This window comes from Pseudarthrobacter sp. NCCP-2145, from assembly GCF_023708005.1.
GTDB classification, from domain to species: Bacteria; Actinomycetota; Actinomycetes; order Actinomycetales; family Micrococcaceae; genus Arthrobacter; species Arthrobacter oxydans.
The window spans coordinates 113,517-161,478 of sequence record NZ_BRCG01000010.1 but is presented as its reverse complement, the minus strand read 5'-3'; the positions used below and the strand labels follow the sequence as shown (position 1 = coordinate 161,478).

39 protein-coding genes and 1 pseudogene (1 of these 40 running past the window's edge) are annotated in these 47,962 nt (G+C 66.2%); 16 read left to right on the top strand and 24 right to left on the bottom strand.

What is annotated here, in order from left to right:
• Together NFU08_RS10965 and NFU08_RS10960 are read left to right on the top strand one after the other, a co-directional pair.
• Nucleotides 1-875 (top strand): annotated as a pseudogene (locus NFU08_RS10965) (glycoside hydrolase family 26 protein); the annotation flags it as partial.
• Nucleotides 876-1,039: 164 nt separating this feature from the next.
• Nucleotides 1,040-1,759 (top strand): ANTAR domain-containing protein, encoded by a 720-nt coding sequence (locus NFU08_RS10960; RefSeq protein WP_251423154.1) that lies wholly within the window; start codon nt 1,040-1,042, stop codon nt 1,757-1,759.
• A gap of 1 nt (nt 1,760) precedes the next feature.
• Here the strand turns inward: NFU08_RS10960 and NFU08_RS10955 are convergent, their stop codons facing one another.
• Complete coding sequence (locus NFU08_RS10955) at nt 1,761-3,455, bottom strand: S8 family peptidase (protein WP_251423152.1); 1,695 nt, start codon at nt 3,453-3,455, stop codon at nt 1,761-1,763.
• A gap of 321 nt (nt 3,456-3,776) precedes the next feature.
• Here NFU08_RS10955 and NFU08_RS10950 point away from each other — a divergent pair, with 321 nt between their 5' ends.
• From NFU08_RS10950 to NFU08_RS10935, 4 genes are all read left to right on the top strand, one after another.
• Complete coding sequence (locus NFU08_RS10950) at nt 3,777-3,953, top strand: hypothetical protein (protein WP_174180624.1); 177 nt, start codon at nt 3,777-3,779, stop codon at nt 3,951-3,953.
• Entirely contained in the window at nt 3,953-4,849 is an 897-nt protein-coding gene (locus tag NFU08_RS10945; protein WP_251423148.1) for a F510_1955 family glycosylhydrolase, read from the top strand. Before NFU08_RS10950 ends, NFU08_RS10945 begins: the two co-directional genes overlap by 1 nt.
• Before the next feature lie 382 nt (nt 4,850-5,231).
• Nucleotides 5,232-7,007, top strand: a complete 1,776-nt coding sequence (locus tag NFU08_RS10940; protein WP_251423145.1) for a bifunctional diguanylate cyclase/phosphodiesterase — start codon at nt 5,232-5,234, stop codon at nt 7,005-7,007.
• A 598-nt stretch (nt 7,008-7,605) separates the two neighbouring features.
• A complete protein-coding gene (locus NFU08_RS10935; protein ID WP_251423142.1) occupies nt 7,606-8,310 on the top strand; it encodes a TetR/AcrR family transcriptional regulator C-terminal domain-containing protein in 705 nt (234 codons plus the stop codon).
• Between the two features lie 181 nt (nt 8,311-8,491).
• On the opposite strand, the gene NFU08_RS10930 is transcribed toward NFU08_RS10935, so the two are convergent.
• The 3 genes from NFU08_RS10930 to NFU08_RS20855 all read right to left on the bottom strand — a co-directional run bounded on the left by NFU08_RS10930 (nt 8,492) and on the right by NFU08_RS20855 (nt 11,027).
• On the bottom strand, nt 8,492-9,724 hold the full coding sequence (locus tag NFU08_RS10930) for an acyltransferase (protein WP_251423139.1): 1,233 nt from the start codon (nt 9,722-9,724) through the stop codon (nt 8,492-8,494).
• 428 nt (nt 9,725-10,152) lie between these two features.
• Complete coding sequence (locus NFU08_RS10925; protein ID WP_397425647.1) at nt 10,153-10,647, bottom strand: ANTAR domain-containing protein; 495 nt, start codon at nt 10,645-10,647, stop codon at nt 10,153-10,155.
• Between the two features lie 245 nt (nt 10,648-10,892).
• The gene (locus tag NFU08_RS20855; RefSeq protein WP_285835590.1) at nt 10,893-11,027 is read right to left on the bottom strand and encodes a hypothetical protein; all 135 of its coding nucleotides are present in this window, start codon (nt 11,025-11,027) and stop codon (nt 10,893-10,895) included.
• 227 nt (nt 11,028-11,254) lie between these two features.
• Here NFU08_RS20855 and NFU08_RS10920 point away from each other — a divergent pair, with 227 nt between their 5' ends.
• The gene (locus tag NFU08_RS10920) at nt 11,255-11,494 is read left to right on the top strand and encodes a three-helix bundle dimerization domain-containing protein (RefSeq protein ID WP_251423136.1); all 240 of its coding nucleotides are present in this window, start codon (nt 11,255-11,257) and stop codon (nt 11,492-11,494) included.
• A 58-nt stretch (nt 11,495-11,552) separates the two neighbouring features.
• A complete protein-coding gene (locus tag NFU08_RS10915; protein ID WP_251423133.1) occupies nt 11,553-13,541 on the top strand; it encodes a hypothetical protein in 1,989 nt (662 codons plus the stop codon).
• A gap of 84 nt (nt 13,542-13,625) precedes the next feature.
• On the opposite strand, the gene NFU08_RS10910 is transcribed toward NFU08_RS10915, so the two are convergent.
• A complete protein-coding gene (locus tag NFU08_RS10910) occupies nt 13,626-14,108 on the bottom strand; it encodes a hypothetical protein (RefSeq protein WP_251423130.1) in 483 nt (160 codons plus the stop codon).
• A gap of 401 nt (nt 14,109-14,509) precedes the next feature.
• On the opposite strand from NFU08_RS10910, the gene NFU08_RS10905 reads away from it, so the two are divergent.
• Together NFU08_RS10905 and NFU08_RS10900 are read left to right on the top strand one after the other, a co-directional pair.
• Complete coding sequence (locus NFU08_RS10905; RefSeq protein ID WP_251423127.1) at nt 14,510-14,893, top strand: hypothetical protein; 384 nt, start codon at nt 14,510-14,512, stop codon at nt 14,891-14,893.
• Nucleotides 14,886-16,934 carry a matrixin family metalloprotease gene (locus NFU08_RS10900; protein WP_251423124.1) on the top strand — a complete coding sequence of 683 codons (2,049 nt, stop codon included), beginning with the start codon at nt 14,886-14,888 and terminating at the stop codon, nt 16,932-16,934. Before NFU08_RS10905 ends, NFU08_RS10900 begins: the two co-directional genes overlap by 8 nt.
• Before the next feature lie 62 nt (nt 16,935-16,996).
• On the opposite strand, the gene NFU08_RS10895 is transcribed toward NFU08_RS10900, so the two are convergent.
• The 3 genes from NFU08_RS10895 to NFU08_RS10885 all read right to left on the bottom strand — a co-directional run bounded on the left by NFU08_RS10895 (nt 16,997) and on the right by NFU08_RS10885 (nt 19,450).
• Nucleotides 16,997-17,938 carry a lipid kinase gene (locus NFU08_RS10895; RefSeq protein WP_397425645.1) on the bottom strand — a complete coding sequence of 314 codons (942 nt, stop codon included), beginning with the start codon at nt 17,936-17,938 and terminating at the stop codon, nt 16,997-16,999.
• 170 nt (nt 17,939-18,108) lie between these two features.
• Nucleotides 18,109-19,053 carry an alkaline phosphatase family protein gene (locus NFU08_RS10890; protein WP_251423118.1) on the bottom strand — a complete coding sequence of 315 codons (945 nt, stop codon included), beginning with the start codon at nt 19,051-19,053 and terminating at the stop codon, nt 18,109-18,111.
• Between the two features lie 259 nt (nt 19,054-19,312).
• Nucleotides 19,313-19,450: a hypothetical protein gene (locus tag NFU08_RS10885; protein ID WP_251423115.1), complete on the bottom strand. Its 138-nt coding sequence runs from the start codon at nt 19,448-19,450 to the stop codon at nt 19,313-19,315.
• Nucleotides 19,451-19,598: 148 nt separating this feature from the next.
• Between NFU08_RS10885 and NFU08_RS10880 the strand changes: the two genes are divergently transcribed.
• A complete protein-coding gene (locus NFU08_RS10880; RefSeq protein ID WP_251423112.1) occupies nt 19,599-20,336 on the top strand; it encodes a GAF and ANTAR domain-containing protein in 738 nt (245 codons plus the stop codon).
• 14 nt (nt 20,337-20,350) lie between these two features.
• Here the strand turns inward: NFU08_RS10880 and NFU08_RS10875 are convergent, their stop codons facing one another.
• From NFU08_RS10875 to NFU08_RS10835, 9 genes are all read right to left on the bottom strand, one after another.
• Nucleotides 20,351-21,166, bottom strand: coding sequence for an MBL fold metallo-hydrolase (locus NFU08_RS10875; RefSeq protein WP_174180655.1), 816 nt, complete (start codon nt 21,164-21,166; stop codon nt 20,351-20,353).
• Nucleotides 21,167-21,316: 150 nt separating this feature from the next.
• Nucleotides 21,317-22,360 carry a LacI family DNA-binding transcriptional regulator gene (locus tag NFU08_RS10870; protein ID WP_251423109.1) on the bottom strand — a complete coding sequence of 348 codons (1,044 nt, stop codon included), beginning with the start codon at nt 22,358-22,360 and terminating at the stop codon, nt 21,317-21,319.
• Between the two features lie 66 nt (nt 22,361-22,426).
• Nucleotides 22,427-23,767: a NosD domain-containing protein gene (locus tag NFU08_RS10865; protein ID WP_251423106.1), complete on the bottom strand. Its 1,341-nt coding sequence runs from the start codon at nt 23,765-23,767 to the stop codon at nt 22,427-22,429.
• A gap of 45 nt (nt 23,768-23,812) precedes the next feature.
• On the bottom strand, nt 23,813-24,763 hold the full coding sequence (locus tag NFU08_RS10860) for a carbohydrate kinase (RefSeq protein WP_174180661.1): 951 nt from the start codon (nt 24,761-24,763) through the stop codon (nt 23,813-23,815).
• Between the two features lie 27 nt (nt 24,764-24,790).
• Nucleotides 24,791-26,374: a glycoside hydrolase family 32 protein gene (locus NFU08_RS10855; RefSeq protein ID WP_251423103.1), complete on the bottom strand. Its 1,584-nt coding sequence runs from the start codon at nt 26,372-26,374 to the stop codon at nt 24,791-24,793.
• 38 nt (nt 26,375-26,412) lie between these two features.
• Nucleotides 26,413-27,465 (bottom strand): LacI family DNA-binding transcriptional regulator, encoded by a 1,053-nt coding sequence (locus NFU08_RS10850; protein ID WP_251423100.1) that lies wholly within the window; start codon nt 27,463-27,465, stop codon nt 26,413-26,415.
• A 24-nt stretch (nt 27,466-27,489) separates the two neighbouring features.
• A complete protein-coding gene (locus NFU08_RS10845; protein ID WP_251423097.1) occupies nt 27,490-28,440 on the bottom strand; it encodes a carbohydrate ABC transporter permease in 951 nt (316 codons plus the stop codon).
• On the bottom strand, nt 28,440-29,327 hold the full coding sequence (locus NFU08_RS10840; RefSeq protein ID WP_251423094.1) for a carbohydrate ABC transporter permease: 888 nt from the start codon (nt 29,325-29,327) through the stop codon (nt 28,440-28,442). Before NFU08_RS10840 ends, NFU08_RS10845 begins: the two co-directional genes overlap by 1 nt.
• Nucleotides 29,328-29,393: 66 nt before the next feature.
• The gene (locus tag NFU08_RS10835; RefSeq protein WP_174180671.1) at nt 29,394-30,677 is read right to left on the bottom strand and encodes an ABC transporter substrate-binding protein; all 1,284 of its coding nucleotides are present in this window, start codon (nt 30,675-30,677) and stop codon (nt 29,394-29,396) included.
• Nucleotides 30,678-31,133: 456 nt separating this feature from the next.
• On the opposite strand from NFU08_RS10835, the gene NFU08_RS10830 reads away from it, so the two are divergent.
• The gene (locus tag NFU08_RS10830) at nt 31,134-33,911 is read left to right on the top strand and encodes a phytase (protein WP_251423091.1); all 2,778 of its coding nucleotides are present in this window, start codon (nt 31,134-31,136) and stop codon (nt 33,909-33,911) included.
• Between the two features lie 117 nt (nt 33,912-34,028).
• Here the strand turns inward: NFU08_RS10830 and NFU08_RS10825 are convergent, their stop codons facing one another.
• Nucleotides 34,029-36,992, bottom strand: a complete 2,964-nt coding sequence (locus tag NFU08_RS10825; protein ID WP_251423088.1) for a BTAD domain-containing putative transcriptional regulator — start codon at nt 36,990-36,992, stop codon at nt 34,029-34,031.
• 262 nt (nt 36,993-37,254) lie between these two features.
• Between NFU08_RS10825 and NFU08_RS10820 the strand changes: the two genes are divergently transcribed.
• A complete protein-coding gene (locus tag NFU08_RS10820; protein ID WP_251423084.1) occupies nt 37,255-37,581 on the top strand; it encodes a hypothetical protein in 327 nt (108 codons plus the stop codon).
• 96 nt (nt 37,582-37,677) lie between these two features.
• Here the strand turns inward: NFU08_RS10820 and NFU08_RS10815 are convergent, their stop codons facing one another.
• The 6 genes from NFU08_RS10815 to NFU08_RS10790 all read right to left on the bottom strand — a co-directional run bounded on the left by NFU08_RS10815 (nt 37,678) and on the right by NFU08_RS10790 (nt 43,953).
• Nucleotides 37,678-39,216 carry a dihydrolipoamide acetyltransferase family protein gene (locus NFU08_RS10815; protein WP_251423081.1) on the bottom strand — a complete coding sequence of 513 codons (1,539 nt, stop codon included), beginning with the start codon at nt 39,214-39,216 and terminating at the stop codon, nt 37,678-37,680.
• A 2-nt stretch (nt 39,217-39,218) separates the two neighbouring features.
• Nucleotides 39,219-40,331 carry an alpha-ketoacid dehydrogenase subunit beta gene (locus NFU08_RS10810; RefSeq protein WP_251423077.1) on the bottom strand — a complete coding sequence of 371 codons (1,113 nt, stop codon included), beginning with the start codon at nt 40,329-40,331 and terminating at the stop codon, nt 39,219-39,221.
• Entirely contained in the window at nt 40,328-41,566 is a 1,239-nt protein-coding gene (locus NFU08_RS10805; protein ID WP_251423075.1) for a thiamine pyrophosphate-dependent dehydrogenase E1 component subunit alpha, read from the bottom strand. The genes NFU08_RS10810 and NFU08_RS10805 overlap by 4 nt, the downstream gene beginning before the upstream one ends.
• A gap of 204 nt (nt 41,567-41,770) precedes the next feature.
• Complete coding sequence (locus tag NFU08_RS10800) at nt 41,771-42,544, bottom strand: response regulator transcription factor (protein ID WP_251423072.1); 774 nt, start codon at nt 42,542-42,544, stop codon at nt 41,771-41,773.
• 169 nt (nt 42,545-42,713) lie between these two features.
• Complete coding sequence (gene galU, locus NFU08_RS10795; protein ID WP_251423069.1) at nt 42,714-43,607, bottom strand: UTP--glucose-1-phosphate uridylyltransferase GalU; 894 nt, start codon at nt 43,605-43,607, stop codon at nt 42,714-42,716.
• A gap of 139 nt (nt 43,608-43,746) precedes the next feature.
• Nucleotides 43,747-43,953, bottom strand: a complete 207-nt coding sequence (locus tag NFU08_RS10790; RefSeq protein WP_251423067.1) for a hypothetical protein — start codon at nt 43,951-43,953, stop codon at nt 43,747-43,749.
• 435 nt (nt 43,954-44,388) lie between these two features.
• Here NFU08_RS10790 and NFU08_RS10785 point away from each other — a divergent pair, with 435 nt between their 5' ends.
• From NFU08_RS10785 to NFU08_RS10775, 3 genes are all read left to right on the top strand, one after another.
• Nucleotides 44,389-45,804, top strand: a complete 1,416-nt coding sequence (locus tag NFU08_RS10785) for a hypothetical protein (protein ID WP_251423064.1) — start codon at nt 44,389-44,391, stop codon at nt 45,802-45,804.
• A gap of 84 nt (nt 45,805-45,888) precedes the next feature.
• On the top strand, nt 45,889-47,580 hold the full coding sequence (pelF, locus tag NFU08_RS10780) for a GT4 family glycosyltransferase PelF (protein WP_285835589.1): 1,692 nt from the start codon (nt 45,889-45,891) through the stop codon (nt 47,578-47,580).
• A protein-coding gene (locus NFU08_RS10775) for a putative glycoside hydrolase (RefSeq protein ID WP_251423061.1) crosses the window boundary here: on the top strand, nt 47,577-47,962 show its 5' end (the start). It continues 697 nt past the right edge of the window; only the first 386 of its 1,083 coding nucleotides appear in the window; its start codon is at nt 47,577-47,579; its stop codon lies beyond the right edge, outside the window. The genes pelF and NFU08_RS10775 overlap by 4 nt, the downstream gene beginning before the upstream one ends.

Below are 47,962 nucleotides of genomic sequence, written 5' to 3'. Positions count from 1 at the left end.
CACCAGCCCGGCGGCACCCGCCCCCGCAACCCTGCGCTTCGGCGTCGGGACTCCCGGCGGCCCGCTCGCAGCGGCCGAACTGAACGAGGTCACCGCCCTGGCAGGCGAGGCGCCGTCCATCATCCTGTCCTACAAGGACTTCAACCAGGCTCCCCCCATCACCGAACTGGAGGCGGTCCGTACCCGCGGCGCCCTCACCCTGCTGACCTGGGAGCCCTGGGCGTGGGGCGGCGGAACAGCGCAGCCTGCGTACGCCCTGGACCGGATCACCGCCGGGGACTTCGATCCCTACCTGCGCCAGTGGGGCCAGGCGCTGGCCGGCTGGGGCCACCCGGTGATGCTGCGGTTCGGGCACGAAATGAACGGCAACTGGTACCCGTGGTCGGAGCAGGTCAACGGCAACGGTTCCGGGGACTACGTGGCGGCGTGGCAGCACGTGCACGGCGTGGTGACGGCGGGGGGCCACCAATATCACCTGGGTGTGGAACCCCAACGTGCCGTACTGGGGGTCGGTGCCACTGGCCGGCCTGTACCCCGGCGCAGGGTACGTGGACGCGGTGGCGCTGGACGGCTACAACTGGGGTACCTCCGCCTCATGGAGCTCGTGGGTGTCCCCGTCCCAGCTCTTCGGCGACGGCCTCTCCCAGCTCCGTGCCCTGGCCCCCGGCAAGCAGATCCTGATCGCCGAAACATCCTCGGCGGAGCAGGGCGGCTCCAAAGCAGACTGGATCACCGCCCTGGTCAGCTACCTTTCCGCCCAGCCGGACATCACCGCCCTGACCTGGTTCCATTACAACAAGGAGACCGACTGGCGGATCAACAGCAGCACGCCGTCCGCCGACGCCTTCAAACAGGCACTGGCTGCCCGCCGGTAAGGCAAAAGCAAGTGGTCCCCCCGCCGTGCCGGAAAAGTAGAGTACCGGCTACTCGTGCCCTCCGCGGGCTGTACTCGTAGATTCGGGTAAAGCCCGCGCGGGTGCGGGACGGGACCGATGCTTACGGGGGACGAAGCGTGGCAGTACAACCGGCGGACAGAACCATGCGGACAGAACGCCCGGGGTTCCTGCTGGACCTCATCACGGGTGCGGACACTGACCTGGGTTCGGTGCAGCGGCTGGCGGAGGCCGGCGCGCTGGCCCTCGCAGGGTCCGCGGACTGCGCTGCCCTGCTGATCCGGCCCGGCGGCCCGCCCGTCATTGCCGGCAACAGCATTGCCGCCGAGGCCCTGGCCACCTCTGAGGACCGGAACGGCGACGGGCCCCTGACCCACGCCGTCAGCACATCCGAGCTGGTGAAGGTGGACCGCACCACCTCAACCAGGTGGCAGGCATACCGACGGCGGCTCTCGGCTTCCGGATTCGGCGCGGCGCTGGCTCTTCCGCTGGACCTGGAGGACCGCACGTCCTGCGCGCTGCTGTTCCTTGTCCGCGGCACCACCGGGCTGACACCGGACCTGGTGGCCGAGGCCCGGTGGTTCGCGGAAGTGGCGGCCCAGAGCATGAAGCTGGCGCTCGAGGTGCGCAGCGTCCGGTCCGCCGGGGACAACCTGAAGACCGTCCTGGAGAGCCGCACCTCCATCGATGTGGCGTGCGGCGTGATCATGGCCCAGAACAGCTGCACGTATGCCGAGGCGTTCAGCAGGCTGGCGGGCGCCTCACGCCAGCGGAACCTGAAAGTACGCAGCGTTGCCGAGAATGTGGTGAAGTCACTGGCCGCCGGGTCACCGGCAGCCCGGCCCGATCCGCCGGCTCCGGCGTAGCCTACCCCGCAGGCGCGCTGTCCGGTGAGAACGTGTGGGCCCACTGGGTGGTGGCCCCGGCCGCCAGCGAGTACTTGGGCAGGGCACGCGCGGAAACAGTGACGGTGCCGGAGCCCGGATACTCGCCGGCTTTCACCACTGCCCCGTCCCGCACGTATTCCACGCCCTTGGAGGCCGGAACGGTGAAGGTGTCCTTCCTGGTGCCGTCCTTGTCCGTGAACGTCACCGCTTTGGGCAGCACAACGCCGGCCGGCAAATCTTCAGTGGAGAGGTCCAGGGCCTCGGCGGCGTCCACCAGTCCATGGCCGCAGCCTTCGGGGCAGCCACCGGCCAGGGGCCGGGCCGTGGCTTCGAGCCGCTTTTCCACCATCTCGGGCGTGTAGCTGCTGCCCACCTCGGACATCAGCAGGGCGGCGATCCCGGAAACGTGGGGGGCGGCCATGGACGTGCCCTGCATAAAGGCGTAGGCCTCGGGCCCGGGAGTCGTGGCGCCAAAGTTGGAGGTGGAGAGGATGCCTTCAGTGAACTGGCTGGTGATGTCACCGCCCGGAGCCGTCACGTCGACGTCGTCCCCGTAGTTGGAGTAGGAGGCACGGGCGCCGGTGCGTCCGGAGGCAGCCACTGTAATGACCTTCTTGCAGTTCGCCGGACTCATGCCGGAAGCCGGGCGGTTCGAGTTACCGGCGGCCACCACCACGGCTGCGCCAGCCTCATGGGCGAGGTTGATGGCGTTCTGCAGCATGGGTGAGCAGGGGCCGTCGCCGCCCACGCTGAGGTTGATCACGCGGGCGGGGTTGGGGTTGACCGGCAGGCCGGGCACCTGGCCGCCGGCGGCCCAGATGATGGAATCGGCCACGTCCGACTCGTAGCCGCCGCAGGCCCCGAGGGCGCGGACGGGAAGCAGCCGGGCTTCGGGCGCAACCCCTGCGACGCCGTCGTTGTTGTTGGCCACCGCGGCGATCGTCCCCGCCACGTGGGTCCCGTGCCAAGAGGACATGCCGCTTTCCCCGCCAACGCCGCACAGCTCCCCGGCGAACCAGTCGCCCTCGTCCTGCGGGTTGGCGTCACGCCCGTCACCGTCCCGCGCGTTGGGGGCGTCAACGATCATGTCGTAGCCGGGCAGCACCCGGGAATTCAGTTCGGAGTGGCTGGTGATTCCGGTGTCCACGACTGCCACTACTGTCCCCTCGCCGCGGTTCACGTCCCAGGCACCGGGGAGCCGGATGCCGGCGGCTTCGTCCCAGAGGTTCCACTGCACCGCGTACCCGGGGTCGTTGGGGGCCTCGGCAGTGGGGTACATGATGATGTCCGGCTCGGCATAGGCCACCCCCGGGGACGACCGCAGTGCCGCCAGGAAGGCCTCGGCCTCAGCGCCAGGGAGGGGGCGGCTGGTTTTCACCACCTGCGCACCGGCGGACATGCCCTTGACGTTTTGGGCGGCGACGCCCATCCGGCCCGCGGCCATCCGCGCGGCCTCTGAGGTTGCCGCGGCCTCGGACCCGATGCCGGGACCGCCCTGGATCCCCACAATGAACTGGTCCGTGGCGGGGGACGCAGCGGGCGCCGCCCGAGTCGGGGTTGGCCGGATGCTGTCCAGTTCGCCGTCGGCCTGGGCAGGGAGTGCCAGGGCGGTGTTGGCCAGGACAGCAGCCACAGCGATGGCGACGGCGGTGCGGGGGCTTGAGCGGTGGGTCATTGGCGGGCATCCTTCAAGGACAGGCGCCTAGCGCTGGGTGCCGGCGCGCGGACAGACTCACCCCCGCCCCGATTCTAGCCACAAGCATGGGAGGGAAGAAGGGGCAGCGGCAAATATTCAGGACGCCTGCAGTCGGGCTGTTGATGACCCGGCGGGATGTCCTCCGGCGACGCCGGCGGCGCCCGCCATTTCCACGGGTCCGCACGGGTGCCGTAACCTTGAAGGGATTCCTGCTTCGCTGGCGGACACACACCTGGGAGGGTTCTGTCCGGGCACCAGGGCAGGCATCCGTTTCCCATCGGTCTCACATAAGGCGCAGTCGTGAACACTACTTCTCCCCAGGGGAGCACCCTTGGCCCGCTCGAGGACCTGGGCTGGACCGCTCTTTCCATCAGCGTGGCCCTGGTCCTGCTGCCCGCGATCGGCCTGAAGGCACTGGGCCAGTCCTTCTTCCCGAAGACTCCCAAAGCTGAAGAACGCCACTACCTGATCCAGTAATGCCCCGCCAGCACGCCAGCAGCACCAGACATTTTGCGGCGCTCTCCGCCGCGGCGGCCGCGCTGCTTGCCCTTGCAGGCTGCGCTCCCGCCTCGAGTCCGGCACCGGAGACAGACGGCACTGCGACTGGCACTGGCAGCGCCCACAGTACGCTTCCCGGTTCCCACGTGCACGGCATCGCCGTCAGCGGCGAAACCAGCCAGGTGCTCCTGGCCACGCACGACGGCCTTTTCGACGTCACCACCGCCCCGGCCGCCAAAATCGGCGGAACCAACGACCTCATGGGCTTCACCCCCGGCCCCTCCGACGGCGTCTTCTACGCCTCCGGCCACCCCGGCCCGGGCTCGGACCTGCCCAACCCGCTGGGCCTGCTGAGATCGTCCGACGGCGGCAAGACCTGGGAGCAGCTCTCACGGCAGGGCGAATCCGACTTCCACGCGCTGACCGCCACCCAGGCGGGAATCGTGGCCTTCGACGGCTCCTTGCGGACCAGCCCGGACGGCAAGGCCTGGAACACGGTCGCCGCAGATTTCGCCCCGGCCGTCCTCGCCGGCCACCCGGACAGCACCACCGTCCTGGCCACCACCCAGGACGGCATCCAGCGCTCAACGGACTCCGGCAGTACCTGGACGCCGCTGGAGAACGGCCCGGTGATCCAGTTCGCGGCGTTCGCCCACCCCGCGGAAGCCGTGGGTGTAGAACCGGACGGCACTGTCCACTACTCCCCCGACGCCGGCCAAACGTGGACTGAACAGGGCCGCATCGACGCCGAAGTCATGGCAATCGCCGCCCTCAAGGGCGAGGACGGCCGGCCCTGGATCTGGGCCGCCACGGCGGACGGGGTCATGGTGTCCACGGACGGTGGCATGACTTTCCGGCCCGCAGACGCGGACTGAGCAAACGCGGACTGAGCAGACGCCTGCGGCCTTCCGCCTAGTGGCGCGCCCTGAACCGGATCAGTCCCGCCGCCAGGAGGCCCACTCCGCCAAGAGAGGCCAGCATCCCGCCAAGGGCTGCAACGTATTCGGTGATGGTCATTGTCTCCACTCCCCTTCCCTACTGCCTGGGTGCCAAAACTACGCCCGGAGGCTCAGGATTGGGCGAAGGATCGCCCGCGTGTTTGGTCAAGATCTGTGCAGTTCCCTGCCACGGACACCCGGCGGAATGCACGACGGCGGGGCGCGCCGCCGTCGTACCTCTCACCTGATGTTCACCTGCCGTTGGCTTTCGCTTGATATGCAGGACGCGTGGCCTCCTCCCTTCCGTCCCGTCCCCGCTGTGAAGCCGTCCGCGCCCACGCTGGGTGACCTCGGTTTCGAGGCGGTGGTCCTGAGCGGCAACACGCCGTCGGGAGAGATCGAGGCGCTGTTCCGGGAGGACCGCGGGCTCCGGGCCGTGGTGGTCGAGGTCCGGGGGAACCTCATCCTGCTGACGCGGGACCAGCTTGACCACCAGATGACCGGGCGGCTGGGCTACGGGCGGGCGCTGAGCGCCCGCATGACGGCGGAGGCGCTGGTGCCCTGCACCACGTTCAGCCTGCCGCCGTCCCTGGACCTCCGGGCGGCCGCCGCCGCGCTGCTGGACCGGCCTGAGGAAAGCAGGTACCAGGATGTGCTCGTCGTTCCCGCCTCGGGCACCCCGCGCGTGGTGCCCGTCTCGCAGGTCCTGGAGGGCCTTTCGGATGAGTTCCGGCATGCCGCGCTCCATGATCCGCTGACCGGCCTGGCCAACAGGCTGGGGCTGGAAGAGTCCGGACAGGCCCTGCTGGCCGGCTCCGGCTCTGCCCGGACGGCGGCGCTCTACGTGGACCTGGACGATTTCAAGGTCGTCAACAACACGTTCGGGCACAGGGCCGGTGACAGTGTGCTCACCGCCTTCGCGGCACGGCTTCAGGCGTGCACCCGTCCGGCGGACAGGGTGGCCCGGCTGGGCGGGGACGAGTTCGCCGTGCTGCTGGCCGACGTCGATGAAACCGGCGCCCGTGCCCTCGCGAACCGGATTCTCCGTGTCCTGGATGAGCCGTTCGTCCATGACGGCCACGCACTCCAGGTCTCCGCCACGCTGGGGCTGGCCATGGCCGGCGACGTCGCGGCAGGCGATTCTGGGGCAGGCGATTCTGGGGCTCGCAGCAGCGGGGAAGGTCAGGTGGGGGCCGGCGGCGACCCCGGGGCACAGCTCGAAGACCTGCTGCGCCAGGCGGACGCGGCGATGCTGCAGGCCAAACACGAAGGCAGGCGCAGGCTGGGCCGCATCGACCCCTCCCGGCCGGAAAGCCGCTTCGCCCGCCAGGCCCTCATCCGCCGTCGGCTGCCACACGCCCTCGGCAGTGCAGCGTTCAGCCTCCACTACCAGCCGCTGATGGACATTTCCACCGGAGAATGCCGTGCTGTGGAGGCGCTGCTGCGCTGGCACGACCCTGAACTGGGCGCCGTCTCCCCCACCGAGTTCATCCATGTGGCCGAGCACACCGGCATGATCCACGCGGTGGGCCAGTGGGTCATCGACCAGGCCTGCGCGCAGGCCCGGCTTTGGGCGGACGCCGGAACGCCGCGGGCCATTTCGGTGAATATTTCGCCGCTGCAGCTGGCCGCCGGGAACCTGGCCACGGTCATCCACGGATCCCTGCAACGGCACGGGGTGCCGCCTTCGCTGTTGAACGTCGAGCTCACGGAGAGCGCCGCCATCGTGGATCTTTCGTCCGCGGCGGCCCAGCTGCGCACGCTGATCCGGGCGGGCATCGGGGTGGCCCTGGACGACTACGGGACGGCTTATTCGTCCCTCTCACTGCTCAGGGAGCTTCCCCTCACCGGGCTGAAGCTGGACAAGTCGTTCATCGACACCATCGATACCGATCCCACCTCGGCCGCTCTGGTGGCCAGTGTCATGGCGTCCGCCAGGGCCCTGGGCCTCCGCACCACCGCCGAGGGCGTGGAGCGGGAAACGCAGCTGGCAGTCCTGCGCGGGCTGGGCTGCGACACCGCCCAGGGGTACCTCATCGCGCGGCCGCTGCCCCCGGCTGAGCTCGATATGCTCAGCCGGCGGCGAGTGCCATGATGCCGGCGGCCAGGCTCGTGAACGCTCAAGGCCCCTTTACCGGGGCTGTACTGGCGGTTTGAACCGGGAGGGAAGGGCTGCCACATGGTCAATGGTGGTATCCAGGACGCGCGAGACACAGCACTGTGAGCAGTAGACGGCCACGGCAAACGAGCCCGCTTTCCCCCCAACGCCAGGGAACTCGACCATCAGATGCAGGTCGGTATCGCACGTTGCGCACCAGGGGCGCTTTCCGCGCGGCTGGTGGACATGCCGGGGCACATAACTGGTGGCGGTGGGTGAGGTCACAGCCTCAGGCCGCGGCATGCGAACTGGCGTCCCTGGGCAAACGGTAGAGGGTGCTGCTGCCATGATGGCTCTTCTCAACGAGGTGCAAACAAAAAGGAATCGGGACAATCGTGCGCAGCACCGGCAAGGTGAAGCGCCCGGGTCCTGGGATGGTGTGAGCGGCCATGGCGGCCCTGCAAACACTGATCCCTCTACTGAAACCATGCTGACAATTTCTCTACACTGTAGACTTTATGCGTAGACTAGATAATAAGCAAGCTGAGGAATCGTCCATCCAGGGACCGCCCGGCGCCGATGGAAGGGATTTATCATGGCCGACAGTGCCGGCAGTCAAGCGGGTTCCCGGAAAGCGCCCCTGAGCAGGGAGCTTGTCCTCTCCACCGCCCTTGCACTGGTTGACGCTGAAGGACTCGATGCCCTGACCATGCGGCGCCTGGGTCAGGAGCTGGACCGGGACCCCATGAGCCTGTACCGCTACGCGGCCAACCGCGCAGCCCTGCTGGACGGTGTTTCCGAACTGGTCCTGGATGAGCTGGCGATCTTCCCCGACGATCCCGACTGGCAGTCGCAGCTCCGCAAGATCGCCCATGACCTGCGGCTGCTGGCGCTGCGGCACCCCAACGTGGTGCCGCTGCTGGTCACCCGGCCGCTTTCCACTCCCTTGGGGCTGCGCCCGCTGGGAACCCTCCGCCCGCTGGAGCAGATCCTCGCCCTGCTGATCGAGGCCGGCTTCACTCCGGCTGTGGCCCTGCACGTCTACCGCGCCTACTACGGCTTCCTGTACGGCCATATCCTGAACGAGCTCCAGGAGTACATCGTTGACCCGGACGAGAATGAGGCCATCCTCCGCCTTGGCCTGCACCGCCTGCCGGCGAAAAGCTTTCCGCACCTCCGGGCGCTCGGCCCCGTCCTGGCGGACTACGACGGCGAGGCCGAGCTGGACCAGGGGCTCGCCATCCTGCTCTCCGGACTGGCCGGCCAGCTCTCCGCGGGGCAAAGGGAAAGCCCCTCCTAGGAGGGGCCTTCAACGTAGTGGTCAATTGTCTTTCGGTCTAGGTCAGCGGTGATGCACTCCCCCTTCCCGGACGCCCCCTGGCGCCCATCCGGACTATGACAAGAACTGACTTTAGTAACTGGATTCCGTCACGTAAAGGGGTCCGGGCCAAGTAAATTCTCCAACCCGTCCACCCCTCCTGTCATGCCTGGTCAGCGGCGGGCACGCGGCCGGCGGCCACAAGTTCACGCCCTCGTTCCGCGGTGGGTTCGCCGGTGCGTTCCGCGGAGTGTCCGGGAGAACAAGGCACGACGGCGGGCTCCAGCCTTGCGTTGGCCCAGCGGCGGACGGGCGTTTCCACCAGGCGGTGGGACGCGCAGGTTAGCAGCACGGTCAGGGCCGCGGCCAGCGCCACCCGGAGCCACAGCGAGGGAACCAGCGGCATCAGCAGCAGGTACACCGGCAGGTGCCAGAGGTAGATGGCGTAGGACAGGTCCCGCCCCGGCCCGGCAAGCCACGGGTGGCTGAGCACCCGGCCCGCAAACCCGGCCGGCTGCAGGACGAGCGATCCGATCAGCACCGCGGACAGCAGGGACAGCACCGTAGGCCCGGCGGTCCAGAAGGCGCTGAACCAGAGGCCGGGGGTGTCCGGCTCCTTCAGCAGGAACACGGCGGCCAGGAGGGCGGTTCCGGCAAGCGGCCCGGCCCAGCGCGCTGCGTTCCGGAGGGATTCGTGGGACCGGGATCCGTGGGTGACGGTGGTGAAGACGAGGGCAAGGGTGCACCCGATCAGCAGCTCGTCGGCCCGGGTGTCCGGGCCGTTGTAGAGGCGGTTCAGCGGAGCCCCGAGCAGCACCAGGACGAACCGTTCCAGCAGGAATGCCGCGGCCAGCCCGGCCGTGATCCGGGCGACCGTCCGCACCTTCCAGAACCGCAGCAGCACCAGCAGGAGCAGCGGCCACACCAGGTAGAACTGCTCCTCCACGGCGAGGGTCCAGGCGGGGCCGAGGGTTTCGCCGGCGATGGACTCGCTGAACAGCCCGATCCGCGCCAGGTTCATCACGTAGCCGACGGCCGGGAGGACATAGCTTTCCTGGCCGGCCCACTTGGACGCCGGGAACACCAGTCCCACTGTCACGATCACGCCGCACAGCGCCAGCAGCGCGGGCCACAGCCTGGCCAGCCGCTTGGCGTAGAAGATGCCCAGCCGCAGCCGGCCCGTGGCCAGGTACTCCTTCATGATCAGCAGGGTGATCACAAAGCCGCTGAGGGTGAAGAACACGTCCACGCCGATGGATCCGCCCGGGACCAGCTCGGTGACGGTATGGAAGAAGAAGACCCCCGCCACGGCGATGGTCCGGAGCCCGTCCAGGGCGTGCTTCCGCCCGGAGATGAGCCCGCCGCCTGGCGCGGCCGGGCGTTCCGGAGCTGACAAATTTCCACTGCTTGACCTAAAAACCACCCGTCCAGCATATATAACGTTTCGGTAACTGCGCTGGGCGGAAGCTGGACGCAGGCTCCATGCACCCACGGCAAACATGTACGACGGCGGCGCGTGCCGCCGTCGTACGCCTCACCTGTGGCGAGTGGCCGGAGCCAGTTACCGGTTGACATACTCCCCGTCGCAGGCGGCCCTTTCGGCGGCACTGCCGAGCACGTAGATGTCATGGTTGTCCCCCGGGACGCCCTGATGGACCAGCACGTGGAGGGGATGGGTGCGGCCGTCCGTTTGCGGGATATCAACGGGAACATCATCGTGGCCGGAACGCCACCTTCAGTCAATGGGCAGCCGCGGCATCATCCGAGGTCAGCGGCCCCGGGCGCCATCAGGAGTGCGCCCCGCCAGATGGCAAGGCCGCCAGCCTAGCGGCGGGTGATGCGTTCCACCATCTCGTGGGCGATGGCGTAGACCTTCCTGTTTGTATCCTGGCTTTGCTGGCTCATCAGTTCGTAGGCCTCGTCGGCGGTGATGCCCAGGCGTCCCATCAGGATTCCCGTGGCCTGTTCGATGACGGCCCGGTTGAGAGCGGACGCAGCCACGGCCTCGGTTGCGAGCTGGTGGCGGTCGGAATGGATGGACTGGGTGAGGTCAACCACCACGCCCCACACGCCCACAGGCGCACCACCCTCGAGGATGTAGTCCGCGGAGAAAAGCAGCTTGTGCTGGCGGTCCTTGCGGTCGCGGACGGACACATAGATGGACGACGGTCCGCCGACCGCTGCAACCCGGTCCCAGTAGGCCTGGACCGCGGGCCGGTCTTCAGGCTCGATGTGGGCGAAAGCCATGTCCATGGAAGGGACAACGTCGCCGCGTTCGTATCCATAGATGCGGTACAGGCCTTCCGACCAGTGGAAGATGCCCTCTGCGAAGTAGTACTCGACAAGCCCCGTGGGACAGTCCAGATAGTCATCGTGGGGGGATTCTTGCCGACGAAAGTGCGCGGGAATTATTGCTGGATGTCACTGCGGGCCATTCGGTGTGCTCTGTCCTGGCTTCCCCGGCCCGGATTCTTTACGGATGAGAACATCCTAAACGAGGGAACACTCCGCCCCGGCAGCCGCAGCATCATCCGAGGTCAGCCGCTGGTCCGCGCAGAACCCGCCTACCGCGTCAGGGCGAAGGCGGCCACCGCCAGGACCACCAGGACGAAGAACACGAGGACAGCCAGCCGCCGGCTGCCCTTCGCGGGCCCCGGTCCTCTTCTGCGGCCATGCTTCCGGCCCATTGCATCTGCCATGCGCCGACTCTACGGAGCCCCGTACGCAGGCGCCCGCGTATTCCCTACTTGTCCCCTGAGAGTCCACTACTGGCTTTCGCGGGCCGGCACCAAGGCCGCCTGCGGATACCCGCAGACTTCCAATGAGTGGTTTCCCTCGGCGACCGGCGTTCGTATGATTCATCCATGCACGTCCGGCTCAGGAACGTACAGGTGGTAGCCCAGCTCTCCTTCCAGCAGGAACGGTGATGATGCTCAAGAAGACCGAAACGCAGGCACTCACGGACGTGGTGGACCGGCTCGCCGCGCACTTCCCGGGCCAGCCGCGCTCCGTCATCGAGGACGTGGTTGCCCACGAACACAGCCTTTTTGATGAAGGCCGCGTGCGGGACTACATCCCCATCCTGGTTGAACGCGCCGCGAAGCTCCGGCTGGCCCGCCAGCACCTTCTGGTCCCCGGCACCGTGGGTGCAGTAACGGCGCAGTAACGCGCAGCGGGGTCCACTGGGTCTGCCGGTACAGCTTTCGAGGGAGCGGAGCGCAGACATGGGATGGAGCGGCTGGTTCAATCTGGGTGGCCCTGCGGGCGGGTTCAACGGGGGCCCTGCCACCATCTCCCGCAACAAGGACGTCTGCAACGTCTACGTCCGCGGGAACGACAACGCCCTGTGGCAGCGTGCCTGGTTTTCCAACAGCTGGCACCCCTGGGGCCGGCACAACGACGGCGGCGTCCTGGCTTCGCGGCCTGCGCTGGGTTCCATGGGCCCGGACCATGAGCACGTCTTCGTGCGCGGCACGGACAACAACGTCTGGCAGAAGTACTGGACGCGGACCGGCGGCTGGAGCGGCTGGTTCAACATCGGCGCCCCGGCCGGCGGCTTCAGCGGCGGCCCGGCCACCATCTCCCGGAACAAGGACGTCTGCAACGTGTACGTCCGCGGGAACGACGGCGCCCTGTGGCAGCGCGCCTGGTTCGCCAACAGCTGGCACCCCTGGGCGCGGCACAACGACGGCGGCGTCCTCGCTTCGGAGCCCGCGCTGGGTTCCATGGGCCCGGACCATGAACACATCTTCGTCCGGGGAACGGACAACAACGTCTGGCAGAAGTACTGGACAGCGGCCGGCGGGTGGAAGGGCTGGTTCAACATCGGTGCCCCGGCCGGCGGCTTCAGCGGAGGGCCTGCCACGATCTCCCGGAACAAGGACGTCTGCAACGTCTACGTCCGCGGGAACGACGGCGCCCTCTGGCAGCGCGCCTGGTACAACAACAGCTGGCACCCCTGGGGCCGGCACAACGACGGCGGCGTCCTGGCTTCGGAGCCCGCGCTTGGGTCCATGGGACCAAACCATGAACACGTCTTCGTACGCGGGACGGACAGCAACGTCTGGCAGAAGTACTGGGTCCACGAGGTGGAACCGGCCGGCGAGGTGTCCTTCGGGGTAAGCGAATGCGTCTACAGCTGGACGGCGGGCTACCACCAGTCCGGAACCCGGGTCACGGTGCGGATCCAGCTGAACCCGGACGCGGGCATCAGCACCGCCACGATGGACAGCCTGAGGACCACCTGGCGGAACGGCATCATCAACAAATGGTCGGACCGGTTCAGCTGCCAGGCCCCCAACGGCGGCCGCCAGTCCATCACCTTCGACGTCCAGTGGGTCAGTTCAGGAGCCCACCACGTGGTCCGCGTCCAGCCGGGGCCTGCCCGGTCCAACATGCGGCTGTGGGACACCAGCGACACCGGCGATGTTGCCTCCCACGAGTTCGGGCACATGCTGGGGCATCCGGACGAATACGCGGACGCCGCCTGCCCCGCCAGGAGCCCCGTGGACACGGGCACCGTCATGGCGGACAACACCGAGACGGTGGCCCGCCACTACAACCGGATCACCGGTTTCCACGGTTCCGGCCACAATCCCGCTGCCGGTGCATCGGAGCCGCCCGAGGTCCCCGAGGAGGGCGCCATGACGCTGAAGAACATCGACAAACTCAGGCCGGAACCGCGCGCCGCCGTCCTGCAGCGGCTGCGCGGCATGGCCGGCGTCGGTGCGGCGCCGGAACGTGCGGCGGACACCGAAGTCTCGTTCGAGGTCAGCGGCGGCGCGCCGGGTGAACGCTACGTGTACCGGCTGGCCGTCCACGGGGACGGGGCCGCCCAGCGGAGCGTGGTGGACGAGCTGCAGCACGCCGGGGATGACGAAACCTCCCACGCCGTGGACCGGCAGCTGGCGGGCCGGGTGTTCCAGGCCGCCGCGGACGCGGGCCTGCTCAATGACAGCGCCCCGGCGGTGCCCCAGCAGCAGGTGGACGGCGAGGTCCTGCCGGACAGCATGGTTGCTGTCATCACCGTCCGCGACGGCGACGCCGTCCGCCGGGTCGCCGTCCCTGCGGACGAGCCCGCCTACGCCGGGGCAAGCCTCCCCGGCGAGCCCGCGGACATCCCCCTGCGGACCCAGGTCCAGCTGCCGGCCGACTCGGTCACGGCGCTGCGCCCGGTCCTGGAGGCGCTGGGGGCGGTTGAAGCGGCGCTGTAGGGGGTGCGGGCGCGTACAAGGGAATACGGACGACGGCGGCGCGGGGCCGCCGTCGTCCGGCTGGGCTGAAGGATCAGCGCGCTTTTAGGCGAGCAGGGCGCAGATGTCCGTTACCTCTCCGGTTCCGCTGAACACCCTCTCTTCAGATCCATCTTCTTTGAGGGCAAAGGTGAAGTTGCCTTCGAGCAGGAAGATTCCCGGTTTCTCTGATTTTGCTTCCCGTGCATTGAGCACAACATTCAGTCCGGTCACCTTTACTTCCGTGGTGCCATCAGCCTGCAGTTCGGCATGGGTGCTGCCCGTGATGAGGAAGGTTGCTTCCTCCCCCGTCTTGAGGTTGGTAATGGTTACTTCCTGGCCAGGAGAGGCAATAAACACCCGGTCGCCGGGAAGCTCAATGAGTTTTGATTTACCAGTGACCACAAGCTTTACCGGGTAGCTGCAGAGCTGCTTCGGCTTGAACGTTATATCCAGGAGGACATCCTCGCTGGGTGGAGCAGCAACCGCGGGTGTGGCGCCGGCGAAGAAGGCCAAAAACAGGGCGCACAAAACCATCAGTTTCTTCATCAGAAACTCCATTCACGAATTGATGTGGGCGCGCAGGGGCACAAATAGTCAATGGGCCTGCGCGCTGTGGAACTTGCTAAATACTCGGCATTGAATGTTCAGCAGTCGGCATCATTACCGCGTTAGGTAAATCGGCAGACGGACTGCGGGCCGGGCCGTCAAACGCCCGTTTCTCCCGCATCATTTCTCACTTGGCAGTAAGTTCGGCTTCCGTATCGGCTAGTTTGCGATCACCGGATGGGAGGATACTAGTCCCCCAATTTCGCGCCTGGGAAGCACTAATTGTGAAGTAGGGGGCCCGCGCATTAAGTGAGTGTGCCGCCTCCGATAAGCAGTAACGGCGCAGTAACGCGCGTCTGGTCAACTCGATCCTGTGTTCCCTCGCATGTGAGGACGGGGTAATGAAACAGGGGTGGAGTTCCCTCCGGGTGGCTGACCTGGCGCTGGACGTTCCCAGCGCGCTGGCCCCCTCGCCTGAGCACGGCATCGAAGGCAGCGCCGCTGTCCTGGAGGGTGCCGGCATCCGCCTGACCGTTGATGCGAGCCTCTTCGCCGACCCCCTTACCCGCTATGCAGCCAAGCCGGGCTACGAACACTGGCGGGAAGCCGTGGGCAGCCTCATCGCTGACTTCGTCGTGTTCGAGGAGGGCGGCACCCGCACGGTTGCCGCCACCATTCCCGGCCGCGCCACCGCCGTCGTCCATCTGCCCGCCGGCGCCCAACGGGACGTCGCCCTGCAGATCCTGCGAAGCATCAGAACAGATCAAGGAGAATCCAATGCCTGAAGAGCAGTACCGCGGGGCCTTGTACCTCGCCGCCGTCGAAAACACGGCCCCCGGCGAGCGCCATGCCGGCTTCAGCAAGGTGCAGGCGTACCTCGAGCGGTTCGGCTACCTGGGCCCGGCCACGCCCAGGGAACCCGGCGTCCTGGACCACCCCACCGAGGGGGCCCTCCGGAGTTTCCAGGAGTTCTTCCACCTGCCGGTCACGGGCGTTTTCGACGACGCCACCCGCGAAGCCATGATGCGGCCGCGCTGCGGGCTTCCCGATGTGCGGCCGGGCGAACTCGCCTTCTCCACCACGTGCGCGTGGGCGGACCGGACCCTGACGTACGCGTTCGACACCGGCACGGACGACGTCGCCGGGAACGCCGAGTTCGACGCCATCCGGCGCGCCATCCAGACCTGGCAGGCCGTGGGCGGGCTGACGTTCACCGAGGTGGCCGTGGGCTCCAGCCCGGACATCCGCATCGGGTGGCGCCCTGCCGCGGACCCGGACCACTCCATGGTGGGCGGCGTCCTGGCCCACGCCGACTTCCCGCCGGGCTGCAGCGTCATCACCACCACGCTGCCCAAACCGGTCCACTTCGATGACAGCGAGCATGTGTGGAGCGTCGGCGCCGTGGCCAGCGCTTTCGATATCGAGACGGTGGCACTTCACGAGTTCGGCCACATTGTGGGGCTCGCGCATACCAGCGTGGCGAACGCCGTGATGGCCCCCACCGTCTCCGCCAACTTCACCAAGCGCGCCCTCACCCAGGACGACATTGACGGTTTCCGGGCCCTGTACCCGGCTGCCCCTGCCGCCTGGTCCGGCTGGAACTCCCTGGGCGGCATCATTACCTCGGACGTGACCGTGGCCAACAACAAGGACGGCCGGATGGAGGCCTTCGCCCGGGGAACCGACGGCGCCGTGTGGCACCGCTGGCAGACCACCCCCAGCGGCGACTGGTCCGGCTGGAACTCCCTGGGCGGGGTGATCACCTCCGAGATAGCCGCAGCCAACAACCAGGACGGCCGGCTGGAGATCTTTGCCCGGGGCACGGACAACGCCCTCTGGCACCGATGGCAAACCACCCCCAACGGCAACTGGGCCGGCTGGAACTCCCTGGGCGGCGGCATCACGGGACCCGCGGCGGTGGGGCGTAATGCGGACGGACGGCTTGAAGTCTTCGCCCGCGGCAACGACGGCGCCGTGTGGCACCGCTGGCAGACCGCCCCGAACGGCAACTGGGCCGGCTGGCGCTCCCTGGGCGGGGTGATCACCTCCGAGATCGCAGTGGGCAGGAACGCGGACGGCCGGCTGGAGATTTTCGCCAGGGGCACGGACAACGCCCTCTGGCACAAATGGCAGACCGCGCCCAACGGCAACTGGTCCGACTGGCGCTCCCTGGGCGGCATCCTCACATCCAACATCACCGTGGGCACCAACGCCGACGGCCGCCTGGAGGTCTTTGTCCGCGGCACGGACAACGCCCTCTGGCACAAATGGCAGACCGCACCCAACAGCGGCTGGTCCGACTGGCGGTCCCTGGGCGGGCTGCTGACGTCGGACATCGCTGCGGGCAGGAACGCGAGCGGCCGCCTGGAGGTCTTCGTGCGGGGCACGGACAACGCCCTCTGGCACAAATGGCAGACCGCACCCAACAGCGGCTGGTCCGACTGGCACTCCCTGGGCGGCATCCTCACATCCAACATCACCGTGGGCACCAACGCCGACGGCCGCCTGGAGGTTTTCGTCCGCGGCACGGACAACGCCCTCTGGCACAAGTGGCAGACCAGGCCGTTCCTGACCGAGGAGTCCACCGGGGCATCAGGCGCCGCGTCCATGACCGGGGAGGGCGGCGGGGACACGGCCAGCGCCCTGGAACAAACGGTGGAGATGCCGGCCGGCACCATGGAGGAGAGCGTCACCACCAACGGCCATCAGCAGCCCGCGGGCATGCCGGGCGGGAGCATGGACGGCGGCACAAAGGAGCCGGCGGGCGGCCGCGGCGGCACCGTCAAGGAGCAGGGGAAGATGCCGGCGGGAAGCATGGACGCCTGACCAGCTGCAGGACTGAAGCGTACGACGGCGGCGCGCGGCCGCCGTCGTACGTCACCAGGGAACTACCCGTCGAACCGGGCGCTGGTGCTTTCCTGCGGCACAACCACGTGCACGGCGTTGCGCTCGATGGTGAAGTCGGCGGGCGTGGCGGTGGCGATTTCGCCGTCGAGGTTCACCGGCATCAGCGGCTCGGTGACCAGGCGGACGCGCTGGCAGGTCAGGTGGTGCACGCCGTCGCGCTCCACGAAGCTGCCGTTCTTGAGCATCCGGGCAATCCTGATGTGCTCCCGGAGCGGCGCCCCCGGGATGGCGTAGACGTCCAAGAGGTGGTCGTCGATGCCGGCCGTGGGCGAGACCGCGTTGCCGCCGCCGTAGTGCCGGCCGTTGCCGACCGCCACCTGCAGCAGGTTCTCAAGCTCCAGCGTTTCATGGTCCCCGTCCGGGAACTCGAGGCGGGCCCGGAACGGCTGGTGCCGGGCATAGGCGCGGACGGCGGCAACACCGTAGGCCACCGGGCCGAGGTACCGCTTGAGGCGGGGGCTGAGGGTTTCGGTGACACCCACCGAGAGGCCCACGGAGGCAACGTTCAGGAACGGGTGGCCGTTGACCCGCCCCATGTCGATGTCCACCACTTTCCCGCCCGCCAGGGCAGCGCACGCTCCGGGCAGATCGGCCGGGATTTCGAGGGTGCGGGCAAGGTCGTTGGCCGTCCCCAGCGGCAGGACTCCCAGCACAATCCCCGTCCCGGCGAGCCGGCCGGCGGCGAAGGACACCGTCCCGTCACCGCCGCCAACAACCACGAGGTCGTGCCCCTCGGCAACCACCCGGTCCAGGGTTCCGTCCAGCTCGGTGCCGGACAGGACCTGGTGGACAGCTGAGATGCGCAGGCCCGCGCTGCGCAGCATGTCCACCGCCGGCGCCGGCCCCGCCGATCCCAGGCGCGCCCCGGCGTTGATCACCACGGCAGCGGACTTCGCCTCCTGGGCAAGCATCATGGGGAACATCCTAGGCCGGGCGGGCTGGGAAAGCCCTGAGTGGTAGCCCCAGCCCAGTCGGGGCGGGAAGGTGCGCCGTGCGAGACAGGAGGCGTACGACGGCGGTGCGCGGCCGCCGTCGTACTGGCCAGGCGGGGTGCCGCGCATGTTTGGCGCCGCGTATGTTTGCTGCCGCGCAGTCAGGAACCGTTGGTGTAGACGTCGCTGCCAAAGCGGTTCAGCCCCGGGGCGGCGGCGTAGCCGAGGTGGGGCAGGCCGAAGATGTCCTCGATGCTGCCCAGCAGGCTGTAGTGGTTATAGGCACGCTCTGATGTGCTGCCGGCTTTGACCTGTGGGGACAGGACCAGCGCACCCACGCGGCCCCCACCGGCGCCTCCGGGCTGCGGGGAGGCGGCGCTTTCCTTACCTTTGGCCTCGTCGAAGGTGATGACCAGGACCCCGTCCTTCTGGAACGCGGCGGAGGCCAGGATGTCCGGGACGTGCTTCTTGAGCCACGCGTCGGCCCTGGGCAGGCCGCCCTTGGAGCCGTCGTGGCAGGGGTCGTCGTGGCCGTCGTTGCACAGGTTGGGGCTGATGTAGGACAGGTTGGGCGTGGTGTCCAGGGAGGTAAGGTCAGCGGCCAGGTTGCTGAAGTCCACCACGTTCTCCTGGCATTCGGGCGAGGACGTGATGGAGGTGAAGTACACAAACGGATTGTGCCGGGTGGCGTACTGGGTCTCGGCGCTGGCGTTCTGGTTGGGGTCCTTCCCGCCGATCTCCGGGTGGCGGCACGGTGTTCCCATGTCCTCCATGTAGCCCTTCCAGGACTTGCCTGCCTGGCTGAGCTGGCCGGCCAGGGTGGGGACCGAATCGGGGTAGACGCAGCCGCTGCCCTGCACCTGGCCCGGGGCGGCCGTCCCGGTGGCGGTGAAGGCCTCGTAGGTGTGGCAGTCGCTGCTGGTCGCCGGGTTGGGGCCCTGCCCGGAGAGCTGCGCGATGTAGTTGGGCAGCGATGAGTGGCCGATCGCGTAGTACTCCGTCAGCAGCACGCCCTGTTTCCGCAGGGTCTTGGCGAGGTACGGGGCGGGCGAATCCGGGCCCCACACCTTGTCGTACGACTTGTTCTCGAGGTTGATCACAAACACGTGGCCCAGTTTTCCGTCCGCGCCCCCGGAGGACGGTGGACCAGGCGCCGGGCTTGGCGCGGTTTGGCACCCGGCAAGGACAGCTGCCGCAATGCAGGCCAGCGCGATTGACCCACGCCGGCGTGTGCCGGACGATTTCCGGGGATTGTCAGCCGCCATCAAGTCCTGCCTCCCGGGAGGACGGCCGCAGTACCATCCACCTGGGGAATATCCTGCCACGCCGGCGTATCCAACGTATGGGCCCAAAGCCCCACTCCGCCTACCGTGTCAGGGCGAATGCGGCGATGACGAGGCCGACCGCCAGGACAAGGTTGACGATCACGTACGGTTGGATGCCGCGTTTGGGCTCCTTGGCCATTCTGCGGCGGCCGTGCTTGCGGTTGATAACTTCTGCCATGCATCGAACCTAGGCAACCGCGGGTGCTAAGGGCCCGAGTAATCGCTACTCGTTTTACTAATCCCCACCACTGGGGCGCCGGTTCCACGCCGTCCTCAGCGCAGCAGCACTCATTGCTTCCAGGGGGCCAGATTCCTATGGTGTTCCCATGGCCTTCAATCAAGTTCAGAGCGATTACGATCAGCTCCAGGGCCTCCTGGCCACGTTCGAGGACCTCAGGAGTTTCCTCAACCGTTTGACCGCCCTCGGGGCCGAGGTGATGACGGAGGCGGCGGGGGCAAAAGTTGAGTGTGCCGTCACGTTGCGGCGGCAAAAGCGTCCGGTCACGATTGCCGGCAGCAGCGAGGTTGCTGTGCGCCTGGACGAGATTGAGCAGGCTGTTGGCGGCGGGCCGTGTACCGAGGCCCTGAAGACCGGCAGGCCGGTGCTGCTGGCGGACGTCTCTACCGATTCCCGCTGGCCCAAGTACAGCCGGGCGCTGGCCGCGGCCGGATGCGGCAGTTGCCTCGGTGTTCCGCTGGATCCCGGAGAAAACGCGGCAGCGGCGCTGAACCTCTTTGCCTCCCCCGCCGCGCCGCTCACCGAGCCGATGATCGCCAGGGCCACAGCCTTCGCCGAATCGGCGGGCCAGGCGATGGCCCTGGCGGTCAGGATTGCAGCCAAGGATGAACTCACCAAAGACTTGCGGGCTGCCATGGAGAAGCGGACCATCATCGACCTGGCCGCGGGCATCATCATGGGACAAAACCGGTGCACGCAGGATGAGGCCATGAAGATCCTGATGGCGGTTTCCAGCAACCGCAACCAGAAACTGGCTGCGGTTGCCGAAGAAGTGGTGGCGGGCGTCTCAGGGAGCCGGGACGTGCGCACGCACTTCGACGACTGAGTCCGGCTCCCGTACTACTGCTCCCGGCGGGTTTCCTGCAGGCGTTTGATGAACCAGCGGGACTGTTCCGGCCCGTACGGCAGGACGGGGATGGCCTTAGTGGCGTCATCCGGGGTGTCCCGGATGGACTGGCGTGCCTGGCGGACCGCGGTGCTCAGAGTGTTGGCCATCGTCTTGACGAACTGGTCGCTGCAGGGCTTGCCATGTCCGGGAATCAGGAACTCGTAGCGGTGGCGCAGCGCTGAGATGTGCCGGAGGGCATCCGCCCACTCTTCAGGGTAGGAGTCCTCGAAGGACGGGTGGGCGCCCTGCTCCACGAGGTCGCCCACGAACAGGGTGGTGGGGGTGCCCACCACCAGGTCGCCGTCGGTGTGGCCGCGGCCCAGGTAGAACAGGGTGGCGGTCAGCCCGCCCAGGTCCACCAGCACCGGCTGGTCCTTGACGATGGCGTTGGGGACCACGAGTTCCACGTTCTGGCCCTCGCCGGTGGACATTTCCGGCTCGAGGGTTCCCACGAAACGGCGCTGGAGGTCCCCGCGCTCCTCGATTTCGGTGGCGCAGTTCTGGTGCGCCCAGAACTCGGTGACCCCGGCTTCGGCGAACACCGCGTTGCCGAAGAAGTGGTCGTAATGGGCGTGGGTGTTCACCACCACGAGCGGCAGCTGGGTCTTTTCCCGTACTGCGTCCAGGATCTCCCGTCCCTGCCGGGGGCCGCAGCCGGTATCAATCACCATGGCCCGCTCGGACCCCACCACCAGTCCCGTGTTCAGAAGCGATCCTTCGGTGACCAGCACATAGTTGTCCGCGCCGACTTCGAGCCATTCCGACATTGTTTCTCCGTACCTCCGGCAAAGCAGTGTTCGTTTAGTGGTCGATTGTACCCAGCACTGCTTGGAGTTCCCGGGAGGCCCCCCGTACGACGGCGGGACGCGGCCGCCGTCGTCTCCTTACCTCCCGCCGCCACAAGGTGGGTTTTCAGGCTAGGCCCCGGGAGCTGCGATGGAATCGCGGATGACCAACGGGCAGTCCAGCACGGTCGGGCGGAGCGCCATGCTGGCAAGATCGTTCTTGCCCTCGATGGAGTCGATGAGCTGGTCCGTTGCCCAGGCACCCATCTCGTAGTGCGGAAGGGCCACCGTGGTCAGGCCCGGGTGGAGGTTGGCGGCGATGAGTTGCTGGTCATCGAACCCCACGATGGAAAGCTCGGTCGGGATGGCCAGCCCCAGCTCAGCGGCCGCACGGTAGGCACCCATGGCCATCCGGTCGTTGTAGCAGAACAGGGCTGTGGGCCTGTCGCTGCGGCCGAGCATCCGGCGGGCCGCCTCATAGCCGCCGTGCACCTCGGACGGCGCAGACTCCACCGGCGCGTTGCCGCCGTCGAGCCCTGCCCCCTCCAGTGTCCTCCGGAAGCCCTGGAGGCGCAGGCGTGTTGCCGGGACGTCGTCGGTGTTGTTCAGGAAGCCGATCCGCCGGTGGCCTGCGTCCAGCAGGGCAGTTACGGCCGTCCGGGCGCCGCCTTCCTCGTCCGGAATCACCGCACAGATATTTCCGCTGGCAGACACGGAGTCCACCAGGACCGATGGGATGCTGTCCAGGTTTGGGGGCAGCTCCACGTTGCGGTGATACATGGTGGCGTAGAGGATGCCGTCCACCCTGCGCTCCAGCAGCGCCTCGACGTCGGCCGTCCTGGATTCCAGGCTGGCGGAAGCGGACGTGTTAAGGATCATGAGGTTGTAACCGCGCCGCTTGGCGGCCTCATCTGCGCCCAGGATGATTCGGCCGGCATGCGGTGTGGTGGCAATATCCTCGCTCAGCAGCCCCAGCATGCCCGTCCGCTGCGTCCGCAGCGCTTGGGCCAGCCGGTTGGGTTCGTAGCCCAGCTCTTCAGCGACGGCCCTGACCTTTTCCTTGGTCTCGGGACTGACGCGTGCATAACTGACGTTGTTGAGGACGTGGGAGACAGTGGTCACGGACACCCCCGCCGCTTGCGCCACGTCCTTGATGCCGATGTTCTTGTTGCTCATCTGTCTCCCACGTCCTCATCGCCGGTGATGGCAGATTGTTTACCCTGCCACAGGCGCAGCTGCCATTTAGAAACCTACCGTGGGTGTCGGCCTGAAGGCATTTACTGCCCTGTCTGCCATAATCTGGGCATCACTTCCCGAATCAAGGATGGTGTTCCGGGCTGACCCCGGATCGACCATCACGGCGGTAACGGCGAGGCCCTCCGAAGCCTTGGTGGCCAGCAGGGCGTCCACCTGGGCTTCAAAGCAGGAATCACTGGACGTGGAATCCACGTCCAGTGCCACCACGTGGTTGTTGGAGACGAAGTTGCCGGTACCCGCCTTCAACCGGATGATGACAGGCCTCGCACCCGCCGGACGGATGGTCTGCGAGTCGATGACCTGCGAGAAGTGGTTGCCCACCACTGAGTTGTTGTTGCCGCTGACGCTCAGAAGTCCGGCGAGGTCGTCCAACCCGTTGTCCACTCCCAGGAAGGGCGTCCACGGCTCGTGGTCCCGCAGGAAGTGGTTCGTGGCCACCAGGTTTTCCGAACTGTTGCCCTCGAGGACCACCATCCCCGGGTAGAACGAATGCAGTCGGTTGTTGGTGACGCTTGACCGGGTGACGCCGTCAAAGTGGATGCTGCTCGCACCTCGGGGGAAGACGTTGTTCGCGGTGATCAGCAGCCCGCCGTGGTTCTGGGCATAGATGGATCGGCCCTTGAAGCCTGCACCGATCAGGTTGTCGGTGATTTTTGATGCCTGTCCCCAGCCGCGCAGCTCGATGCAGCTTCCGCATTCGGCGATGAAGTTGTCGTGAATGGACAGTGCGTCCGCGTTGTGGATGGTGAGGGCGTTTTCGAGGTAAATGAACCCCATGCCGTTCACGCGGAATGAGTCGTTGGCACTTGCGACGTAGATGCCGGTTTTGCCGTTGACGTAGGTGTTTTCTGCGGGCACTCCTGAGCCGTCCGGGATGAAGTGCAGCCCGTCGATGCAGAAGTTGGAGAACTCCACCGAGCTGATCCGCGGGCTCCCGCTCCGCTCAACATAGAACGCGGCTCCCGTGGATTCCTCCCCGTCCCCGCCGGCGGGAAGGTCAACAATAATACGGCTCCCGCCGGGCCACAGCTCATGCAGATCAGGCCATTCGTCTTCGGGAACATTGAAGCGGATGCTCGATGACGTGAAGCCGTGCCCCGAGCCCTGGATCCGAAGGAAGCTGACGTCGATGACCACCTGCGTGCGGAGGTGGTAGTCCCCCGGCGGAAGGTAGATCACAGCGCCGGGCTTCCCGCCGTCGTCCACATCGGTGGCGGCCTGCCGGCCCTTGATGTCGGCGATGATGCTGTTGATGACTTCGCCGATGTCCTTGGACGGGTTGCCGATTGGCCACGCTGTCACGTCGTAGTAGTTGTTGCTTGACATGCTTTCTTCCCTTGATGTTGTGGTTCGTCAGCCTGATAGCAGGGTTTATGGGGCCACCGGCTGGTGCTCCGGGAGGTCCCGTTGGAGTTCCTCTGATGTTGGCGGTTGGGCGCCCGGGCGGCGTACGGTGATTGCCGCCGCTTTCGCTGCCATCCGTCCCAGCGATTCGAGTACTGCCGGCGCCAGACCTTCTGCGCCACGCATGAGGAGCCCGTAGATCAGCGCGGACATATACGAGTCCCCTGCCCCGATGGTATCCGCGACGGCTGACGGAACCGAGGGGACGTCCACGCGTGCGTCCCTGGTTGTGAGCAGGGATCCCTCCGCTCCCCTGGTGACGGCGACCAGCCGTGGCCCGAGTCCGAGGATGCGTTGCGCGGTGTCTTCCAGGGAGAGCCGCGGATACAGCCACCGTGCGTCCTCGTCGCTGAGTTTCACCACCTCCGTAAATTGCACCAGTTCCTCAAAGATGGTTTTTGCCTCGAGGTGGCTGCCAAGCAGTGAAGGACGGATATTGGGATCGTAGGTGACCACGCAGCGCTGGTGTGATTGTTCCAGGAGCTCCCTTACCACCGCTGCCCCCGGTGCCAGGAACGTAGCTATCGAGCCGGTGTGCAGGATTTTGGGCAGGGCAGCCGGAGCGATCCGCGGTAGGTCCCACTGCACGTCGAAGTCGTACTGCGCCGAACCGTCGGTAGCCAGGACCGCAGTTGCCGTGGCTGTTCCGCCCCGGCGGAGGGAACCGGGCAGAAAGCCCACCCCGGCGTTCCCCAGGTGCTGCCTGATGAGGGCCGCATAGTGGTCGTCGCCGATCGAGGTCAACAGTCCTGTGTCCACTCCCAGCCGTCCGAGCCCGTAGGCAACGTTGGCCGGAGATCCGCCGGGGTACTCCCTGGTGCCTTGGGGCGAGACGACGATGTCCACGAGGGCTTCACCGACAACAACCACCTCAAAGGGCGCTGTGGTGTCATGGCGGGTTTGCTGGGCTGCTGGCATGTTGGGCCTTCCTCTGAGTGGGTGCGCTTAGTTGAGTGCCGTGACGGTGAGTGTCCGGATGGTTGCCTGCCCGCCGCTGACCGTCAGCCGGTTCCCGGTATGTCCCTCTTCAGGAAAAACAAGGTCGGTCAGGACAACCTGGCCGTCCTGCGCGAACACCTCCACCGAGCAATGGTCGACGACGATCTGCAGCTTTAGTGCGCCGTCCTCCAGGACCAGCGGGGCGGCTTCCACGGAGGGAAACTTCTCGTGGAAGCCCGTGTTGCCCGACAGCCGGCGGTCCAGGACGAGCTGATTGGCCGCCGCGTGGTAGGTCAGCAGGGTCCCAGCGCTTCCCTCACTGTCCCCGAACAGGTGGAAAGCCACGTGGCTGGCGCTTCCGGTCAGTATCTCTGCCTCGATGATGTGGGCGCTGCCGGGTACCGCATCAGGCAGCCGGAAGGCTGAATCCCTCAGATCAAAGGCGACTGCGTCCATCTGCCCGATGACCGCGTGGACAGCTTCTTCCGCGCGGGCAGGGGGAAGGACCGGTTGCTGGATCAGGCGGGCGGAGCCGTTGATTTCTGTGAGGCGCAGTTCGCGGGCAAGGGTCATTGAGGACCGCCACGGGGCGGTGGGCAGCTGGTTGGCGTAGTCCCAGTTGTTCATCCAGCCGATGATGATGCGCCGGCCGTCGGGGGCGTCGCTGAAGGACACCGAGGCATAACAGTCGCGTCCCCAGTCCAGCCACAGGCATTGCTGCAGCGCCGCAGCGGCTGCGGCAGGATCATCCAGGGCGCTGACCCCCGCCGGCGCCGCCAGTGAGCCGGCGTCCGGGACGAAGCGGACGCCGTCGAACGTCCCTACGAAGTACTGGCCGCCGGAACCGCCGGCCACGGCTCCCGGGTTGACGTTGACGATCAGCACCCATTTGGTGTTGTCCGGGTCCCCGTCCACCATCAGGGGAAAGAGGTCCGGGCACTCCCACTCGCCCTGGTCCGCGTTGGCCGGTCCGAAGTCGCTCAGGAATTCCCAGGATTTGAGGTCATCTGAACGGTAGAGGACCACCTTTTGGTGCTGCGCCTCGACGGCGACCATGATCCAGCCGGCGCCCCGCTCCCCCTGGTACCGGAAGACTTTGGGATCGCGGAAGTGCGCGGAGTTCCTGCTGAGAACGGGGTTCCCGTCGTATTTCCGCCAGGTCATTCCTGCGTCCGTGCTGTAGGCCAGGGACTGGGCCTGCGTGCCGTGGTGTTCGGACGCCGCTTTGTAGGCGCTGGTGTAGATGGCTACCAGTGCGGGGTGGTCCGCAGTGCCGAAACCGGAGGTGTTGCCGTGGTCCACCACCACGCTCCCCGAGAAGATGTCCTCCTCCTCGTCGCAGGCAATGGCAACAGGGTGTTCCGTCCAGTGCAGCAGGTCGCGGGAGGTGGCGTGGCCCCAGGACATGTTGCCCCAGACGCTGCCGTACGGGTTGTTCTGGAAGAAGAGGTGGTACAGGCCGCCGTAGTAAACCAGGCCGTTGGGGTCGTTGAGCCAGGTATCCCTTGCCGTGAAGTGGATGGCTGGCCGGAACCTGGAGGTTGCGTGCCGGGTTGTTTCCGGGATTGCTGCGTCAAGGCAACTGGACATGTCTGGCGTTCCTTTTCGGACGTGGAGGGGCTGGCTGGCTAGTGCCGTGGAGCCGCGATGGAATCGCGGCGCACCAGGGGGCAGCCCAGGATGGTCGGGTGCAGTGCCATGAGGGCAAGATCGGTCTTTCCCTCGACGGCGTCAATCAGGTGCTCGGTGGCCCAGGCACCCATCTCGTAGTGGGGCAGGGCAACGGTGGTGAGGCCCGGGTTCAGGTTGGCGGCAATCAGTTCCTGGTCATCGAAGCCCACCACGGAAAGGTCGCCCGGGATGCTGAGCCCCAGCTCCGCAGCGGCACGGTACGAACCCATGGCCATCCGGTCGTTGTAGCAGAACAATGCCGTCGGCATAGCGGCACGGTCCCTGGGCGACAGGATCCGCAGGGCCGCCGCGTAGCCGCCGTCCACCTCGGAGGCCTCGGACTCGACCGGTGCCGCGTCGCCATCGAGCCCCGCTTCCGTCAGCGCCGCCCGGAAAGCGTGGAGCCGCTGGCGGGTCGCGGGGACGTCATCGGTGTTGTTGAGGAAGCCCACCCGGGTGTGGCCCGCTTCGAGGAGCGCGCCCACGGCTGCCCGCGCGCCGCCTTCCTCGTCCGGGATCACAGCTGTGATCTTTCCTCCAGTGGCCACCGAGTCCACAAGGACCGAGGGCACGCTGCCGAGGTTGGCCGGCAGCTCCACGTTGCGGTGGTACATGGTGGCGTAGAGGATGCCGTCCACCCGTCGTTCCAGGAGGGCCTCGATGTCTGCCTGCCGGGATTCGAGGCTGGCCGAGCCGGAGGTGTTGATGATCATGAGGTTGTAGCCGCGGGCTTTGGCGGCCTCGTCGGCGCCGAGGATGATCCGGCCCGCGTGTGGCGTGGTGGCGATATCCTCGCTCACCAGCCCCAGCATCCCGGTCCGTTGCGTACGCAAGGCCTGGGCCAGGCGGTTGGGGCCATAACCCAGCTCCTCGGCAGCGGACCGGACCTTGTCCCGGGTTTCGGGACTGACCCGGGCGTAGGCAACCTCATTCAGGACGTGGGACACAGTTGTTACTGAGACGCCCGCGGCCACAGCCACGTCCTTGATGCCGATGTTCCTGTTGCTCATCTTCTTCGTTCTGTTGTTGGTGGTTCAGCCCTTGACCGCGCCGAGCGTCATGCCGGCCACGATCTTGCGCTGCAGGAGCAGGGTAAGAAGAATGACCGGGATGGAGTACACGGCTGCCAGAGCCGTCATCGATCCCCAGTCCAGGCCGAACTGGGTCTGGAAGTTGGCGATCACCACGGGCGTTGTCTGGGAGCGGATGGCCGTCATCAGGAGCGCGAAGAGGAATTCGTTCCAGGAGGCCAGGAAGGCGAAGATCGCGGTGACCGCGATGCCGCCGGACACCACCGGAATCACCACCCGCCACAGGGCTCCAAGCCTGCTGCAGCCATCCACGGTGGCGGCTTCCTCCAGGTCTTTCGGCACCGCCTCGAAGAAGCTGGCCATCAGCCAGATGGAGAGCGGCAGCGAGATGGTGGTGTGGGCAATCGACAGGGCGATGGGGGTATCGGACAGGCCCATGGATGCCATCATCGAGGCCAGCGGAATGCCGATGGCCACCGGGGGCACCATGCGGGTCACCAGGGCGGCCATGATGAAGATCCTGCCGCTGAGGGTTTTGTACCGGGTGATGCCGTACGCCGCCGGAACCGCCAGCAGCAACGAAAGCAGGGTGCTGATGATGGCCGTCTGGATGCTGTTGATGAAGGAGGCCAGGACTCCGTTCCGGCCCAGCGCGTTGGTGTAGTTCTCCAGCGTCCATTCCCGGGGAAGGATGGTGGGCGGCACGGCGATGGTGTCGATGGGCGTCTTGAAGGACGTGAACAGCAGGTACAGGAAGGGGAATCCGTACAGCACCATGGCTGCGGCGAGGAGGATCCACAGCAGGGTCCGGGTGCCGCGCCGGCCTGCTTCCAGGCCTTCCCGGTTCACACCGCGGCGCCTGAGGGGACGGACGACGGCGGGACGTGCGGAAGGTGCCGCGGCCGCCGTAGCGGAGGTCCCGGCGTCGTGCGTTGTTTTTTCTGCGACGCGCATCAGGTGTCCTTTCCTGGCCGCCAGATGGTGGCCACCGCAAAGAATGCGACGGCGAGCATGGCCAGCAGGTAGATGGTGCCCATGGCGCTTGCCAGGCCGGGATCGCCGAAGCGGATCATGGTGCGGTAGATCAGCAGGCTCATGGTTTCCGAGGCGGACTGCGGGCCGCCGTTGGTTTGGATCAGGATGGTGTCGAAGGCCCGGGCGGCATCGATGCCCCGCACTACCAGGGCCACGGCGATGACAGGGCGGAGCAGCGGCAGGATGATGCGGAACAGCATGGCCGGGGCGCGCGCGCCGTCAAGGCGTGCAGCTTCGATCAGGTCCCCCGGGATGTTCTGGAGCCCCGCGAAGAGGACCAGGCACATAAAGGAGGTGGTCAGCCAGATGTCCGGGATGGCGACGGAGAACAAGACAATGTTCGGGTCCGAGAGCCACCCGATCTGGTTGGGGTTGGACAGGATGCCTGCCTGGTGCAGGAGGGTCCCGATAAGGCCGAAGTTGTCGATCATCAGGAACTTCCACAACAGGCCTGCCACGATCGGGGCGATCATCAGCGGGTACATGAACACGGTCCGCCAGATCTGGGAACTGCGGCCAAGCATGGTGAACAGCAGGGCCATGCCCAGGCCAAGCGCGAACTCGAGCGTGACCACCACCAGCGTGTAGGCCAGCGTCCGCCATCCTGCGCCGGTGAAGGCTTCGGAGGCGAAGGCCCGGACGTAGTTGTCCAGGCCCACGAAGTCGCGGGGGCCGCCGGCGATCGGGGAGATTTTGAAGAAGCTGTCCGCCACCAGGCGGAACAGCGGGAAGGCCACGAATACTGCCAGGAACAGCGCCGCTGGGGTCATCAGGAACAATGCGAAGCGGCGATCGGAAATGCGCACGGTTTTCTCTTCCGCTGGTTGGGGCCGCGGCCGGCACCGGTGGTTCAGGTACCGGCCGCGGGGGTCTTACTTGAGGAGGTCCTCGATCTGCTTCTTGGCGTCTGCGAGCAGCGTTGCGGAGTCACCGCCGGCCACGGCCTTCTGCAGCATCGGGACCAGGACGGTGTCCACGATCTGCTGCCACTTCTCCGTGGCCGGGCGGGTGGCGGTGGCCTCGCCGTTCAGGGTCTCGATCAGCGGACCGAAGCTTTCGTAGCCTTCCTTGTCCTGGTACTCCTCAAAGGCGGAGATCCGCGAGGCCAGGCCCAGGCTGGATTCGATGCCCATGCTGTTGTGGTCATAGGCGCACTGGACGAACTTCTTGGCGGCCTCCGTGTTCTTGGTGGCCTTGGGAACCGTAAGGTACCAGGGGCCGGGGACGCCGCCGATGCCGGCGGAACCGGCGATCATGGGGGCGGTTCCCACCTTTCCGGCAACGGGTGAATCCTTGGGGATCTGCCGGTAGGCGTGGGCCCAGAAGCGGGTCATGGCGGTCTGGCCCTGGTTGAAAAGATTCTGGGCTGCGGCCCAATCCACCTGCGCCGCGCCGGCGGGTGCGGACTTGGTGAGGCTGACGTAGAAGTCCAGCGCTTCCTTGTGGGCGTCGTTGTCGATGACAACGTTGTTGTTCTCGTCCAGGATCATCGGCCCGCCGGCCTGCAGAACGTGGGCGAGCCATTCGGTTTCCACGCCGCCCTTGACGTCCGTGCCGTACATGCCGTCCCTGGTGAAGAACTCGGAGATGTCCTGGTACTGCTTCCAGGTGGTGGGGGCAGCGAGTTCATAGCCGTACTTGGCCTGGAAATCGGCCTTGTTCTTGGCGTCTTCGAAGAGGTCTTTGCGGTAGAGGATGATCTCGGCGTTGGTCCACGCGGGCAGGCCGATGAAGTGCCCGTCCACGTTCGCTTCCTTGACGAGGGAGGGGAAGATGTCCTTCTTGGCCTCGTCGGTGAAAATTTCGTCGATGGGCTGGAGGGCGTCCTTGAAGCTGGGCAGCCAGACGGAGTCCAGCGCTGCGACATCGAAGGAGACGGCGCCGGAGGAGAATTCGCTGGAGAGCCGGTTGAACATGCCGTCGTAGGGCAGTTCCACGAAGTTGACGTCTACGCCGGCGTCCTTCTTGCACTGTTCGGCAACGCCGGTCAGCTCGGCGTGGCCGCCGGCCTCCACCAGGACGTTGACTGTGTTGGTGCCGGCCGTTCCTGACGTGCTGGCGGCGGGGCCTCCGGCGCCGCACGCGGAGGCGGCCAGTGCGACGGCGGTGCAGATGCCGCCGATGGCGAGCCTGCTGATGTATTTACGAGTGGACATCTCTGTCGACTCACTTTCTCTCGAACGGAAAGGATGAGAATGATCAGGGTGAAAAATCGTTTTGCCAAAACGACTCGGCACCTACGTTAGGTCCGCTGTCATGCACGTGTCAAGAGTCACAGCGTAAGTTGCAAAACCGATTTGTCACCAGGCTCGACGCGCCGATGGTTTTCGACATGGATCAGCTTCTACGCCTCGGGAAGATGGGGTGCCAGGGAATCCGGGCCGCACGGAAGCATTTCCGCGTCGCTCACGGTAGTTGACACGGCCCGCTAAAACCGCTGCAGCGAGGGCCTGGAAACAGGTAGTGCCGTTCCAAAAGACAGGTACGGCTGGTGGTTACCTGGGGCTCTGCCCGATCTATAGACTCCGGACTTATCCATATCGGCCCACCGTGACAAGGGTGTCCCGGCGCCCGGTGCTGCCGCCGACCACCGGTGAACGGATAGGAAGTCTATGTCCCACACAATCCATCTTCCACGCATCCCGGCGGCTGGCCCATCGTTGCGCCACGCTCCTGCGTTGCTCCGGTTCCTGACGATCGCGGTCTTGGTTGCCGCCCTCGCAGGCGTTCAGATACTTGCCGCGCCACAGGCGCACGCGGCCGATGTTCTCGTTACACCGACGGCAGAGACAACACCCGTTCCGAGCTCCAGCGACGCGGCCGACGACACCGCAATCTGGATCCATCCCACGGACCCGTCGCAGAGCGTGGTCATCGGGACGGACAAACTGAGTACCGGCGGCGTGGGGGTCTATGACTTGTCGGGCCGCCAGCTGCACTTTTACCTGCACGGCAGCATGAACAACGTCGATCTCCGGTACAACTTTCCGCTGGGCAGTGAGCGCATCGCACTGGTTGGCGTGACGGAGCGAAACGCGGACTCTACCGGCGTCCGCTTCTACAAGGTGAACGTCGCGGACCGGTCGCTGACGGAGGTGGGACGCATCAGCACCCCGGGCAGGCCACGAGGCTTCGGGATGTACCACTCCCCCGTCTCCGGCAAGTACTATGCCTTCGTCCATGACTTCAACAGCAACGTGATCACGCAGTTCGAGCTGGACGGCGCCACCGGATCGGTCCGCGGAACCGCCGTCCGCTCTTTCGACAACGGCGACAGCTCCGAAGGCATTTCAGCCGACGATGAGCTGCAGCGCCTCTACGTGTCGGAGGAAGAAGTGGGCGTGTGGCGGTATGGCGCTGAGCCGGGTGACGGCGCCACCCGCAGCCTTGTGGACCGGACTGTGGCCACCGGCGGCCGGATCGTGGACAACATAAAGAACACCGCGATCTACTACGGCCGCCAGGGCACCGGTTATCTCATTGTGTCGAGTCAGGGCGGCTCCAACTTCGCGGTCTACAACCGGGGTGACAACGCCTACGTGGGACACTTCAAGATCGTCTCCGGAGGCGGCGTCGACGGCGTCAACGGCCAGGACGGGATCGACGTCACCAACTTCCCACTCGGGCCCTCCTTCCCCGCCGGGCTATTCACCAGCCAAGACCACAACAACACCGACACCGGCAACGGCATCAGCGGCAACCAGAACCACAAGCTGGTTTCCTGGCAGCAGATTGCCGATGGATTCAGTCCTAAGCTCCTTGTGGACACCTCCTTTGACCCCCGCCTGATCGGGGCAGACGGCGGCGGCGGAGATCCCGGCCCGGACACCACACCTCCGGACACCTCCATTACCGGCGGCCCGTCGGGCACCAGCGGCAGCACGTCGGCGGAGTTCACCTTTACCGCCACGGAACCCGGCACTTTCGAGTGCAAGCTGGATGGCGGCGCCTTCGAAGCATGTACGTCGCCGAAGAGCTACACCGGCCTCGCGGCTGGCTCGCACGCCTTTGCGGTACGCGCCACCGACGCGGCCGGCAACGCCGACCAGACTCCCGCCGAACGGACATGGGTGATCGACACGTCAGCACCCCAGACCGAGACGCTGACTGCGACTGCAGACGCTTACGTTTCGAGCGGCGCGGCGACGACGAACTACGGAACGGCGACGAAGCTCGCCGTGGACAACAGCCCGGTGGAGAACGCCTACCTGAAGTTCGACCTGACCCCATTCGCAGGAAAGACGATCGTCAGCGCGAAGCTCCAGTTGCGGGCGACGACCAGCGGCTCTCTGGGTAAGCAGAACGTCAGGATGGTTGCGGACGACTCCTGGACCGAGACTGGCCTGACGTACGGCAACCGGCCGGCCCTGGGCACTGCGGTGCTGGGAAGCCTTGGGCCGGTCGCGTCGAACACCAGTTACGAAGTCCCGCTTTCTGCATCTGACCTGCAGGGCGAGCTGGGCGGCCTTCTGTCGCTTGGCATCAATGCCACCAGCAGCGACGGGGCGGACTTCGGTTCGAAGGAGACTCCCACCCCGCCCAAGCTGGTCCTCGAACTCTCGGGCGGGGGGACGCCGCCTCCCGGTGACTCCACCGCACCGACAGTGACCTCGGTGACCCCGGCGGAGAACGCACCCAACGCACCGGTCAACGGAAATGTCACGGTCACCTTCTCCGAGCCCATGGATGCGGCGACGGTCAACGGGTCGACGGTCACGCTGTCTGAAGGTGCGTCAACCACTCCTGTGGACGCTGTGGTGACACTCACCAACAACACCGCCACTCTGGATCCTGCAGCTGACCTCAAGCCCGCTACGCAGTACACCGCGCGCGTCAACGGAGCGAAGGACACCGCCGGTAATACCGTCGTCACCAAGACGTGGGACTTTACGACGGCGGCGGCTCCAGCGCCAGGCGAGACGGTGACGTTGACGGCCACAGCGGACACCTACGTGTCCAGTGCCTCGACGACGACGAACTACGGGACTGCGACTAAGCTCGCCGTGGACAACAGCCCGGTGGAGAACGCTTACCTGAAGTTCGACCTGACGCCATATGCCGGAAAGACGATCGTCAGCGCCAAACTCCAGCTGCGGGCGACGACCAGCGGCTCTTCCGGTAAGCAGAACGTAAGGCTGGTGGCGGACGACTCGTGGGTCGAGACCGCCCTTACGTACAGCAACCGGCCGGCACTTGGCACCGGGCTGTTGGGAAGCCTAGGACCGGTATCGGTGAACACCAACTACGAGGTGACACTGACGGCGGCAGACCTGCAAGGCGAGCTCGGCGGCCTCCTGTCGCTTGGCCTCAACGCCTCCAGCAGCGACGGAGCCGACTTTGGTTCCAGGGAAACCACAACCCCACCCAAGCTGGTACTCGTGTTCCAGTAGGCGTCCGGGCTTCCCAGACGCAAAAGAGCGGGCGCTACCCGTATTCAGGTGGCGTCCGCTTTTATGCGTGTCGAAAAGGGAACTCCGGTGCCCACCCGGTATTGACCCGTACAGCCGCTACCACGGTGCCGTGGTGGTGGCCCGCGGTCCCACAGTAATGCCAACGTTGGCGGGAAGTTGATGGGGGTTCCCTGCGTCCGGCAGGCTGGCTGTGTCGGTGTCGGGATGCACCTCCCGGAGTGCCCGGCGGAGGGTCAAAGCCTGTCCCTCGGCCCAGTTGAGGGCAAAGCCGATGGGCCCGACTGTGGCACGGGCGCGGGCCATCATCGCTTCAATGCGTTGGCGTTCCGCCGCCGCCAGCGGGTGGCCGCGGTCGGCCCGGTAGGCCGCGGCGGCGCCAAGAATCCGGATGGCCAGCTGGTCCCGGCCCTGGTCCACATAGACGCCCGCAAGAGACTCAAGCACATTGACCATGTAGCCTTCTGCACCTAGTTCCAGCGCCGTGTGAAGGGCTTCGTGCAGGAGCTGCTCTGCCTTGTCGTAATCGCCGGCAAGTTGGACCACATCGGCACGGTTGATGAGAGCGACGCCGAGTACCCACCGGTCCCCTAGAGCACGGGCCAGCCGCACGCTTTCATGTGAAGGTTCCTGGGCGCTGGCAGTATCGCCAGCATAGAAGGCTAGCAACCCAAGGATCATGACGGCGGCAAGGCGGGTTCGTGGGCGTGCCTGGGGATGCTCGGCAGCTTCAGTTGCGAGTGCCCTGGCGGCCTCGACGTCGCCCAACTCCGCCGCCTGCACAGCCAGGCACACGGTTGCCCACGCCACGCCGCTTTGGTCGTGTGCCTCCTGGAAGGCCCGAAGGGACCGTCGATGCAGGTCAGCGGCCCTCTCGTTCCGGCCGAGCAGCCAACACAGAGTTGCAGTTCCGCTAAGGGCGCCGGCCGTCAGTGCCGGCGGAAGGTCTTCTGCCCTCGCGACGAGTTGTTCGGCGATGCGGCAGGGCTCTTCCAGCACGCCGGTCAGTTCCCAGTAGTGCCAGAGTTCGCTGACCAGCTTCAAAGCCAGCTCGAGCGAGCCGTCGGGGCCGGAAGCCCACAGCAGCGCACCCCGCAGATCCGGAGCATCGGCATGCAGCAGCCGGAACGCAGCCACCTGCTCCTCTCCCCACAACAGGGGGCCAATGTCCTCGGCGAGGCGCACGTAGTACTCGGCGTAACGGCGGCGGGCCAGCGAAGCGTCCTTCCGCGAAGCGATCCGGTTGCGGGCAAATTCCCTGATCGGTTGCAGCATCGAGACACGGAGCGACCCCATCGGGTCGGTATAGAACCGGATCATGCTGTGCCGGGCGAGCGCGGCCAGCAAACCTTCCGTGCTGGCGCGGTCGATCCGGAAGGGGTATGCGAAAACCCCGTTGACTGCTGCCACGGAGGGATCAGCGGCGAAGAGCCCGAGCAGGTCGAACAGTTCGCGTTCTTCCCTGCCGAGCAATTGGTGACTCCACGTGATCGTCGCGGTCAGGGTCTTTTGCCGATCCGGTACGTCCCGGAAGGCGGATGGAAGCTCAGCCAGGCTTGTCGAGAGGCCCGCAAGCAGCCCTGCCTCATCCCTGTGGCGCAATTGGGCTGCCGCCAATTCGATGGCCAGTGGCAGGCCGTCGAGACGGCGGCAGATCCGGGCCACGCAGCTGCTGTTCTCTGCCGTCAGCGTCAACCCCGGACGGACCGCCTGCCCCCTGGCTAACAACAGCCTGACGGACGGCACCTCCTGCAGGCGATCAGGGGGAAGGCAGGGGTCTGCGGGCGGCAGGGCCAACGGGCCGAGGGGGTATTCTTGCTCGGCCCGCACGCCGATCGGGCTGCGGCTTGTGGCCAAAACCCGGAGGTCCGGGGCGGCCGTCAGCAAGTCCACAACCACCGGCCACGCGCCCTCCACGTGTTCGAAGTTGTCCAGGACCAGCAGCAGGTGCCTTTGGTGCAGGAACTGGGTCACAACCTTGAGTGGATCTGCCCCACCCGCGATTTCCAACCCGAGTGCGCCGGCCAACGCTGCGGGAACCTGCTCCTTTTGCGTCAGCGGGGCAAGGTCCACCCAGCAGACGCCATCTGCGGCACGGGGCAGCAGCTGCCGCGCGGCGGCCAGCGTAAGCCGCGTCTTTCCCGTGCCACCCGGTCCGGTGACGGTCACCAACCGGCAACTGCGGTTCGTGAAGAGGGTGCACAGTTCCTTTAGTTCGGTTTCCCTCCCCACCAGCTCTGTCGTTTCGGCGGGCAGGTTCTCCACGCGCTGACGGGGCTTGCGGTGGGCGCCGTCGAGGGCTGGGTCCTGCTGCAGCACAGCGGCCTCCAGCGCACGGAGGCGCGGGCCTGGGTCGAGGCCCAGTTCGTGGGTGAAGACCATGCGAGCTTCCCGGCATGCAGCCAGGGCATCAGCCTGCCGGTCGGACCGATACAGGGCAAGGATCAGGGATGCCCACAGCCTTTCCCGGTACGTGTGCTGGGCCACCAGCGAGTGCAGCTCGCCAATGACCGAGCTGTGGCGGCCCAGGGCAAGCTCCACGTCGAACAGGTCCTGATACAGGTTCAGCTTTACCTCCTCAAGCGCTTCCAGTTCCGGCCGCACCAACTCCACGTCGGCAAGGTCGGGGAAAGCGGGTCCCCGGAAGAGCCCCACCCCTTCACGGAGGTATTCAGCGCCCCGTTCCAGGTCACCGTCTTCAACGGCCCGCTCCCCGGCGGTGACCTGCTCATGGAAACTCAAGAGATCCAGTTCTTCCCCGTCGACGGAAAGGACGTAGCCGCCCGAACGGCTGGCCAGGCGCCGGGAAGGTTCTCCCTTGGGACGGTCTGGGTCTAGGACTCGGCGAAGGGTGGCGACGTACACCTGCAGTTGCGGCACGGGCTTGCGCGGCGGGCTGCCTGGCCAGAGGGCTTCGACCAGGGCGTCTGTCGTGACTACGGAATTGGCGCGGAGAGCCAGGAACGCGAGGACTTTGCGCTGTTGGCCGGCACCAAGGGCTACAGGCGTGCCATCGACGCTGAGATCCAGCGGCCCCAAAGCCCGAATCCAAAGTGCACCCATCCCAAGCACCTCCGCCGCAAGCCTGCCGGGCGAACCATGCTGCCGCGGAACCGGGACACGCAGGTGCGCCCCAGATGATTTAAATTTTCCGGCTTCACCGGCCCGGCGTCCATTAGGGGAAATGCGTCCGGATCCGATTAAGTCCCCGTTAAGCCGTCCGCGGGACGCTTTGAGCACGAGGAAAAACAAAGGGGCCTGGACGAAAAACGTTCGGGGAGATGGCCGCCTCCCGTAGGCGGCACCGCATGAAAGGAGCAGTAAAGTGTCCGCCTTACGAGGAGATCCACGGGTTACCGGGCAAGGGACGGAGCCGCAGTCTGTGCTGGACGTGCGGTCCGGGAAAGTACACAGGGCAACGCGGGGCCTCGCGCTTGCAGCGGCCGCCGTAGCGTCGCTTACGACGGCGGCACTGGCTGCGCCCGCCCAGGCAGCTTCAGCGCATGGCTGGAGCGATACCCAAGCCGTTGCGGTCGGTGTGCCGTTCAGTGTTGAAGAGATCCGTAGGTTGCAGGAGCTGGGCGACTTCCTGGGCGCCAACTCACGCATCACGGCTGACCTTTACGCCTCCGGCGGTGCCTACCGGAGTTAGCCTGTAAAGCGCCCGGTTTTCGAGGCGCATAAGAGCTGGTGCCACCCGAATTCGGGTAGCGCCAGCTTTCATGCTCGTCGAAAATGGGCGGTGGGGTTAGAGGTCGGCGAGTAGGGCGGTGGGGTTTTCGATGGCGTCGGCTACGAAGCGGAGGAAGCCGGCCGCGGTGCCGCCGTCGCAGACGCGGTGGTCGAAGGTCAGGGTGAGCTCGGTGACCTTGCGGACGGCCAGCTCTCCGTTCACCACCCACGGCTTGTCGATGATCCGGCCCACGCCCAGGATGGCCACTTCCGGGTGGTTGATGATCGCCGCGGACCCGTCCACGCCGAACACGCCGTAGTTGTTGAGCGTAAACGTGCCGCTGCCCAGTTCCGTGGGGGTCGCCTTGCCCTGGCGTGCGACGTCGGTGAGCCGGCGGATCTCGGCATCCAGTCCGCGCGCGGTCAGCTTTTCGGCGGCGCGGACGGACGGGACCACAAGGCCCCGGTCGGTCTGGGCGGCGATGCCGAGGTTGACCCCGTCAAACGAGACGATCTCCTGCGAACCGTCCTCCGCGGTTTCGATGCGCGTGTTCAGCTCCGGGTACTCTTTTAGCCCGGCTGTGACAAAACGTGCAATAAACGCGAGCAGGCCGGGCACCTGGTCACTCCCGGACTTGAGCCCTTCACGCAACTCCATCAGCCCGGTGGCGTCCACATCCACCCAGACCGTCGCCTCCGGGATCTCCGAGCGGCTGCGGGCCATGTTGGTGGCAACAACCTTCCGCACGCCCTTGACCGGGGTCCGGGCGGAGATCGGCAAACCGGTGCGGGCATCCACGCCCTGGGCTTCGGATTGGCCGGGTTCAGCAGGCACAGACACCGGAGCAGGCTCAGCAGGGCGGGGCGCAGCAACAGCGCGCTCCTCCACCGCCGGGGTGCTGATGGCGGCTTCCACGTCGCGGCGCATGATCAGGCCGCCGTCGCCGGAGCCGGGGATTCCGCCGAGGTCCACGCCGTGCTCGCGGGCCATGCGCCGGACCAGCGGTGAGATGACTGCGCCGAGCCGGCCGGGGACCCGGGTACGCAGGAGCGAAAGGTCCACGTCGGCACCCTCGGCAGGGCCGCCGTCGGCCGCCCCGTCCTCCAGCGGCAGAGTGCTGACGGAGCCGGAGGCAGCAGAAGCTTTCCGCGCACGGGTGCGCCGGGCAACGCCGTGGCCGCCCGGAGTTCCGTAGCCGATCAGCACGTTGCCGGACCCGGCCTTCTCCTCTTCCCTATACGCCTCCGCCTCGGCCTGGGCCGGCGGGCCGGCGGGCTCATCCAAGGCGTCGCCCAGTTCGGTTTCGGCAGGCTCGGTCTCCGGCTCAGCGGGAGCGGGAGCGGCAGCATCCGCGGCAGGCCCGCCAACAGAAACAGGCGTCACCGAGATCAGCGGCTTCCCCACGTCCAGGGTCTCGCCCGGCTGCCCGTGCAGCTCGGCCACGATCCCGGCGTAGGGGGAAGGCACCTCCACGGTGGACTTGGCGGTCTCCACCTCGGCGATGGGCTGGTCCACGGAAATCGTGTCCCCCACGGCAACGTGCCAGGACACCAGCTCGGCTTCGGTGAGGCCTTCACCCAGGTCCGGCAACAAAAACACGCGTGTTTCACTCATGGTCAGTTCTCCCACTGAAGGTCGTCAACGGCGTCGAGGATGCGGTCCACGCCGGGCAGGTAGTACTTCTCAAGCTTGGGCGCCGGGTAGGGAATGTCGAACCCGGTGACGCGGCGGATGGGGGCGGCCAGGTGGTGGAAGCAGCGCTCCTGCACCCGGGCCACGATCTCCGAGGACACGGACGCGAAGCCGTGGGCCTCGGCGATCACCACGGCCCGGCCGGTCTTCCGCACCGACTCGGACACCGTCGCGTCGTCGAACGGCACAAGGGTGCGCACGTCGATGACTTCCAGCGAGCGCCCCTCCAGCGCGGCGGCCTCGGCGGCGGCGAGCGCGGTGGGAACGGACGGGCCGTAGGCGATCAGCGTGGCGTCAGTTCCGGGGCGGGCGACGGCGGCACGCCCCTCGGAAGACTGCCCCGCCGAAGCAGCAGCGGAGTGGGCAGACCGCAGCTCGGAAAGGTCCACCTGGTCCTTGGACCAGTAGAGCTTCTTGGGTTCCATGAAGATGACGGGATCGTCCGAGTCGATGGCCTCGCGGAGCATCCGGTACCCGTCCGCCACGGTGGCGGGGGTGAACACCTTCAGGCCGGCGGTGTGGGCGTAGTACGACTCGGAGGAGTCGCAGTGGTGCTCCACTCCCCCGATGCCGCCGCCGTAGGGAACCCGGATCACCATGGGCAGCTTCACGGCACCCTTGGTGCGGTTGTGCATCTTGGCCACGTGGCTGATGATCTGCTCGAACGCCGGGTAGGCGAACGCGTCGAACTGCATCTCGATCACCGGGCGCATGCCGTTGATGGCCATGCCCACGGCCATGCCCACAATGCCGGACTCGGCCAGCGGGGTGTCGAAACAGCGCTGCTCGCCGAAGGTGGCGGTGAGCCCGTCGGTGATACGGAAGACGCCGCCGAGCTGGCCCACGTCCTCGCCGAACACCAGGACGGAGGGGTCGGCGTGCATGGCGTCGGCCAGGGCAGTGTTCAGCGCTTTGGCCATGGTGACCGGCTGCGGGCCGGACGCTTCCGCGGTGGCGGCGGCGGAGGCGGCTGCCCGGGCGGTGGCGGCGGAAACGTTGCCGTTGGCCTCGGAGGAGGTGGTGATGGTGGGGCTCACTTGCCGGCCTCCTGTGCATTGGGGTTCTGGGATGCTGCTGCGTCGCGGGCGAGTTCGTCGGCGAGCAGAGCAGACTGTTCCTTCAGCTGGGGCGTGGTCTTTTCGAACACGTGGCGGAAGAGTTCCTGCGGGTCCACGGGCACGTCCTCGCTGAGCCCGTCGCGCAGCTGCGTGGCAATCGCTTCCGCCTTCTCGCGGATCCGCGCCTCGCCGTCGTCGTCCAGCAGGCCGCGGTCCGTCAGATAGGTGCGCATCCTGTTGACGGGGTCCTTGGCCCGCCACTCGGCAACCTCGCTGTTCTGGCGGTAGCGCGTGTCGTCGTCGGCATTGGTGTGGGCCTGCATGCGGTAGGTGTTGGCTTCCACCAGCAGGGGGCCGGAGCCGCCCCGGCACAGCGCAACGGCCCGGTCCAGGACGGCGAGGAGGGCCACGACGTCGTTGCCGTCCACGCGTTCGCCGGCCATGCCGTAGCCCACGGCCTTGTGCGCGAGCGACGGCGCCACGGACTGGTGCGCCAGCGGCACGGAGATGGCGTACTTGTTGTTCTGGACGAAGAAGATGACGGGCAGGTGGAAGACGGCGGCAAAGTTCAGGGCCTCGTGGAAGTCGCCTTCGGACGTGGCGCCGTCGCCGCACATGGCCAGCACCACGGTGTCCTCGCCGCGGAGCTTGGCGGCGTGGGCCACGCCCACGGCGTGCAGCAGCTGGGTGGTGAGCGGGGTGCACTGGATGCCCACCTTGTGCTGGAGGGGATCGAACCCGCCGTGCCAGTCGCCGCGGAAGATGGTCATCACCTGCACGGGGTCCACGCCCCGGGTCATCACGGCGACGGCGTCGCGGTAAGTGGGAAACATCCAGTCGCCCTGGGAGAGGCACAGGGCGGCGGCAACCTGGCAGGCCTCCTGGCCGTGGCTGGACGGGTACACGGCCATGCGGCCCTGCCGGACCAGGGCGGAGTTCTGGTCATTGACGCGGCGTCCGACGACGAGCTGTTCGTACGCGGCCAGCAGTTCCTCATCGCCGGGCAGCGGGTATTCGTGGCCGGGTTCGGTGCCCTGCTCACCTTCCGGCTTGAGCCGGCCGTCCGGGTCCACCATCTCGATCTGGTGCCGGGCGGGGAGCATGTAGTCCTCGGCCGTGATGCCGAACTTCTTGGCGGCCTCGGAGAGGGCGTCCTCGGCGGGTACCTGGCTGGTTGTGTCCGGGTGCGCGGTGTGGTCTGCGGAGATCGTCATTGTTCCGTCCTTCTGTTGCCACTATTCCTTCCCAGTATCGACCTGTGGCCGGTTTCGTATCCAGCACCTGACGGAATCGTGGAGAAGCTGACGTATATGCGCACTTCTGGGAGACGAATTGTAAGTGTGAGCTGGATTACCGACCGGGCCCGTGGACAAATTGGCGGACGCGGATGCGGGAAGGGAACCGTTTTGCCTCGATAACTAAGGGGTCATGCGGTAACCGACACCGTGCACCGTTTCGACCCACCGGGGCCGCCTTGAGCTGTCCCCGAGCCGCTTGCGGAGACTGCTGAGCTGAACCTCCACCGCACGCTCTTCCCCCGCGCTGACAAAGGAATCAGTGCTGTAGGGCTCATTCCGGAGCCGCCTCACCAGATCAGCCTTGGTCTGGACCGTCCGTCCGTTCTCCATAAGGACCAGGAGGATGTCGAACTGACTGCGGGTCAGGGCGACGGGGGCACCATCAATCACTACGCGGCGGATACCCTCATGCAGGTTCAGCCCCCGGTGGACAAAGTCGAAACGGTCTGCCGGCGAAACCTGCGCGCGGCCCGTCCCCGAAGGGACAGGACTGGAATGATCCCCAGCGCCGTCATAACGGATGCCTCTCGGCCGGCGGAACATCGCCCTGGCGCGCGCCCTGAGTTCCCTGGGGCGGACGGGCTTAGTGAGATAGTCATCGGCACCCGCTTCAAATGCCATGAGCGCATCCGCTTCATCTGCCCGGCCGCTCACCATGATGACGTAGGCGTCGCTGAAGGTCCTGATGCGCCGGGACGCTTCAAAGCCATCGAAATCCGGGAGGCCGCTGTCAATCACCACAATGTCCGGGTTGTGCTCCCGCACGCTCCCCAGACCTTCGGCGCCTGATGCGGCTGCCTGGACGGAGAAGCCGGACCGCCTGAGAGCCTCGGCCAGCGCCAGCCGCGTACCGCCGTCGTGCTCGATCACCACCGCCACGCGGCGTTCCACCATCGCTTCTCCCTCTGTCGAGGGGCCCCAGGTTAGAGAGCTGGATGGAAGTTGCTGCTGCCGGCGGCCCGGGCCGCCTGAGCATCAAGTCAGCAGTAATCCGGGGGCCGCACGTTGAACTCTTCCTTGTGCATTCGGTGCAGAGCGCTGCATGGCTGGGTTTTCGCCTGCGTCAGCTGTTGACGAAGCCCTTCATCCAGGTCTTCAGGTCCTCGCCGAACTCCACCCGCTCAGAAGCGAGGGTGATGACGGCCTTGAGGTAGCTGAGCTTGTCCCCGGTATCGAAGCGGCGGCCCTTGAACACCACACCGTACACGCCGGAGCCTTCACCCTCGCCGGCGGCCAGGGTCTGCAGCGCATCGGTCAGCTGGATCTCATTGCCGCGGCCCGGCTCGGTCTCCTCCAGGATCCCGAACACAGCCGGGTGCAGCACGTACCGGCCGATCACAGCCAGGTTGGACGGCGCATCCCCCACCGCAGGCTTCTCCACCAGGCTGTTCACCCGGACATAATCCTCACCGTCCACAGCGGTGACGTCCGCGCAGCCGTACGCGCTGATCTGCGCCGGATCCACCTCAATCAGGGCAATCACCGAACCGCCGGTCTTCTGCTGCACCTCCATCATGGTGGTCAGCAGGTCCTCAGCCTCATCAATGAGGTCATCACCCAGCAGCACAGCAAACGGCTCATCCCCCACGTGCTGGGCAGCGCACAGCACCGCGTGGCCCAAACCCTTGGCCTCACCCTGGCGGACATAGTGGATGGGACCCAGCTCCGAGGCGTACTGCACCGACTCCAGCCTGTCCTTGTCCCCCTTGAGCTCCAGCGCACGCTCCAGGCCCGGCTCGCGGTCAAAGTGGTCCTCAAGGGAGCGCTTGTTCCGCCCCGTGATCATCAGCAGGTCCGTGAGGCCGGACTTCACCGCTTCCTCCACCACGTACTGGATGGCCGGCCGGTCTACCACCGGCAACATTTCCTTCGGCATTGCCTTGGTGGCGGGCAGGAAGCGAGTCCCCAATCCGGCAGCAGGAATGACGGCTTTGGTAATTGCTTTCCCCATAGTCATAGCTGAACCCTACAAACGGGGGCGTCAAAATGGGAAATCGAACATCCTTTATCAGGAGCTGACAATATTCACATTAGTAACATGCTCCATTCACCTAACTAACGACTTCAGGTGAATTACCTCCTCACTGAGACATCGGTCACCCATGGTGTTGCAGAATCACGGCTTCGCCCAAATCATTTCCCGTTTCCATGCTTTGGAGCTGCACGGTGATGCCGCTCACAAGCGCCTGAACTGGGGTGATGCTCACCACGAGGCGCAGCATGAGAATTCTGAGGAAATCTTGAGAAAGCCACTTAGTTTGAGGGAGCCTTGCGTAAATCGAAGGAAGATTCTGAGAACTCACCTGTTCAATTGGTTGTAGCAGGAGGGGCAGGTAATGCTGCTGCGAGAAATAGAGTACTCGCTACTCGTGCACTGGTAATGCTTTCCTGTTTCTAATTATGTTGTTAGCTTTCGGCCCCCTCGCGGGGCCGGCACCATCCGGAGTCGACGGCGGAAGCCAGCCCTTGAGACCAGGCTGGTCCCCCAGTCCGCCGTCGACTCCTCTTACCCGTCCGCCCACCTAGCTCCGCCCTAAATAGCACCGTCACCGCCTGCCGCGTCCTCATCGTCGAAGAGGGACCGGCGGGCTTCTTCATGCCCGCATGCAACCCGCTCAGCGGCTTGGCCGGGCCTTCTCAACCCAGCTCCACCGAGCGCACCAGCTTGTCCTAACTTGTCCTAAGAGGAAAGAACACATCTTTTGAAGTCCTTGTTGCACGATTCGTACACCCGTCAGATGTCCATGGTCATTGTCGTAGGACTTGTGCTGTCGGCTCTTGTACCCAGCGTCGTTCAGCTCTTTCCCGACGGCGCGGACCTTCCCGTGTTTGCAGCAGCTGCGCTGCCCTTCCTGCTGGCCCTGGCCCTGATCGTCAGGCCCGGCATCGCCGCGCCGGACCGCAGCGGGGATACCCAGGCACCTGAGCGGCTGGGGGCCGCTCTTCTCCTGTACCTCTCCCCCGTACTCCTGCTGAACATCGTGTACCCACTGGTCAGCCCTTCCATGGCTGCCGTGAACGTGGATGGAGTGCCGCTGACGCTGGTGGTGCTGGCCTCCTCCATCACCGTCCCCTGGATGGCCCAGGCAGCATGCCTGCCGATCTACCGGGTGCTCGGAGACCTCATGGCAGAGCGGAACCTCGAGGACATTACGCGGAGGTTTTGCCAGTTCTGGCCCATGATCTTTGTGCAGACCCTGCCCCTGATCGCGGTGTTCGCCGTGCCCATGTGGTTGGCGTCGGGATGGTCCGCCACGGTGATGCTCGATTATGCGGTCCTCTGTGTCCTGCATCTGCTCTTTGTCCAGTCACTGGTACTGGCCAACGTGGCCAACCGCCGTGGCCTGTGGGCCATCGCCTGGTCAGGCTATGCAGCTGCGCTCTTCATCGCGCCTACCGTGTGGTGGCTTCCGCCCCTGGTCGGAACAGTTACGCAGCTCATAGCCATGCGTTCGGGCCTTCGGCATCTGGGCTTTTCCCAACGCCTGGGCATGCGCGTGTTCAATCTCGACCTGGTCCGCGGGCTCCTCATGGGCGCAGTCCTGTGGGCTGACAAGTTCGCCCTGTTCCTGGTCACCAAAGGAGACTTCCAGGTGGTGGCAGTGTTCGCTGCCATGCTGCCGGCGGTCATTGCCTACAACTTCTACTTCGTCCACCTTGCGCCGTCGGTGGACAGGGCTCTCAACGGCCTGCACCGGGACATCGCCGAAGCGCCCATCAGCTCGCTCAAGGGCAGTTCCCGGCGCCTAACCCGCGTTGTGGACCGGTCCGTAGTGCTCACCGGCGCTATTGCCGCACTGCTGACACTGTCCGTGTCCCTGGTCATGGCAGGCGTTGATCCCCTGCACACACTGCTGGCGGTGGCGGCTGCCGCGGCATCGTGGGGATTCATGGTCCTGACCCTGCTGAGCTACGAGTTGGATTTCATCGGCGAAAAGGCCACGCCCCAAATCCTCGGAGGAGTCCATCTGGCGGTCTGTGTCCTCGCGTTCGCGGCCGGCGGACTGTTCGGCCCCCTCACGGGTGCAGCCGGAAGTTACCTGCTGCTGGGGGCAGTGGACGCCGTCCTCATCGCCGTCGCCTGGATGCTTTACAAGCATCACTGGAGCCAGCCGGAATACACGCTCTTCTGGCGCCACGCCACCACCTGGTAACCCGCCGCCTGCCAGTCCCGGCGGAGACTCTTCGCCCCATCAATGCCATACGCCTGAATGTTCAGAATGCCTAAGGGGAAAACTTTGTACTCGATCGCTAGAAGCCGGACCAAGAAGCCAAAGGCCCTGCCACCGTTGACGGCTGCCCCCACCGAGGCGGCTCCCAAGCCTGTGTACGACGACGTCGATGTAGCCATCGTGATGGAGTCCACCTACCCGTACCTCAAGGGAGGGGTCTCCGCGGTTGTCCATGACATCGTCACCCACAACCCTGACCTGAGCTACGGCATCATCCACATCACGTGGGATTCGGATGCCCCCCTGACCGACCTGTACGGGATGCCCTCCAATGTGCGCTGGGTCCGCACGGTATTCCTCAGCATGGAAGAACACCGGCAGGACTTCCTCGCCGTCTCGGTCAAAGACCTGGGCATGACGCCACCGCAGCGTGAGGAACTTTCCCACCGGCTCTTTGACGCCCTCTACGCACTTTCCGAACACGGAGACGTTGACGGCCTGTGGGAACTGATCGACGAAGGCCTGAACGAGCGCACCCGCCGGTACCCCCTGTGGGCCTTGCTCGGGTCCAGGGAATTCATGCAGACCCTGCAGGAGCGCATGCCCCAGCTGGACCTCTCCTTGGCGAACTCGTTCTGGACATTGCGCAACTTCTTCTCCCTGGCCTTCGCCGTTCTCGGTGAGACCATGCCCCGCGCCAGCGTCTACCACGCCCACACCACTGGCTATGCTTCGCTGCTTGGAGCGGCAGCAGCACGGGACCATGACACCTCATTCCTGCTGACCGAGCACAACCTCTACGTCCGCGACACCGTCAACACCCTGCTGGACCGCAACATGGCCCTGTCCATCACCGCAGACGATTACCGGACGTTCGACGTGACCGCTGAACAGCGTGCGTGGATGGCCTGGTGGACGGAAATGGGCCGGTTCTGCTACCCCAGCGCACGGCTCATCACCTATCTCTACCCGAGTGCCATCACTGAGGCAGCGCGGCTGGGGACCGACATCGACAAGTCAGTTGTGGTGCCCAATGGCATGGTCATTGAAGAGTTCGACGAAAAGTACCGCGCCCGCCAACATGCCCTGGCCACAATGGAGCAGGAAGGCGCGGACTACGTCTGGCACCTTGTGTACATCGCCCGGGTAGTCCCTATCAAGGGTCTCCTGGACCTGCTGTCCAGCATGGACATTTTGCGGGACCGCGGGTACCCCAACCTGCACCTGGACGTCCTGGGCCCCACCGAGCATGTACCCGAATACTTCGAAGCCTGCCTCGCGAAGATCGACGCGCTGGGCCTCCACGACCACGTCACCATCCACGGGACAGTCCACGTCCGGGAGATGCTTGACCAGTTCGACCTCCTGGTCCTTCCCAGCTACAACGAGGGCCAGCCGATCGTCATCCTCGAGGCCATGGCCGCCGGCATACCCACTGTTGGCTCCGACGTGGGAGGCGTGGCGCAGCAGATCGCCGATGACCTCATCACTGCGGACGGGCGGACCATAGGTCCCTGCGGTGAAACCGTCACCCCGGGCGACGTTCAACAGATGGCTGACGGCATCCAGGCGGTCATCGGCAACCTTGATTCCTACGCCGCATACGCGGCCAACGCCCGCCTGCGGGTCCAGGAGCTTTTCCAGATGCACGAGGTGATGTCCTCCTACAACCAGATCTACCGTGCCCTGGGCGATCTTCCGGTTGTCGGTGACATGGTTCAGCAGCCGGACGATGAACTGGCTCCGGCTGAGCTGTGAGCGGTGTTGGCGCGTGGATCCGCTACGGCGATCCCATCACCCCGGAGCAGACGGCGTTCGCGGCCGAGCACTACCGCGCCGCCATCCTGCAGCCCTGGGAACTGGACGCGGCAGCTGAGCTTAAGCGGCGCCGCCCGGACATGACAGTCCTTTGCTACAAATGCCTGTCCTCAACCCGGGATTATGAGCCGGGGCCGGTCTACACTTCAGGTGTGTCGTACAGGGAGGCGGAGGACGAGGGCGGGAACTGGTTTGCCGCCCGGCTGGACGGTTCCCGCATTGAGTGGAACGGCTACGGCGGGCACTGGCAGATGAACGTGAAGGATCCCGGGTACCGTGCGCGCTGGGTCCAGAATGTCACTGCGGAACTGGCGGACTCGCC

Coding starts and splice junctions, on each gene's coding strand:
- NFU08_RS10960 (WP_251423154.1), top strand. CDS start 1,040: ATGCGGACAGAACGCCCGGGGTTCCTGCTGGACCTCATCACGGGTGCG.
- NFU08_RS10955 (WP_251423152.1), bottom strand. CDS start 3,455: ATGACCCACCGCTCAAGCCCCCGCACCGCCGTCGCCATCGCTGTGGCT.
- NFU08_RS10945 (WP_251423148.1), top strand. CDS start 3,953: ATGCCCCGCCAGCACGCCAGCAGCACCAGACATTTTGCGGCGCTCTCC.
- NFU08_RS10935 (WP_251423142.1), top strand. CDS start 7,606: ATGGCCGACAGTGCCGGCAGTCAAGCGGGTTCCCGGAAAGCGCCCCTG.
- NFU08_RS20855 (WP_285835590.1), bottom strand. CDS start 11,027: ATGGCAGATGCAATGGGCCGGAAGCATGGCCGCAGAAGAGGACCGGGG.
- NFU08_RS10920 (WP_251423136.1), top strand. CDS start 11,255: ATGATGCTCAAGAAGACCGAAACGCAGGCACTCACGGACGTGGTGGAC.
- NFU08_RS10915 (WP_251423133.1), top strand. CDS start 11,553: ATGGGATGGAGCGGCTGGTTCAATCTGGGTGGCCCTGCGGGCGGGTTC.
- NFU08_RS10910 (WP_251423130.1), bottom strand. CDS start 14,108: ATGAAGAAACTGATGGTTTTGTGCGCCCTGTTTTTGGCCTTCTTCGCC.
- NFU08_RS10905 (WP_251423127.1), top strand. CDS start 14,510: ATGAAACAGGGGTGGAGTTCCCTCCGGGTGGCTGACCTGGCGCTGGAC.
- NFU08_RS10900 (WP_251423124.1), top strand. CDS start 14,886: ATGCCTGAAGAGCAGTACCGCGGGGCCTTGTACCTCGCCGCCGTCGAA.
- NFU08_RS10895 (WP_397425645.1), bottom strand. CDS start 17,938: ATGTTCCCCATGATGCTTGCCCAGGAGGCGAAGTCCGCTGCCGTGGTG.
- NFU08_RS10885 (WP_251423115.1), bottom strand. CDS start 19,450: ATGGCAGAAGTTATCAACCGCAAGCACGGCCGCCGCAGAATGGCCAAG.
- NFU08_RS10880 (WP_251423112.1), top strand. CDS start 19,599: ATGGCCTTCAATCAAGTTCAGAGCGATTACGATCAGCTCCAGGGCCTC.
- NFU08_RS10875 (WP_174180655.1), bottom strand. CDS start 21,166: ATGTCGGAATGGCTCGAAGTCGGCGCGGACAACTATGTGCTGGTCACC.
- NFU08_RS10870 (WP_251423109.1), bottom strand. CDS start 22,360: ATGAGCAACAAGAACATCGGCATCAAGGACGTGGCGCAAGCGGCGGGG.
- NFU08_RS10865 (WP_251423106.1), bottom strand. CDS start 23,767: ATGTCAAGCAACAACTACTACGACGTGACAGCGTGGCCAATCGGCAAC.
- NFU08_RS10860 (WP_174180661.1), bottom strand. CDS start 24,763: ATGCCAGCAGCCCAGCAAACCCGCCATGACACCACAGCGCCCTTTGAG.
- NFU08_RS10855 (WP_251423103.1), bottom strand. CDS start 26,374: ATGTCCAGTTGCCTTGACGCAGCAATCCCGGAAACAACCCGGCACGCA.
- NFU08_RS10850 (WP_251423100.1), bottom strand. CDS start 27,465: ATGAGCAACAGGAACATCGGCATCAAGGACGTGGCTGTGGCCGCGGGC.
- NFU08_RS10845 (WP_251423097.1), bottom strand. CDS start 28,440: ATGCGCGTCGCAGAAAAAACAACGCACGACGCCGGGACCTCCGCTACG.
- NFU08_RS10835 (WP_174180671.1), bottom strand. CDS start 30,677: ATGTCCACTCGTAAATACATCAGCAGGCTCGCCATCGGCGGCATCTGC.
- NFU08_RS10830 (WP_251423091.1), top strand. CDS start 31,134: ATGTCCCACACAATCCATCTTCCACGCATCCCGGCGGCTGGCCCATCG.
- NFU08_RS10825 (WP_251423088.1), bottom strand. CDS start 36,992: ATGGGTGCACTTTGGATTCGGGCTTTGGGGCCGCTGGATCTCAGCGTC.
- NFU08_RS10815 (WP_251423081.1), bottom strand. CDS start 39,216: ATGAGTGAAACACGCGTGTTTTTGTTGCCGGACCTGGGTGAAGGCCTC.
- NFU08_RS10805 (WP_251423075.1), bottom strand. CDS start 41,566: ATGACGATCTCCGCAGACCACACCGCGCACCCGGACACAACCAGCCAG.
- NFU08_RS10800 (WP_251423072.1), bottom strand. CDS start 42,544: ATGGTGGAACGCCGCGTGGCGGTGGTGATCGAGCACGACGGCGGTACG.
- galU (WP_251423069.1), bottom strand. CDS start 43,607: ATGACTATGGGGAAAGCAATTACCAAAGCCGTCATTCCTGCTGCCGGA.
- NFU08_RS10785 (WP_251423064.1), top strand. CDS start 44,389: ATGTCCATGGTCATTGTCGTAGGACTTGTGCTGTCGGCTCTTGTACCC.